At 32.8% G+C, this 57,671-nt stretch carries 54 protein-coding genes; 20 read left to right on the plus strand and 34 right to left on the minus strand.

Annotated features, from left to right (window positions below):
- Nucleotides 1-3: 3 nt before the first annotated feature.
- The 13 genes from ACKTTV_RS04800 to ACKTTV_RS04860 form a co-directional block, all read right to left on the minus strand.
- Nucleotides 4-567: a type 2 periplasmic-binding domain-containing protein gene (locus tag ACKTTV_RS04800; protein WP_408029675.1), complete on the minus strand. Its 564-nt coding sequence runs from the start codon at nt 565-567 to the stop codon at nt 4-6.
- An 80-nt stretch (nt 568-647) separates the two neighbouring features.
- Nucleotides 648-800 carry a hypothetical protein gene (locus tag ACKTTV_RS04805; protein ID WP_408029676.1) on the minus strand — a complete coding sequence of 51 codons (153 nt, stop codon included), beginning with the start codon at nt 798-800 and terminating at the stop codon, nt 648-650.
- Between the two features lie 29 nt (nt 801-829).
- Nucleotides 830-3,469, minus strand: a complete 2,640-nt coding sequence (locus ACKTTV_RS04810; RefSeq protein ID WP_408029677.1) for an autotransporter outer membrane beta-barrel domain-containing protein — start codon at nt 3,467-3,469, stop codon at nt 830-832.
- 177 nt (nt 3,470-3,646) lie between these two features.
- Entirely contained in the window at nt 3,647-4,996 is a 1,350-nt protein-coding gene (locus ACKTTV_RS04815) for a hypothetical protein (RefSeq protein ID WP_408029678.1), read from the minus strand.
- 61 nt (nt 4,997-5,057) lie between these two features.
- Nucleotides 5,058-5,483: a phage holin family protein gene (locus ACKTTV_RS04820; RefSeq protein WP_408029679.1), complete on the minus strand. Its 426-nt coding sequence runs from the start codon at nt 5,481-5,483 to the stop codon at nt 5,058-5,060.
- Nucleotides 5,476-5,907, minus strand: coding sequence for a TIGR02594 family protein (locus ACKTTV_RS04825; protein ID WP_408029680.1), 432 nt, complete (start codon nt 5,905-5,907; stop codon nt 5,476-5,478). Before ACKTTV_RS04825 ends, ACKTTV_RS04820 begins: the two co-directional genes overlap by 8 nt.
- A 433-nt stretch (nt 5,908-6,340) precedes the next feature.
- A complete protein-coding gene (locus ACKTTV_RS04830; RefSeq protein WP_408029681.1) occupies nt 6,341-6,622 on the minus strand; it encodes a hypothetical protein in 282 nt (93 codons plus the stop codon).
- A gap of 296 nt (nt 6,623-6,918) precedes the next feature.
- Nucleotides 6,919-7,260 carry a hypothetical protein gene (locus ACKTTV_RS04835; protein ID WP_408029682.1) on the minus strand — a complete coding sequence of 114 codons (342 nt, stop codon included), beginning with the start codon at nt 7,258-7,260 and terminating at the stop codon, nt 6,919-6,921.
- A complete protein-coding gene (locus ACKTTV_RS04840) occupies nt 7,260-7,754 on the minus strand; it encodes a hypothetical protein (RefSeq protein ID WP_408029683.1) in 495 nt (164 codons plus the stop codon). Before ACKTTV_RS04840 ends, ACKTTV_RS04835 begins: the two co-directional genes overlap by 1 nt.
- A complete protein-coding gene (locus tag ACKTTV_RS04845) occupies nt 7,751-8,245 on the minus strand; it encodes a hypothetical protein (RefSeq protein ID WP_408029684.1) in 495 nt (164 codons plus the stop codon). Before ACKTTV_RS04845 ends, ACKTTV_RS04840 begins: the two co-directional genes overlap by 4 nt.
- Before the next feature lie 194 nt (nt 8,246-8,439).
- Nucleotides 8,440-8,754 carry a hypothetical protein gene (locus tag ACKTTV_RS04850; RefSeq protein ID WP_408029685.1) on the minus strand — a complete coding sequence of 105 codons (315 nt, stop codon included), beginning with the start codon at nt 8,752-8,754 and terminating at the stop codon, nt 8,440-8,442.
- A 12-nt stretch (nt 8,755-8,766) separates the two neighbouring features.
- Nucleotides 8,767-11,367, minus strand: a complete 2,601-nt coding sequence (locus ACKTTV_RS04855) for a hypothetical protein (protein WP_408029686.1) — start codon at nt 11,365-11,367, stop codon at nt 8,767-8,769.
- A 290-nt stretch (nt 11,368-11,657) separates the two neighbouring features.
- Entirely contained in the window at nt 11,658-15,167 is a 3,510-nt protein-coding gene (locus ACKTTV_RS04860; protein ID WP_408029687.1) for a hypothetical protein, read from the minus strand.
- Between the two features lie 309 nt (nt 15,168-15,476).
- Here ACKTTV_RS04860 and ACKTTV_RS04865 point away from each other — a divergent pair, with 309 nt between their 5' ends.
- From ACKTTV_RS04865 to ACKTTV_RS04895, 7 genes are all read left to right on the plus strand, one after another.
- Nucleotides 15,477-16,277 (plus strand): XRE family transcriptional regulator, encoded by an 801-nt coding sequence (locus ACKTTV_RS04865; protein WP_408029688.1) that lies wholly within the window; start codon nt 15,477-15,479, stop codon nt 16,275-16,277.
- Nucleotides 16,278-16,294: 17 nt separating this feature from the next.
- Nucleotides 16,295-16,912, plus strand: a complete 618-nt coding sequence (locus ACKTTV_RS04870; RefSeq protein ID WP_408029689.1) for a DUF6973 domain-containing protein — start codon at nt 16,295-16,297, stop codon at nt 16,910-16,912.
- A 4-nt stretch (nt 16,913-16,916) separates the two neighbouring features.
- A complete protein-coding gene (locus tag ACKTTV_RS04875) occupies nt 16,917-17,606 on the plus strand; it encodes an alpha/beta fold hydrolase (protein WP_408029690.1) in 690 nt (229 codons plus the stop codon).
- 73 nt (nt 17,607-17,679) lie between these two features.
- Nucleotides 17,680-18,636 (plus strand): sterol desaturase family protein, encoded by a 957-nt coding sequence (locus ACKTTV_RS04880; RefSeq protein ID WP_408029691.1) that lies wholly within the window; start codon nt 17,680-17,682, stop codon nt 18,634-18,636.
- Between the two features lie 205 nt (nt 18,637-18,841).
- A complete protein-coding gene (locus ACKTTV_RS04885; protein ID WP_408029692.1) occupies nt 18,842-19,519 on the plus strand; it encodes a succinate dehydrogenase cytochrome b subunit in 678 nt (225 codons plus the stop codon).
- 16 nt (nt 19,520-19,535) lie between these two features.
- Nucleotides 19,536-21,551 carry a fumarate reductase/succinate dehydrogenase flavoprotein subunit gene (locus tag ACKTTV_RS04890; protein ID WP_408029693.1) on the plus strand — a complete coding sequence of 672 codons (2,016 nt, stop codon included), beginning with the start codon at nt 19,536-19,538 and terminating at the stop codon, nt 21,549-21,551.
- Nucleotides 21,552-21,569: 18 nt separating this feature from the next.
- Nucleotides 21,570-22,316, plus strand: a complete 747-nt coding sequence (locus tag ACKTTV_RS04895; protein ID WP_408029764.1) for a succinate dehydrogenase/fumarate reductase iron-sulfur subunit — start codon at nt 21,570-21,572, stop codon at nt 22,314-22,316.
- Between the two features lie 378 nt (nt 22,317-22,694).
- On the opposite strand, the gene ACKTTV_RS04900 is transcribed toward ACKTTV_RS04895, so the two are convergent.
- Both ACKTTV_RS04900 and ACKTTV_RS04905 read right to left on the minus strand, forming a co-directional pair.
- Entirely contained in the window at nt 22,695-23,081 is a 387-nt protein-coding gene (locus ACKTTV_RS04900; protein WP_408029694.1) for a DUF1573 domain-containing protein, read from the minus strand.
- 11 nt (nt 23,082-23,092) lie between these two features.
- Nucleotides 23,093-23,980, minus strand: coding sequence for a tetratricopeptide repeat protein (locus ACKTTV_RS04905; RefSeq protein WP_408029695.1), 888 nt, complete (start codon nt 23,978-23,980; stop codon nt 23,093-23,095).
- 342 nt (nt 23,981-24,322) lie between these two features.
- Between ACKTTV_RS04905 and ACKTTV_RS04910 the strand changes: the two genes are divergently transcribed.
- Together ACKTTV_RS04910 and ACKTTV_RS04915 are read left to right on the plus strand one after the other, a co-directional pair.
- Nucleotides 24,323-25,129 (plus strand): sensor histidine kinase, encoded by an 807-nt coding sequence (locus ACKTTV_RS04910; protein WP_408029696.1) that lies wholly within the window; start codon nt 24,323-24,325, stop codon nt 25,127-25,129.
- Between the two features lie 2 nt (nt 25,130-25,131).
- Nucleotides 25,132-25,818: a LytR/AlgR family response regulator transcription factor gene (locus ACKTTV_RS04915; protein ID WP_408029697.1), complete on the plus strand. Its 687-nt coding sequence runs from the start codon at nt 25,132-25,134 to the stop codon at nt 25,816-25,818.
- On the opposite strand, the gene ACKTTV_RS04920 is transcribed toward ACKTTV_RS04915, so the two are convergent.
- From ACKTTV_RS04920 to ACKTTV_RS04940, 5 genes are all read right to left on the minus strand, one after another.
- A complete protein-coding gene (locus ACKTTV_RS04920; protein ID WP_408029698.1) occupies nt 25,815-26,828 on the minus strand; it encodes a hypothetical protein in 1,014 nt (337 codons plus the stop codon). The two genes, ACKTTV_RS04915 and ACKTTV_RS04920, sit on opposite strands and share 4 nt — an antisense overlap.
- A 190-nt stretch (nt 26,829-27,018) precedes the next feature.
- Entirely contained in the window at nt 27,019-28,296 is a 1,278-nt protein-coding gene (locus ACKTTV_RS04925) for a metal-dependent hydrolase family protein (RefSeq protein ID WP_408029699.1), read from the minus strand.
- 150 nt (nt 28,297-28,446) lie between these two features.
- The gene (locus ACKTTV_RS04930) at nt 28,447-29,361 is read right to left on the minus strand and encodes a glutaminase (protein ID WP_408029700.1); all 915 of its coding nucleotides are present in this window, start codon (nt 29,359-29,361) and stop codon (nt 28,447-28,449) included.
- Nucleotides 29,358-29,969: an FAD-dependent oxidoreductase gene (locus tag ACKTTV_RS04935; protein WP_408029701.1), complete on the minus strand. Its 612-nt coding sequence runs from the start codon at nt 29,967-29,969 to the stop codon at nt 29,358-29,360. The genes ACKTTV_RS04930 and ACKTTV_RS04935 overlap by 4 nt, the downstream gene beginning before the upstream one ends.
- A 3-nt stretch (nt 29,970-29,972) precedes the next feature.
- The gene (locus tag ACKTTV_RS04940; protein WP_408029702.1) at nt 29,973-30,554 is read right to left on the minus strand and encodes a MarC family protein; all 582 of its coding nucleotides are present in this window, start codon (nt 30,552-30,554) and stop codon (nt 29,973-29,975) included.
- 156 nt (nt 30,555-30,710) lie between these two features.
- On the opposite strand from ACKTTV_RS04940, the gene ACKTTV_RS04945 reads away from it, so the two are divergent.
- Nucleotides 30,711-31,280, plus strand: coding sequence for a DUF3109 family protein (locus tag ACKTTV_RS04945; RefSeq protein ID WP_408029703.1), 570 nt, complete (start codon nt 30,711-30,713; stop codon nt 31,278-31,280).
- Here the strand turns inward: ACKTTV_RS04945 and ACKTTV_RS04950 are convergent.
- The gene (locus tag ACKTTV_RS04950) at nt 31,273-32,607 is read right to left on the minus strand and encodes a deoxyguanosinetriphosphate triphosphohydrolase (RefSeq protein ID WP_408029704.1); all 1,335 of its coding nucleotides are present in this window, start codon (nt 32,605-32,607) and stop codon (nt 31,273-31,275) included. The genes ACKTTV_RS04945 and ACKTTV_RS04950 overlap by 8 nt on opposite strands.
- 203 nt (nt 32,608-32,810) lie before the next feature.
- Here ACKTTV_RS04950 and ACKTTV_RS04955 point away from each other — a divergent pair, with 203 nt between their 5' ends.
- Both ACKTTV_RS04955 and ACKTTV_RS04960 read left to right on the plus strand, forming a co-directional pair.
- Nucleotides 32,811-33,311: a Panacea domain-containing protein gene (locus ACKTTV_RS04955; protein WP_408029705.1), complete on the plus strand. Its 501-nt coding sequence runs from the start codon at nt 32,811-32,813 to the stop codon at nt 33,309-33,311.
- Nucleotides 33,304-33,630, plus strand: a complete 327-nt coding sequence (locus ACKTTV_RS04960; RefSeq protein ID WP_408029706.1) for a hypothetical protein — start codon at nt 33,304-33,306, stop codon at nt 33,628-33,630. The genes ACKTTV_RS04955 and ACKTTV_RS04960 overlap by 8 nt, the downstream gene beginning before the upstream one ends.
- A gap of 53 nt (nt 33,631-33,683) precedes the next feature.
- Here ACKTTV_RS04960 and ACKTTV_RS04965 read toward each other — a convergent pair whose 3' ends face one another.
- The 3 genes from ACKTTV_RS04965 to trxA form a co-directional block, all read right to left on the minus strand.
- Complete coding sequence (locus ACKTTV_RS04965) at nt 33,684-36,068, minus strand: ribonucleoside-diphosphate reductase subunit alpha (RefSeq protein WP_408029707.1); 2,385 nt, start codon at nt 36,066-36,068, stop codon at nt 33,684-33,686.
- 170 nt (nt 36,069-36,238) lie between these two features.
- A complete protein-coding gene (locus ACKTTV_RS04970) occupies nt 36,239-37,210 on the minus strand; it encodes a ribonucleotide-diphosphate reductase subunit beta (RefSeq protein ID WP_408029708.1) in 972 nt (323 codons plus the stop codon).
- 283 nt (nt 37,211-37,493) lie between these two features.
- Nucleotides 37,494-37,889, minus strand: coding sequence for a thioredoxin (trxA, locus tag ACKTTV_RS04975; RefSeq protein ID WP_408029709.1), 396 nt, complete (start codon nt 37,887-37,889; stop codon nt 37,494-37,496).
- 167 nt (nt 37,890-38,056) lie between these two features.
- Here trxA and ACKTTV_RS04980 point away from each other — a divergent pair, with 167 nt between their 5' ends.
- The 5 genes from ACKTTV_RS04980 (at nt 38,057) to ACKTTV_RS05000 (ending at nt 44,386) form a co-directional block, all read left to right on the plus strand.
- Nucleotides 38,057-38,632: a Crp/Fnr family transcriptional regulator gene (locus tag ACKTTV_RS04980; RefSeq protein WP_408029710.1), complete on the plus strand. Its 576-nt coding sequence runs from the start codon at nt 38,057-38,059 to the stop codon at nt 38,630-38,632.
- A 61-nt stretch (nt 38,633-38,693) separates the two neighbouring features.
- On the plus strand, nt 38,694-39,461 hold the full coding sequence (locus ACKTTV_RS04985; RefSeq protein ID WP_408029711.1) for an MBL fold metallo-hydrolase: 768 nt from the start codon (nt 38,694-38,696) through the stop codon (nt 39,459-39,461).
- A 75-nt stretch (nt 39,462-39,536) separates the two neighbouring features.
- On the plus strand, nt 39,537-39,980 hold the full coding sequence (locus tag ACKTTV_RS04990) for a hypothetical protein (protein WP_408029712.1): 444 nt from the start codon (nt 39,537-39,539) through the stop codon (nt 39,978-39,980).
- A 145-nt stretch (nt 39,981-40,125) separates the two neighbouring features.
- Nucleotides 40,126-42,291 carry a prolyl oligopeptidase family serine peptidase gene (locus tag ACKTTV_RS04995; RefSeq protein WP_408029713.1) on the plus strand — a complete coding sequence of 722 codons (2,166 nt, stop codon included), beginning with the start codon at nt 40,126-40,128 and terminating at the stop codon, nt 42,289-42,291.
- A 37-nt stretch (nt 42,292-42,328) separates the two neighbouring features.
- Entirely contained in the window at nt 42,329-44,386 is a 2,058-nt protein-coding gene (locus tag ACKTTV_RS05000; RefSeq protein WP_408029714.1) for a M13 family metallopeptidase, read from the plus strand.
- Between the two features lie 54 nt (nt 44,387-44,440).
- On the opposite strand, the gene ACKTTV_RS05005 is transcribed toward ACKTTV_RS05000, so the two are convergent.
- The 3 genes from ACKTTV_RS05005 to ACKTTV_RS05015 form a co-directional block, all read right to left on the minus strand.
- Entirely contained in the window at nt 44,441-44,659 is a 219-nt protein-coding gene (locus ACKTTV_RS05005; protein WP_408029715.1) for a hypothetical protein, read from the minus strand.
- Between the two features lie 73 nt (nt 44,660-44,732).
- Nucleotides 44,733-45,179, minus strand: coding sequence for a hypothetical protein (locus ACKTTV_RS05010; RefSeq protein ID WP_408029716.1), 447 nt, complete (start codon nt 45,177-45,179; stop codon nt 44,733-44,735).
- Nucleotides 45,166-45,717: an RNA polymerase sigma factor gene (locus ACKTTV_RS05015; protein WP_408029717.1), complete on the minus strand. Its 552-nt coding sequence runs from the start codon at nt 45,715-45,717 to the stop codon at nt 45,166-45,168. Before ACKTTV_RS05015 ends, ACKTTV_RS05010 begins: the two co-directional genes overlap by 14 nt.
- A gap of 199 nt (nt 45,718-45,916) precedes the next feature.
- On the opposite strand from ACKTTV_RS05015, the gene ACKTTV_RS05020 reads away from it, so the two are divergent.
- Nucleotides 45,917-46,849: an ABC transporter ATP-binding protein gene (locus tag ACKTTV_RS05020; RefSeq protein ID WP_408029718.1), complete on the plus strand. Its 933-nt coding sequence runs from the start codon at nt 45,917-45,919 to the stop codon at nt 46,847-46,849.
- Nucleotides 46,850-47,197: 348 nt separating this feature from the next.
- Here ACKTTV_RS05020 and ACKTTV_RS05025 read toward each other — a convergent pair whose 3' ends face one another.
- From ACKTTV_RS05025 to ACKTTV_RS05035, 3 genes are all read right to left on the minus strand, one after another.
- Nucleotides 47,198-47,764: an outer membrane beta-barrel protein gene (locus ACKTTV_RS05025; protein ID WP_408029719.1), complete on the minus strand. Its 567-nt coding sequence runs from the start codon at nt 47,762-47,764 to the stop codon at nt 47,198-47,200.
- 94 nt (nt 47,765-47,858) lie between these two features.
- Nucleotides 47,859-48,311 carry a 3-oxoacyl-ACP synthase gene (locus ACKTTV_RS05030; protein WP_408029720.1) on the minus strand — a complete coding sequence of 151 codons (453 nt, stop codon included), beginning with the start codon at nt 48,309-48,311 and terminating at the stop codon, nt 47,859-47,861.
- A 14-nt stretch (nt 48,312-48,325) separates the two neighbouring features.
- Entirely contained in the window at nt 48,326-49,432 is a 1,107-nt protein-coding gene (locus tag ACKTTV_RS05035; protein ID WP_408029765.1) for an NAD(P)/FAD-dependent oxidoreductase, read from the minus strand.
- A 110-nt stretch (nt 49,433-49,542) separates the two neighbouring features.
- On the opposite strand from ACKTTV_RS05035, the gene ACKTTV_RS05040 reads away from it, so the two are divergent.
- The gene (locus tag ACKTTV_RS05040; RefSeq protein WP_408029721.1) at nt 49,543-50,016 is read left to right on the plus strand and encodes a hypothetical protein; all 474 of its coding nucleotides are present in this window, start codon (nt 49,543-49,545) and stop codon (nt 50,014-50,016) included.
- 86 nt (nt 50,017-50,102) lie between these two features.
- Here ACKTTV_RS05040 and ACKTTV_RS05045 read toward each other — a convergent pair whose 3' ends face one another.
- From ACKTTV_RS05045 to ACKTTV_RS05055, 3 genes are all read right to left on the minus strand, one after another.
- Nucleotides 50,103-51,011, minus strand: coding sequence for an OmpA family protein (locus tag ACKTTV_RS05045; protein WP_408029722.1), 909 nt, complete (start codon nt 51,009-51,011; stop codon nt 50,103-50,105).
- Nucleotides 51,012-51,117: 106 nt separating this feature from the next.
- A complete protein-coding gene (gene amaB, locus ACKTTV_RS05050) occupies nt 51,118-52,659 on the minus strand; it encodes an L-piperidine-6-carboxylate dehydrogenase (protein WP_408029723.1) in 1,542 nt (513 codons plus the stop codon).
- A 229-nt stretch (nt 52,660-52,888) separates the two neighbouring features.
- On the minus strand, nt 52,889-53,692 hold the full coding sequence (locus ACKTTV_RS05055; protein WP_408029724.1) for an META domain-containing protein: 804 nt from the start codon (nt 53,690-53,692) through the stop codon (nt 52,889-52,891).
- 453 nt (nt 53,693-54,145) lie between these two features.
- Between ACKTTV_RS05055 and ACKTTV_RS05060 the strand changes: the two genes are divergently transcribed.
- A complete protein-coding gene (locus ACKTTV_RS05060; protein WP_408029725.1) occupies nt 54,146-55,192 on the plus strand; it encodes an isoaspartyl peptidase/L-asparaginase family protein in 1,047 nt (348 codons plus the stop codon).
- Nucleotides 55,193-55,785: 593 nt separating this feature from the next.
- Here ACKTTV_RS05060 and ACKTTV_RS05065 read toward each other — a convergent pair.
- On the minus strand, nt 55,786-57,645 hold the full coding sequence (locus tag ACKTTV_RS05065; RefSeq protein WP_408029726.1) for an ABC-F family ATP-binding cassette domain-containing protein: 1,860 nt from the start codon (nt 57,643-57,645) through the stop codon (nt 55,786-55,788).
- Between the last annotated feature and the right edge of the window lie 26 nt (nt 57,646-57,671).

The raw sequence follows: 57,671 nt of genomic DNA on the forward strand, positions 1-57,671 counted from the left end.
TAATTACATTACAACCGCAACTTGATAACCGTCAGTTGTAATTACTCTGTAAGTAACATAGACAGTCATCCCGTCATTTCCTGAACTTACTATCCCCGATGTTTGAGCTGTAAAATTGGTATTCACTGGAATACCTCTATTTTCTTGTGATCCTTGAGATGTTTTTACAACATAATTATAGGTATTTACATCAGCTAACGATATAGCCATAATACCATGGTTAAACTCTAAATAAGCATCACCGTAATAAGTCCCATTAAAATTAAAAACAGAATTTACCGAAAGGATATCAATAATTGTATTCGCTCCTTGTGCTGGAATAATCGTTTTTAATTGATTTGATTGTAGTTCTGTCGCAGAGATAAAAACCTTTACTGTTTTCACCACAGAATCGTTTAAGGTTTTCAAAGAAACATTTCCTGATTTGTCAATATGAAATGTTCTATTGTCATCTCCAACGGGTTGCTGAGTATCGATATAACTATCAATTAAATCGGCATATTGTTGTTGTGTAGGTTTGTCACCCGTTTCAAAAAATTGTTTTAAGGTTTCTTTACTTTGTTTCATCTTTTTTATCTTTTTTCATTCATTTCGATAAAAAAGAGCCACTAAAAACTGGTTTTGCTAGTGACTAGACTTTTTGATTATTATTCTTTTTCTTCTAAAATTGGACTTAACTCTTTAATAGAATTAAAAATCGTGTGGGCCTCCGTGAGATTAAAAACTCCTTTCCCTTGAGCATACTCTGCACACTGCACTAAAAAAGCAATCGCCTCTTTTTGTTCTGATTTCATTTTCATTTTTACCTATTTTTATAATTGTTTTTCTTTTACCAAGTTGTTAACGCGGTTCTCTTCCAGGAATTAGCAGCAACACACACATAAATATAGTCAGCTGTATATCGGATCTCACCTTCTTCACCCGCTGCAGTAGAACTTGTTGGAGCATTATTTAAAGTTTTTACTTTAAAGGCTTTTCCTATGTATTGACCAGCAGTTAGTACTTCTTCAATATTTTCATCTCCAAGCGCGACTTGATTAGCTTTAGTGAATTTAGAATTTGCCCCTAATGCTGTACTATTTGAAATACTCTCCGTTAATGTAAAAGTATGGATACCGCTATCAGCCGTTGAGTACGTAAAACCTCTTTTTTGAAATTCAATGGTATTTGAATCAATAACTACAAAATTATAATAAAGGTTGTTCGTTAATCCACTAATACTGGCTCCTCCTGAAATATTATACTTTAAAACCACAGTAGCTCCAACTGAACCAAAACCATGTGCCATTAACGTTATTCTATTATTAACAGAATCTATATCTTTACTATTATCAGCTACGGTTTTCACTAATGATGAGTCAACTGGATTTCTTGCTGCCCGATACCCTAACACTGTATTATAACCTTGGTTTACTCCTGAACCAGTATACTGTAATGTTTCTTCTCCTATCGAAACATTTCCTGTTGCATTGTTAAACAAACCAGCGTTATAACCAATTACTATCGAACTTCCTGTACTTCCATAAGCCTGTTGCATTGCATTTGTCCCCATTGCAACATTCCTTTTACCTGTACTTGGATTATTATAAAGCACCTGATAACCAACCCCTACAGCATCTAATGCTTTATTTTCCCTAAGCGATTGCGCTCCTATACCAACACAATAATTACCACTATTTTCTGACATTGAGTATATTCCAATTGCAGTATTCAAAAAACCTCCATTACTAGCCCCTGATGAATTCCCAATTAAAACATTTGAAGCTCCTGTATTGTATAGACCTGCATGATAACCTAAAGCTACATTGGCGTTTCCTGTATTATTCTTAAGCGACTGATAACCAATTGCTGAATTACCTTCTCCTGAATTTACCCTTCCAGAGTCCGAACCTAAAAAGACATTATAGTTTTTAACATTTTCATAACCTGCAAACGCCCCTACAGCTACAACATTAGAACCGGAATTAGAGTAACCAGCCGCATACCCAACTGCTGTAACAACAGAACCAGTGTTATTTACTGACGAATTACTTCCAATCGCCACAACATTAGAACCAGTATTATTTTGCCCTGATTGAGATCCTACTGCTACAAGATTCAAACCTGTATTCAGATTTCCTGCGTAATACCCCATAGCAGTAATATTATCTTTTGTATTTGAGGTACCAGAATACACTCCTAAAAAAGAACAATTAGACCCCTTGTTATTTTCACCGGATCTAGCTCCAATTAAAGTAACATTACCTCCTGTATTATATACTCCAGCTCGAAAACCGTAACCTGAAAAATTTTCACCCGTATTTGTATTTCCAGTGTAATAGCCTGCTCCAGTAAAAAAGTTTCCTGAATTACCTCCCCCAACTCCAGCTCCTAAACCTGTAAAATTGTTACCAGTATTATTCAATCCAGTTGTTAAACCTACACCAGTAAAATTATCTTTTATATTGTTTGCTCCAGCTCCTAAACCTATACCAGTTGAAGTATTACCTGTATTATTAATCCCTGCATTTAAACCTAAAAAAGTAACTTCTTTACCAGTATTTTTATTCCCGGCTCCTGGTCCAACATGTAAGCTATTCGTGCCATTTACCCATGACGAACCATTCCAATGTTCTGTCTGCACTTTAAATACATCTTGACCGTTACTTCTTAAAGCAACTTTATGACGTGCTTTGTTCGGTACTTCAAGATTCTTACTAGCCTCTATCGTGTTGTTTCCTAAATCGACATCCTTATTGGCTCCTGTATAAGGAATCATGTTTTCCTCTAAGGCTAAAACACCTCCATTAGGTGGTAGCCTTAAATCAAAACTACTACTTGTTGAAGCGTCGTTTTGCTTTATGTTTACTCTATAATTTGTACTTGAATTTTTAAAAACTATCAATCCTCCTGCAGGACTTGTCATATTCAAATTATCACTTTCAAGACTTGCACAATTAACCAACTTTCTCCTGTTTATATCAATATTCTGGATTGCACCTGAATATGGCACTCTTTGATTTAAGTTAGGTTTATTCTTAATAAAGTCTCCTTGTGTATTATCGGTTTGATTCCAATCTGCCTGTACCTGCGAACTAGAACCACCTAAGAGAGTACTAAAATCAACAGTAAACGTCGAGTTATCATCTCTTTTAAAAGTTGCTATTCCTGCTGGATCAACTGTTCCTGAAACTAGACGAGATAAATTTGTATCATCTAAATAGGTTGTTAAATCTATTTCTTTGACAACCACTCCATCTTTTAATAACGATAGTTTATTTCCTACAATTTCTGAAAGTGTATACTCTGGTAGTTTTGCCTCCGAAGCAACACTTACTTCACCCGTTTCGTCGATAACAAATCTTCGATTTGCTTCTCCTGGAAATTGTTTTGCATCAACATAACTATCAATTAAATTACCATATTGTTCTTGTGTTGGCTTATCACCAGTTTCAAAATATGCTTTTAAAGTTTCTTTACTTTTTTTCATGTGTTAATTTTCTTTTTTACTGATCACATGTAACCTTAGATGTTTAAAACAATCATTCTCATTAATTTTAATGATTATTTTAAACATGTCGGTTTCATCTTCTTTATCTATTTATTCTTTGATAAAAAAGAGTCACTAAAAACCAATACCGCTAGTGACTAGACTTTATTTTTTGAATTATTGATTGTATACGTTCGTAATATACGTTCCCGTTACATTCACTTTCGCATTTACCCCATCAAAAACAATATCTGAATTTGTAACTCTATCCAATGTATAGCTTTTTAAAAAGGTCAACTTATTTGATATCTCTGTACTTAGTATCGATCCTGAATACCCAATAGAATTTGCCGAATTCCCTGCATCAAAATAGGCGACTGTACCCGTTATTACTCCTGGGTGAGATACCTTATAAATAGGAAAAGGTATATCTATTTGAAGCAACCCAGAAAGTCCTACTGTTGAAAAGTTTGATATCTCAAAAGCAAAAGTCACTTTATTCCCTTCTCTAATATATTTTGATTTTATAGTATTTGGCAAAATAGCAGTCGCTCCAACATGTATCTTAGGTAGCCAAGTTCCTTCCTCGTAAAACCCAACTGGTAGCCCCGCCTGAATTGAAGGTTTATTTTTAATAAAATCTGGTTGAGTATTATCTGTTTGGTTCCAATCCCCTTGAACTGGAAGTATACTGAAAGCGCTCATTTTTTTTGTATATACTCCTGTTGAAGTTGAAAACAACCCTCCGTTATAACCTACAATTTTAAATGCTATATACCCTGATCTATCTACTTCATTAGTTCTTTCAAGCTTTATATATTCTGCATAATTTTTAAATAGAATTGTTTTCTCTGAGTTTTTTAAAGTATTGAAAACATTGTATGCGTATGGGCTTTGAGCCGTTGATTTCAAAAACAAATAACTTTTTGAAACTACATTATTCACATGATAAAAAGTAACAATATCTTTATCAAAAACTCCATCACTAATATTAGTCAATTCAGAACCATAAGACCTATATTCTATTTGATGGAAACCTGGCTCTAAAGCCCTCAATAAATCCCTTGGGGCATTTTTTATAAAATCTTTTTCTGAACTATTTCCTTGATTCCAATCTGCCTGAACTTGCGTGCCCGAACCACCTAAGAGACTACTAAAATCAACAGTAAATGTCGAGTTGTCATCTCTTTTAAAAGTTGCCATTCCTACTGGATCGACTGTTCCTGAAACTAGACGAGATAAATTTGTATCGTCTAAGTAAGTTGTTAGATCTATTTCTTTCACAACAACTCCGTCTTTTAACAATGACAGTTTATTTCCTACAATTTCTGAAAGTGCATACTCCGGTAGTTTTGCCTCCGAAGCAACACTTACTTCACCCGTTTCGTTGATTACAAATCTTCGATTTGGTTCTCCTGCTGATTGTTTTGCATCAACATAGCTATCAATTAAATCAGCGTATTGCTGTTGTGTTGGCTTATCGCCAGTTTCAAAAAATTGTTTTAAAATTTCTTTGTTTTGTTTCATCTTTTTTATCAGTTTAAAAAATTGTTTGATAAAAAAGAGGCGCTAAAAACTGTGTTAGCGACTAAACTTTTTCTTTTTTCTCTTTTTCTCCTTCAGCTATTTCTCCCATAGCCTCATTAAATCCACTTTGATTTAATATTTTATACAACGCCTTTAATGGATTTACCCCATAAATTTTATTGTAATTTTCTAAGATTGATTTTATTTCAGTAATTGCAATAAATCCAGCTATTATTTTTAAGAATGGTACTTCATTTACAATATGTTTTTCTAAAAAATGCGCCGAGATTATTACCAAGTTATAAATAAAAAACTTTGATACCGTATTCGCTATTTTTTCACTTTTAATAGGTAATTGCAATTTTAACGACGCATAAGCTCCTGTTATAAAATCGACCATAATTAAAAACATTATGGTGGTTAACACTCCATTTAATGGCGATAGCAATGCAAATAGCCAAAAAACAAAATGTGTCAACTTATCCATTTTTACTCAATTTTCGATAATCTAAAATTCTATTCTTCGGATAAGCTTTAATACTCACACTATTTCCTTGGTTTCCACCTAAAAGATACACATATCGCTTTGATTCTTTTATTAGAAATCCGACATGCCCTTTCCAGCTCTCAGGTGACTCTCTCCATAAAACTACAATGTCTCCTTGCTTTGGACTCATTGTAGAGTCTCCAACCGACAACCAGCTTCTTGCCGTTAATCGATTTGATTTCTCATAACCTGCCTGTTGTGCCACCCAATTTACAAAGGCACTACACCAAGAGGTTTCATCTTTAAATTTTGAAGCGTCAAATCCTAAAGAAGTAAAGTAATTTACTATTTGAGGATGATCTTTTGATCCTTTTACTTCTTTTACTCCATATTGAGATAACGCTACTGATATTAAACTATTCATACAAATGTTTGATTTTAAGCGTTAGCAGATAAAAACTAGTAAGTTCCTGATTCTTTTTCTCATTTTTTCTTACCTGAAAGGGGATAATCTAACTTTTAAGTTTCTGCATAACATTAAAAAGGTTAATAATTCCAATGAACTGTTAGAAAGCTCTACAAAGATATAACATTTTACAAAAACACACAAACATTTTACAGTTTATTTTGTAATAATTTTAACTTCATAAATTAAAACATTGAATAATACTGTAATATAACAAAAGAGGTTGCCAAAATTTGGCAACCTCTTTTCAAAGTTTATCAATCTAGTCATGAGAACTTATTCATCGGTATACCCATATTCATCAACTTGAGGCATACCAGTATATCTAGCAACAGAATTGTATAACCCCTTGGTATTTACAAAACCACCATCAATTTGATTGCCTTCATTATCAAACTCGTAAAAAAACTACTGATGAAGCCCCATATTCAAGAGACTCATATTCAATTTTACCATTTTCGTGATAATCTACAACCCACCCCATAGTTTGACCATCAACATACTCTTGCTCTGAAGCAATGAAACCGTTATCACAATAACTAAACACCACAAAACCAGTAAAAGGCTCTCCTTTATACCAATATTCTGCTCCTATATACTTCCCTGAGTCCTTTCCTTCTAAATTCTTAAAAAAAACTCTTTCTTTTTCTGGTCTTTTTAATTCTTGATTCATAAAATAACTCTAAGCACTCTTTTAAAATTAGCATTTCTTTGTATTAACACAAACACCCTAAAACTTTTGATATGTAAAATCATGAGAATGAAAATCAACTAAGTTACCACTCCAATCATACCATTTTCCGGAATTAGTATCTTTGGGATGTTTTTGATAAACTCATCAACAACATCAATCAATCTAGTAAAAGTATCAACACCAAAGACTACTGTTTTATTGAATAGTCTTATTTCATTCTAAAAGGCTTTGAGCATATTATGAAAAAAGCACTCGTTTTAGCGAGTGCTTTAGTGTTACTCTTGTTCCCAAGGACGATTTGTTGGTCGATCATCCGTCAATAATCCGAATTCTTCATTTTCCATAAAAGATTTGAAATCCATTAAATAAGAATAGACTTCGTCATTTGTAAATTTTAACTTCCCTCTTACGGGAGCATTTTCCATTATTGATTCAAAATGAAAATCTGGATTCACTTCTGCCCATTTAAGCATTTCATAAACACCTTTTCTATCGTTTAATTCATCATAATCCTTTATTCTTTCGCCTAACTTTTTATCAAATATGACGTCTTCTATTTTCTTTACTTTATAAAGATATAATATAGGTGTCATTAGATATGCTTCTATTATTCTCATTAGTTATAACTATTTTTTAAATTGATATTTTTTATGTCGAACTCGTTTTCCAAAACCTTTAAAATTTGTTCGTTTAACTTTAAAGTTGGTTCATAGTGACCACTCGAAAGATCTATTTCTTTAATAACACCATTTACTACTTTTATCTCTCCAGCCGCACTAACTGGCGCTCCAGCTAAGAAACTAGAATGATGAAAATGCCTTGGGACGTAAAAATCTGACAAATAAATTGTACCATCTCTATCCATTACAAATATTGCATTCCTTAAATAATCTGAACTATCTCCAGCATTTTTAGTATCTACTAAATCACCTTTACTATTGTATAGTTTTTTGTTTTTTACAACAACTTTATATTTTAACCTTTCTGTTTCGTCCAAGTACTTTACAGAATATGGCCAACACCATCGTACTTTCATATTGGGAGGTTTATTTGGAAAATATCCGAGTCCTTCTTTACTTTCTGACTCCTCTCCTTTGTATTTTTTCTTCAAGGAGTGACTTTCGAAATTATATTTTTAATTTTTTTAAGCCTATCAGATAATTCATCCAAATACTTTTTAACAGCTTCATCTGATTTGTCTTTGGTTTTAGTAAACAATTCTTTCAGAAACTCTTCTGCTTGATCTTGCGTTAAGCCTTCTTTAAGTTTTTTATCATCATAATAAAAAACATACAAGCCGTCTTCACTTTTCAACATGGAAACCCCTAAATTATTGAGTTTTTTCCATGCGTTTTTACGAGCCATATCTACAAATAGTTTCCCCAATGCGGTAATCGGATCAACAACGCTATAAGCTAAATCATCTATCACCAACACCTTAGCTTGCAAACTAGCAATAAGCTCATCAATCCAACCTTTTAAAGTATCAATATGTTTTGGAATGTTTTTGATAAAATCAGCAACAACATCAATCAATCTGGTAAAAGTATCAATGCCAAACTTTACTGTTTTACCTACCAATCTTCCTACTTTCAAAGGCATTTGGATGAGTGCTTTGTACTATCGTAATGTTTCTTTTAAAACTTTAGCAATATTCCCAGTTCCTAATGTTAAGCAAAGTAATCATTTTGGGGCTTTTAAAAGAACAACCACCTTAATACGCTATTAAGGTGGTTGTCCTGAAGTCTTGTTATCCTATTGCATACTTTGTACAGATTACAATCCACACTAATCGATTAATTATCATCTTCTATTAGTCCAAAATCTTCCATAAACTTTTTAAAATTTATAAGGTGCTTATAAATTTCTTTATTTGAAAACTTTAGTTTACGGGGAGTAGGTGCATCTTTCATTATTTCCAAAAAATTATAATTAGGATTCTTATCAGCCCAACTTAAAGCATTGTATATGTTATTCAGTTGCGTTTGCGAATATACTTTTGACAATCTCTTTGCACTTTTATCGTTGTATTTAACATCTATTATTTTTTCAACATTATATAGAGGCCAAACTGGCATCATCAATTGATTTATGTAAACTTTATCTTCCATTACTTAATTCATTTATTTATTTATTACATCTATCTTAATATCTTCAACAGTCACTCCTTTGTTTTTCAAAAAAGTAATAAATTGTTTTATATGTTTCTCCCATGTTTTATAATGACCTGTTGCATTGTTTACAGAAACTATATATCCATTATAAACTTCTATTTCTCCAGCCATGGCGACTGGTCCACCTCTTAGAAAACTAGAATGATGAATAACGCCAATGTCATAGTATTTAGAAGCAAAAATCCTTCCATTTTCATCCATAACAAAAATAGCTTTTCCATTATTCATCATATCATCAATATCTAAAGAATCGAAAAACCTCCCTTTTGAATCCACTAATCTATTGTCTTTGATGAATAATTCACTTTTTCTTTTACCTATCTCGTCAAAATAAATAACATTGTCAGGATGAAACTCGCTATATTTCCTCGTATAAGGATGATAATCATAATTTTCCCCCAAATATTTTCTTGACATTGTCTTTAAATCTAGTCCTATTTCCTTTGATTTTCTTGCTACTCTCACCAACTCATCCAAATACTCTGTTATATACTGTTTTTGATACAAATTAACATCTATGAATAATTCTTTTAAGAAAAATTCCGCCTCTTCCGAAGAGAGATTATACTTAATATTTTTACCTTTAAAATTAAAAGCAAATACCCCTTTTTCATTCTTAATCATACTAACACCAAGGTTACTAAGCTTTTTCCATGCTACTTTTCCAGCAACATTCACAAATAACTTTCCCAATGCAGTAATTGGATCAACTACACTAAAAGCAACATTATCTATCACCAACACCTTTGCTTGTAAGCTAGCAATAAACTCATCAATCCAACCTTTTAAGGTATCAATATGCTTTGGAATATTTTTTACAAAATCGGTAATAATATCCACCAATTTCATGAAGGTATCAATACCAAATTCCACTGTTTTTCCTACTAGTTTGCCAGCATTTTTAGCGGCCTTTAAAGGCATTTGTGCCAAGGCTTTATACGATTGCAAGGTTGCTTTAAGCGCTTTGGCAACAGTTCCAGTTCCACCAGTTAAGAAAAAGGTGACTACCTCAGAGGCTACAAATCCAACAAAAAAGCCAAAATAATACCCTAAAGCTCCCGGATCGATATCCACTTTTTTATCTGACTTTATGAATGCAATTAAAATGTTAGTCATAAAAGCCGGTAAACTTGCCGCAAAACCAATAATGCTTTTTAAATTATCAAGCGTAAAGAGACTCACAAAGCCATCAATCAGGTTTTCAAAACTCTCGACAAAAAGACCTAAATAAGTTGCAGGATTATCAAAGAACTTTGTGCTTTTAATTGTTGCATTGAGTACATCAAAAAGCATTGCTAAAATATCAAAAATCGACTTAACAAACTCAATAATACTATTAATCAATCCAACCAATAATCCATTAATAAAATAATAGAGGTTAGTCATTTGATCAGCCACATCATCAAAAAAATCTTGAAGTAACTCAGGTATTTTATTCAACACCTGTATAACTTTATCAATATTAAAAGGAATAACCTTTCTTATAAACTTACTTTCTAAAATGTCTTTAGAAGCTTTGGTAATTTTCTTCGTTAACGGATCAACATAGGTTTTATAAATTGAGTTTATTAAGGCTTTGGTATCAATTCTTTCTTTTTCGTCTTTTAATTTTGGAAGTAAAGGGCCAAAATCCTTATTTGGCTTCCCTTTAATTTCTGTTTGCCAATATGATTTATTAAGTTTTAACTCGTTAACTTCATGGCTGGCAGATTTTAAAACTGCTGAGACTCCGGATAATATTTCATCAGAAGTCCAACGAATAACTCTTCCTCCATATTTTAATGATTTGGTTACCGATATATAAAACGCACTTTTATTATCTACCAACTCTTCTTTTATAATAGCCGTTAAATCATGAGTTTCAATAGTAACCCCATAAGCTTTAGCTATTTTTGAAATAGTCAACCGATCTACTTCTGGCAAGGTTTTTACATTTTTTCCTTTATGAATTCTTAAAACCGTTCCAAAAACATTACTTCCTTCGTTAGACTCAATTAAAATGACTACTTCGTTTGATTTTATGTTGGTTATGTTTTGATAAGCCCTCTCTAATTTTGCTCCATTACTGGAAACGAAAAGTGAAATATAAGCGTCATATTCAATTGCCACTGTTTCAGAAGGCTTAACTTCAATATCCGCTTTACGCGTAGCTTCAAGAAATACTTCATCAAGTTGAATTTCAACATTTACTTTTAAATATAACTTTTCATTTATTTTATAGTATGGAATCATTCCATTGGGTGCATCAACTACAAAACCTTGTAAAACGGAGAATTTTTCTTGATCGAAATTGTATTCCGATTCATTAATTTCTCCGAATGGGGGTTTGTTAGCCGCAAAAAAATCGCCATAATCTCCAGAAAGCCTACTATTTAAATGTAGCAACCAATTATTTGAATCTTCATCAACTTTTTCAATTTCAATATATATGTTAGGACTTGAAGGCAATGTGCTTTCGAACTGATTTTGCTCTTTATCAGAAAACACAACCAATCCTTGAAAATTGGTTTTGTTTTTGAAATACTTAAGTCCATAATCATGAGCTTGCATATTTTTTATGTTTTTAATTAATTAAAAACAAGCCTTATCTATGTAAATTCTGAAACAATCTCACTTCTCCTTTCCTTAATAAGAAACAATAATAGACTAACACCAATGCACTTAAAACATTGGAAACAATAAAACAAACTTGGAGTAAGGTGAATGTGTTTTTTTAAAAAACTTTATTAAATGTCAGCGATGGTTGCATAATTATGAGGTATTTGCAAAGACCATTGTTACTAACATTTTTCTAAAAGTTAACAGAATTCTAAAAACATAGATAAGACTTGCTATATTTTTTAGGCTATGGTGTTTGTTTGACCTACAATATCAAAATCAACACCATCAGGCGATGTTTTTACCGTATCAAACAATCCATTCCCTTCACAGTCTGGATTACAAGGAAGCCCACCTTCATTCAATGCAACAGAGTCAGCTTGTAAGACAGTTAATGAAGTTGGCACTCTTGTCTCCCAAGTACCTTCAATCTCTCCTTCAACAGTTTGCATTTCATCCGCTACTGATAAATACAACTCGCTATCCATATCAGTCACCATTCCTTGACCATTCCAAATTTCACCCGTTTTCATATACCAGTTAACTGCATCTTCAAACCCAGGTCGAACAGGCACTACCGCCCTTGCCATAGCACTTTGTAGAAAAGCTTTAAAAACAGGATCATTACCTTCAATATAATCAAAAGAATCAGCCCAGCTATCTTTCTTTCCATAGAAATAAGGATAAAAGGTATACGCCATAATCTCCCAATCGAATGCCTGCTCAAAGAATTTAACTGTAGCCGAGTGTTCATTTAACCCTGAATTTCTTACAACATCCGAATTATTCCCATCATTATAATGACTTTTACGAGTAAGAGCGCCAAAAGGTTTTGCCAATAAGTCAACAGCAAGACGCTTTAATTCACGTTTTTCAATTGTACGATTTAATTGCGAAGCAAATTCCTTTTTCTTCTCATCACTACCACCTGATTCAATTTCTCTTGCTTGAATGAATTCATTATACTCTTGTAATCTCTGGTTATAAGCGTCCATAATAGCTTTATAGGTTTCATTCTGCCAATCCTCCGATGCTTTTTTAGTTACTTCACACCAAATTCGGATACTCACACTACCAGAGTGACGCCCCATTACCGAATATGAAGCCGTAATTTTTCCAGTATGTTCCCCTGCTATTTGTTGCGGGTAACCTACAGCACAAGTCTTTCCACCTAATAAAACTTGAATCCCTCTACCATCATCTCGTTCATCTGATTGAGATATTGCCACTTCATACCAAGTTCCTTTATAACCTTCAGGAATAACAATCTCTTCAGCTCCTGCAGAAACCTCGTCAAACTCATTTCCACTATGTTCTGGAGTCGTAAAAGAGAACCCTTTTCCAACCGACACATCTGAAGGATAAGCCTTAACCTCGGCATTATATTTTGAAGAGAATTTTTGATAATTGTATTCGCTCAATATAGCTGCTGAAGTAAGTCCTTCTTCCTTTGGATGAACAGGTTTACTTGGAGCAATCAGTTCACTATTATTGGTATCTAATTTAGTATTTAAATACGAGTCAATAAAAAACTTTGCTGGCTCGGGTAAGGAAAATTCATACATTAAACGCTTACCGTAATTAACAAGCTTATTTTTATAAATTTTGTCAACCCAACGATAGACCCCTGTAATATGTTTATCTCCTTTTCTATTATCAAATCCATGAGTATTATTCTCTTCGAATTCACGTAGCATTCTAGATGTTCTTTTAGAACTTATCTTTTGAACCACTCGCTCCAAAGCTCTTTCGGTTACTTCTTGAGCATAATTTTGAGCTTGCAAGTTAGAATTGGAAACAGAACTACTATTTGAAGAACTAAAACTAGCATTTGCATAATATTCTTGATCCCATATTTTTCCTGAAACTCCAGCATTTGCCCCAAAGTTAGTTGCCGAATCTTTATTCATGATAGACGAAACCTCTCTTTGCATTTCATTACGCTCAGTTGAAGAAGTATCTGTTAAATTCTCCACCTCCGTTTCTGAACTTTGCTCGGTAGTTTGCTCTTGTGAGGTTAAGTTTCGTGTCGAACGCTCTTTATATTCACGAGCCATAACATTTTCAATATGTGAAACCTCTCCTGGCACGTAACAACACACTTCTTGTTCAACTCTTCTAAAATCAGCAATTCCTAATTGAGAAACCCCATAGACAATACCATCAGAAGAAACCTCGTCTGAAGGCTGAGAAAGAATCTTACATTTTCCTACAAACTCCCCAATCGCATCATACCTCCCAAAAATCTGTTCAACTAAAAATTGTCGACTATTTAACTCCAAATCAACCCCATTGCTTAACTTGATTGTACAAGATAATTTATAATGTCCAGCGGTTAAAGAGGGTAAATATTCAGGAAATAAAACAATTTTCAATAGAGAACCTGTCTTTCTAGAACTTTCAAATGTAGTACCTGGATATGATTTCTGCTCTTTGAATGCATTCAAAACATATGACACTTCCGTAGCCTCAACATTCTCTATATCATCTACCTTCAAAAAAAGTGTTATTTTACTTCCTTTGCCAAATTCACCGAAAACATCCCCTGAATAAGAATATAAAGGCATTTGGCTTTGAACATTGAAACCAAATCTTTCTCCATTAATATTTAGTTCTTTTTGATCATTAAGGGAATGATTTAAAATTATTTCGTTCTCCTTTTTGATTTCCTGCTTTAATTTCCTGCTAATTTCATTAAAACTTGTATATACTTCAAATTCGCTAGAATTTAAAATTACATTTGTCTCCTCCGAAAATTGGGATGTTGCGTTTGTTCCAACAACTCTTAATATTTCTGGATTTTTAGTAAATGTGAATTTTGGCAGTTCCAGATTAGGATATGTTTTAGAAACTCTTTGAAAACCCGTTTTAGCGTCACGAATTACCTCAACAGTTGGAACGGCTGCATTTTTAATATCTTCAACAGCAATATTATGATTTTCTAAAGCCTGATCGTAGCGCAACTTTTCAGTTTTCTGGTAAATTTCCTGGTTTTTCTCAAGTTCTTTTAACGCTAATTTATACTGCTTAGAGCGTTCACTTGCTTTATCTGTTTTTGACACCTTTGTCAAATAATCAGAAGCTATCTTAGACAACCTGATATTATCGGTATTCTCACCTTTAGCAGATAACACTACCTCTTTTGGAATTACAACACTAGCATTTGCCCTACGCTCAAACTCTTTTTTCTCTTCGTCAGTAAATATCGGTGAACCATCCTTAGGTAAAATTGAAGGTTGAAAATCAATAAATTCCTTAATAAACCCGAGCCCAATCAACAAATGAATCAACAAATCTCTTGCCTCTATTGACTTTTTATTAATTGTATTATAAAATAGTTGATTCCATAAATCATGCTCTGGATCCTTAAAAACCTGTCCCTTGTAAGCGATTTTTTCAACTAACCCATCTAGTTGTTTTGTATAAGGAAAGTTATCGTGAATATCTTTATAGGTTAATGCAGACTTATTCCTAGCCAACCACATTGAAAACTCATAAATACTAGTGTACTCTTTTTTTACCTGTAAACGTGTATCTAAAGGTTTAAAATTTGAGCTATAAGCATTAAGTAATGCTTGTTCTCTCCCTTGTTCTGTGGTAACAGTTTCAACAGCTGTTAAAGCCTTATTCGAAGAACTCTGTCCTTCAGGAAATTTAATAAACCCAATTTCTAAGTTTTTCTCTTCAATAGTTTGCGGACCACGCAATGTTACAAACCTAAATAGGTTTGATTTGATTGGTTTTTTACTCATTTTAATACTTTTTAAATTATTAACTAAGCTCTTTAGAGCAATTGTTTTTTGCTTCTCTAACAGCTCATTAGCGAACTTAATTCAATAAAATGTTTGAAATTTTGAGTAGGATTTTAAAAAAATGAAGAAATTCAAGTCAAAACCCTTAAAACACAATCACTAAAACTACACAAATGTTTGATTTTTACAATTTTTTCGTATATTAGCAATCAAATTACAATGCAAATATAAAACATTTTACAAAAACATACAAACAAAAGTTAATCTTTTTATTGTAAAATGTTTCAACCTACTTAAATATGCAGTCGGATGGAAATTTCTCAAAGAATAGCAGCTATCAGAGATACTTTTAATCTCAATAATTTTTCACTTTCAAAACGAATTGGTGTTACAGGAACTACTGTAGACAGTATCATTAACGGTAGACCACAGCCCGATGGAAGTCGAAAAAGAACAAAGCCAGGTTATGATGTTTTAACTGCCATTATCAATGAATTTGATATTAATCCTGAATACTTATTTGGAAAAAGTGAGGTGATGTTAAAGTCAGACACCAACCAAATTCAAACATATTCTGGAGTTCCACAAGTGGTGGCTGTAAATCCTACAGGGAATGAAAATGTTATTTATGTTCCTATTCAAGCAAGGGCAGGATATTTGAATGGTTATGGCGATGCAAATTATATAGAGCAATTACCCTCTTTTCACATGCCTCATTTAAACAATGGAACCTATCGTTGTTTTGAGGTTCAAGGCAATTCTATGGTTCGTACTTTCTTTGATGGAGATTTGGTTTTTGGGAAATATGTTGAAAACCTTCATGATATTAAAGATGGTCGTGTATATGTTATTGTAAGTAAAAATGATGGTATTGTTTTAAAACGTGTTATTAATCGAATTGAACAACGCGGTAAACTCATTTTAAAAAGCGATAATAAAACGGGTAACTATCCTACTTATACCATCAATGCAGAAGAGATTATGGAAGTATGGTACGTAACCATGTTTGCTTCTAAACAAATGCCAGAACCTGTTGATGTTTATGATAGATTGCATGATTTAGAAAGTAAAGTAGTTGAATTAGAGCAACAAATTGGTGGGTATAACTAAGATTTACGAATAAACTCATGTTGAAATACGTTTTATGGGGATTTCTATTCTGCTCTTCATCCCTATTTGCTCAATCTAATTGGAAGAAATTTCAATCACTATCGGGTCCCAAAAGGACTTGGGTACTCTTTCATCCTTTCAAAGCTAAGCGTGCTTTTTTAATATCAAAAGAAGCTCAAAGGGTTGCTGATTCCATGAAAACATCGCCGCTACTCGATAAAGATCCGTCAGGAGGACAGGTTGATGCGTTTAGGCATGCTTATTGGATGGCCAGATTGAATGAGGAAATAAGTGAGAGCGCTGCTCGATCATTAGGAAAAGCCCATGAAAAAGAAAACCATCAAACCTTCAAAAAAAGAAAACTTGAAGATGGTATTTTTCCTGATGAGATTTCAAGCACTATGGATTTATTCAATAACGAAGTTGGATTAAAACTTACTTTAACAGGAAAAAAAAGGTCGAAACAAGGTTTAATTTATAAGATAATTAATGCCATTTATCAAGGAAGACTCAAGGTTATCAAAAAAGATAAAAACGGGAACTTTTTAACCTGTTCAGGTAATAAAATTAAACCAGAATCGCTTCAAGGAAAATGGAAAAACAATAAGTGCTTAGTTCCATCAAATACAGAATAATCAAATGACAAATATATTTTTTATTTCAGGTACCATGTGTACCAAAGATTTATGGCAATATATATTCCCTCAACTTGAAAACATAAACCCGATTCATATCGATATTACTTCTGCATCTTCTTTTGAAGAGATTAACAATATTATTCTTGAAAGCATTGAAACCCCTTCGATACTAATTGGTTTTTCATTAGGTGGTTTTTCTGTTATGAATTTCGCTAGTCAATATCCAGAGAAAGTTGAAAAACTAGTGGTGATTGCTGCTAACTCTAAAGGATTAGATTCAAATGAAATTAAGTTACGAAAAAGCACCATTGAGTTTTTAGAAAAACATAGTTATAAAGGTATTTCTCAAGCTAGAGTGCAACAGTTTTTACATCCTAACAACCACAATAATCAGGAGATAATAGCTATCATTAAAAAAATGGATGCCGATTTAGGAAAAGATGTACTGATAAAACAACTAAAAGCGACTTCCAAAAGAGTTGATATCACCAATCAATTAAAGAATTACAAAAAACCAACTTTATTGATTTCGGCGGAAAACGATGCCTTAGTTGACCCTAATGAAGTAAAAAAGCTTTCAAAAGAAATGTCTAAGTCTACTTATGTAAATTTAAAACAGTGCGGGCATATGATTCCTTTAGAAAAACCGAACGAGTTGGTATATCTATTGTCTTCTTTTCTTGATTCATAATTATTTGAGAAAGCCTTATCTTTGCACCTGAAGAAATACTCTTTTAAATTTTTATCATTTTTAGGACTGTTGTATGGAGTTGAATGCAATTTTTGATACTTTAAGCGAAGCCGTTGAGGTTTCTCTGTCCTATTTGACTAGTCCCAATAGAAGAACTTACTTTATTTACTTACTATCATCAGCTGTATTGGCTTATTATGTTTATTATAAATCAAAAAACAAAGGCGGTTTTCTAAATTTTTTATTTCCTAAGAAAGTTTGGCTTGGTAAATCTGCTTTTGTCGATTACGCCATGGTCATTTTCAATAGTTTATTTAAGGTCATTTTTATTGGTCCTTATCTTATTCTTGGGCTGTATATTGCTTTTTACACCAACGAATTTCTATTAGAAAAATTTGGTTACGCTACAGTTAATCTTGGTAAAACAGAAACTATTGTTTATTACACCATTGCCCTAACTATTGTAGGAGATTTCTTCACCTATCTAATTCATCTTTTGATGCATAAGATTCCGTTTTTATGGGAGTTTCATAAAGTACATCATTCAGCAACAGAACTGAATCCATTTACCCAATATAGAATTCATCCAATTGAACTTTTGATTAACAATGCGAAGAGCCTTTTAGTTTTCGGAGTGCTTACAGGTATCTTTGACTATCTATCAAATCATCAGATTAACAAATTAGTTTTTTTAGGCGTGAACGTTTTTGGTTTCTTGTTTATGTTTTTAGGTGCTAACTTAAGGCATTCACACATTAAACTTACTTATCCTAATTTTATAGAAAAACTATTGATCAGTCCTTTTCAACATCAAATTCACCACAGCAATTCACCTGAGCATTTTGACAAAAACATGGGGTCAAAACTTGCTATTTGGGACTGGATGTTCGGTACATTAGTTCTTTCCAAGTCTACTAAAGAGATTAAATTCGGAATAGACGAAAGCGATAGTAAGTTCAGTACATTTTGGGGAAATCTTGCAAATCCATTTGTAAATATTTACAATTCATTTCGAAAGTTAATTAAATAAATTTTATCCTTCCTAAAACTATTCCTTCCTAGCTTTTATAAACAGCGAATTAAAGCAAATAAATACTTCAATATAAATTCACTTGGTCATTAGCAAAACACTATTTAAACCGATTCTAAATATCAAACAAAACAAATACGAAAGTTTGTCCAAGTAACGCATAGCTCTTAAATTTGTAGCTATTATTTAATCAACATACAAAATAATGAGCGGATTATTAAAATCTTCTATCGGAAGAAAAATCGCCATGGCACTTTCGGCATTTTTCTTAATGTTCTTTTTGCTACAGCACTTTGCAATCAACATTACTTCTATTTTCCCTGACAACGGAGCTACATTTAACAAATTATCTCACTTTATGGGAACCAACCCTTTAGTACAGTATGCATTGCAGCCTGTGTTGATTTTTGGTGTAGTTTTTCACTTTGTAATGGGATTCATTTTAGAGTTAAAAAACAACAGTGCTCGTCAAGTAAAATATGCTAAAAATAATGGTGCTGCCAACTCTACTTGGATGAGTAGAAACATGGTGTACAGTGGTCTTGCAATTTTAGCTTTCGTGGTTTTACACTTCATCGATTTCTGGATTCCTGAATTGAACACAAAGTTTATTCAAGGAGATTGGACTGGAATGCACAATGGTGAATTCAGATATTTCCATGAATTACAGCACAAGTTTGTAAACCCAATAAGAGTAGCTGCTTACGTAATTGCTTTTGTGTTCTTGGCATTACACTTATTACACGGTTTCAACTCTGCTTTCCAATCAGTTGGATTGAATAATAAGTACACTAGAGGATTGAAAACCTTCAGTAAAATTTATGCGATAGGAATTCCAGTTGGATTCATAATTATCGCGTTATTTCACCATTTCGTTCATTAATAAAACCACTTAAATTATGGCAATTTTAGATTCAAAAGTACCAAAGGGTCCATTAAAAGATAAGTGGACAACTTATAAAGATAAAATCGACTTAGTTAACCCAGCAAACAAGCGTTTAATTGATGTTATTGTTGTTGGTACAGGTTTAGCAGGAGGTTCTGCCTCTGCTACGTTAGCTGAGCTAGGATATAATGTAAAGGCATTTGCTTATCAAGATTCACCTCGTAGAGCTCACTCTATTGCAGCTCAAGGAGGTATTAATGCAGCGAAGAATTATCAAGGTGATGGTGACTCAACATATCGTTTATTTTATGATACTGTAAAAGGAGGAGATTACCGTTCTCGTGAAGCAAATGTTTATCGTTTAGCTGAGGTTTCAGCAAATATTATTGACCAATGTGTTGCTCAAGGTGTTCCTTTTGCTCGTGACTATGGTGGATTACTAGACAACCGTTCATTTGGTGGAGTATTAGTATCTCGTACTTTTTACGCTAAAGGTCAAACAGGTCAGCAGTTATTATTAGGAGCTTATTCTGCAATGAACCGTCAAATTGCTCGTGGTAAGATTGAAATGTTCAATCGTCATGAAATGTTAGATGTTGTTATTGTTGATGGAAAAGCTCGTGGTATTATTGCTCGTAACATGGTTACTGGTGAAATAGAGCGTCACTCAGCACACGCTGTAGTAATTGCTTCTGGTGGATATGGAAACGTATATTTCTTATCTACAAACGCAATGGGATCGAATGCAACTGCTGCATGGAAAATCCATAAAAAAGGAGCCTTCTTCGCAAACCCATGTTTTACTCAAATTCACCCTACATGTATTCCACGTTCAGGTGACTATCAATCAAAACTTACGTTAATGTCTGAATCGTTACGTAATGATGGTCGTATTTGGGTTCCTAAGAAAATGGAAGATGTTTTAGCAATTAGAGAAGGAAAGTTAAAGCCTACTGAAATTGCTGAAGAAGATAGAGATTATTACTTAGAGCGTCGTTACCCTGCTTTCGGTAACTTAGTACCTCGTGATGTAGCGTCTCGTGCTGCTAAGGAGCGTTGTGATGCTGGTTTCGGTGTTAACGCTACTGGTGAAGCTGTTTATTTAGATTTTAAATCAGCTATCGAGCGTTACGGTAAGGAGCAATGTAAATTAAAAGGAAACGACAATCCTACACATACTGAAATTTTAGCAGAAGGTGAAAAGGTTGTTGAAAACAAATATGGAAACTTATTCCAGATGTATGAGAAGATCGTAGATCAGAATCCATACAAAACTCCAATGATGATTTATCCAGCGGTACACTATACAATGGGTGGAATTTGGGTAGATTATAACTTAATGACGACGATTGAAGGTTGTTATGCTATTGGAGAAGCTAACTTCTCTGATCACGGAGCTAACCGATTAGGAGCTTCTGCCTTAATGCAAGGTTTATCTGATGGTTATTTCGTTCTTCCTTACACTATTGGAGACTACTTATCAAATGATATTAGAACTGGAAAAATTTCAACAGAAACTCCAGAATTCGAAGAAGCTGAAAAAGCAGTGAAAGAGCGTATTGATTTCTTCGTTAATAATAAAGGAAGTCATTCTGTAGATTACTACCACAAGAAATTAGGAAACATCATGTGGAATAAATGTGGTATGTCTAGAAACGAAAAAGGTTTAAAAGAAGCAATTGCTGAGATTAAAGCTTTACGTGATGATTTCTGGAAAAATGTAACAGTTCCAGGAGGTGCAAATGAAATGAATCCAGAATTAGAAAAAGCAGGTCGTGTTGCTGATTTCTTAGAACTAGGAGAGTTATTTGCAAGAGATGCACTGGATAGATCAGAATCTTGTGGAGGACACTTTAGAGAAGAGTCTGTTGAGCTAGACGGACCTCAAAAAGGAGAAGCTAAACGTGACGATGCAAACTTTACTTATGTTTCTGCTTGGGAATATAAAGGAGAGCCAGCGGATGCTGTTTTACACAAAGAAGATTTAGAGTTTAACGATATTGAATTAAAACAACGTTCATACAAATAAGAAAGGATTATTATGAATATGAATTTAACACTTAAAATTTGGCGTCAGAAAAACGCAAGTGATAAAGGAAAAATGGTCGAATATAAAGTGACCGATATTTCTGAACATATGTCCTTCTTAGAAATGTTGGATGTATTAAATGAGCAATTAATTGCAAAGGGTGATGAGCCTGTTGCTTTTGACCATGACTGTCGTGAAGGTATCTGTGGAATGTGTTCATTATACATTAATGGAGAAGCTCACGGACCTGATAGAGGTGTTACCACTTGTCAGTTACACATGCGTATGTTTAACGATGGTGATACTATATTTATTGAGCCATTTAGAGCAAAAGCTTTCCCAGTTGTAAAAGACTTAGTAGTGGATCGTTCTGCTTTTGATAGAATTCAGCACGCTGGTGGGTATGTTTCTGTAAATACATCAGGAAATACTCAAGATGCGAATGCAATTCCTATTAATAAAGAAAATGCAGATAAAGCATTCGACGCTGCAACTTGTATTGGTTGTGGTGCTTGTGTTGCAACTTGTAAAAACTCTTCTGCAATGTTATTCGTTGGAGCAAAAGTTTCTCAATATGCTTTATTACCTCAAGGACAAGTTGAAGCTACAGATCGTGTTAAAAACATGGTTGCTCAAATGGATTTAGAAGGTTTTGGTAACTGTACCAATACTGGAGCATGTGAAGTTGAGTGTCCGAAAGGAATCTCTTTAGAAAACATTGCTCGCATGAATTCTGAGTTTATTAAGGCAAATTTAAAAGGATAGTTTTTCTTTCCTTCGAAAATATAGAAGCTCGTTTGACTTATCAAACGAGCTTTTTTTATACTCTATTATCTTCTTTAGATTGAAAAAGCATGCATTCATTCCCCGAATACCGACGCTCATGCTTGATTATTTGATAATTAATTAAATAAGGTATATTTTTGTTTCAGTTGTTTGACTAAGTTTACATAAAAGTCTGGGGGGATTTGAGTGTGAAAACGTCAACACCTTACATTTCACAATCTCTAATGAGATATACTTAAGCCCGAGTGAAAAATCACTCGGGCTTTTGCTTTCTGAATGAAAATAAGCCCCCAAAAACTGTGAATACAATTTCCCCATCATATTTCCATTCTAATCGCAAATTGATCAAAACAATGATTAATTCGAAACAATAGTATTATTGATTCTTTCCACAAAACCCTTAATTTTAATCACCTTTCTTTGTTCTTTAGAGTTCGAATAAACAATTAACGACTTCATAAAGCCTCCTATTCTTTTTGTATCATATGCCACATCGATATAAGACTTTTCTCCAGGCATAATTGGTTTTTCCGGTTTTCTTGGAACAGTACAACCGCAGCTTGATTTAACTTCTTTGATAATTAAAGGTTCTGATCCAACATTTGTAAACTCAAAAGTTCTTTTACCTTCCGAGTTGTAGGCTACCTTTCCAAAATCAATAGTTTCTTGTTTAAACTCAATCTCCTGCGCTGCCATAGTAGTTACTCCAAGTAACAACACTACCATCATTTTAATTACATTCATAATTTTTATTTTTAATTAAACTTCTTTTTAATCTTTTCTATCATTGCTAAAGCATTTTTATCATTGGGTTTTAATTCTAATACTTTATCGTAATTTTCCAATGCTTCCTCAAACTTATTCAACGTATAATACGCCTCTCCCATACTGTCATACACATTGGGTTTGTAGGGATACATTTTAACATTTAGCTCAAATACAAATAAGGCCTTTTGAATCTGATTAGATCTTAACAATTTATATCCATAGGTATTTAATTCTCTGCTTCCAATGGTAAACTCTGCAAAACTTGCCGCGAATTGCATTATATTAGGTCGTAACTCTTCAACAGTATTCTCATTTAACAGTTTATTCAAATACCCCACAATTCGGTAGTTTGAAAAATATCTCTGCCCGCTAACAATGTTCAAAATATCTCTTTCAAAATCTTGTTTTGGAAACTCAACAATCCTATTTATTTCTTTTCCATCCTTATAAAAAATAAATGTGGGTACTCGGTGAATATTTAACCCTTTTTCCTCACCGTTTGGAGACTGTTTGTACGCATCCTCCTTCCTATCAACGGCAATCATTTCAAGGTTTCCCATGTTAAAATCTGCCTGTTCTATTGTTTTGTAAAACTTTGGTAGCTCTCTTTTACTATCCCCACACCAAGTCCCATAAAACACCTTGATATTATATTTATTTAACGAATCCTTGATCTTCGCAATTACCCTATCATTTACTAGATATGCATCATAATTGGATTTAAACCATTTGAAGTTATCCGTATTTATAACCGATATATCTGTTTTTCCTAATAGCATTGGTTTTCCTTTACTGTCAGAAACTAAACTGCCTTTGTTCTGAGCGAGTAATAATCCAGAGCTCCATAAAGCAAGAAATAAAAATGTTCGTATCATAGTTGATTATTATATTACTTCCACTAAAGTATTTAAGATCAAAACCATTAAAAAAAACAAAGGATAAGCTACTTACAAACCTGTATTACTGATTGAAGCACTGTAATTCGTACCGTGCAAATGGTTATTTGTACCTAAAACGAAAAATTAATCCAGCTTTTTCATTACTTTGACACTCCTATGCACTTTATTAAAAAATACGGTACACAAATTATTATTCATCTGCTCTTTTGGGCTCTTTTTATATTTGTGTCATTATTTGTGTTGACTCAGTATTATTGGGCCGAAAACCCGTTCCTACAGTACTTATTTATTCTCGTTGTAATAGTATATACCAACAATATGGTTTTATTGCCTTATTTCGTCCAAAAACGATGGTATTTCATATACACAGCCGTATTTTTAACTATTGCCTTCCTTGCAACACAGTTATATTGCAATGTATTTACGAGATGTGGATGTTCTTTTTTAAAATGCCTGAGCGACTATTTATGGCAAACCATTGTTCCATTAACATTCTTTTCGTTTATATGGATGCTTTTTAGATATATAGAAAGAACACAAGAAATTGAAGCCATTAAACAAGAACGAACTACTTTGGAATTAAAGTTTTTAAAGTCTCAAATTAACCCACACGTTTTACTGAATAATTTAAATACTATTTACTCTTTTTCATTAGAGAAACCCGACGAAACTCCGAACTTAATATTGAAGCTCGCTGAAAATTTAAAACATGTTCTTTACGAAAGTAATTCCGAAAAAGTACCATTATCCAACGAGTTATTATTTATTGATAATTATATTGAATTCCAAAAATTAAGAACTGAAGGAATTAAAACAATCAATTACACAACCTCCATTGACAATACGATTCATAGAATTGCTCCGTTGCTTTTAATAACTCTTATTGAAAATGCATTTAAGCATAGCTTATTAGGAAGTACTATTGATATTAAAATTAATGTTAACGATAATTATCTTAATTGTATTTGCTCAAATGATTATGACCCTAATAAACAAGCTTCAGAAACCAGTATTGGTCTTGAAAATCTAAAAAAGCGACTTGATTTGTTGTATAGAGATAATTATGAACTAAAAATTGAAACGAATGGAATCTTCAAAGTTACTTTGAGGTTAAATTTATTGTAGTTATGAAGTGTATTATTATTGAAGATGAAATACCAGCTCAACGTATCTTAAAAAGTTATATTCAAAAGATTCCAGATTTACATTTATTGGGTAGCTTTCAAACGGCTTCAGGTGCGAATAACTTTTTAAAGGAAAATCATGTTGAGGTAGTTTTGTTGGACATTAATCTTCCAGATATTCCTGGTATTGATTTCATAAAAACAGTAAAAAATCCACCGAAAATAATTTTCACAACGGCTTATCCGGATTATGCTGTTTCAAGTTTTGAATTAGAAACTATTGTTGACTATTTGGTAAAACCTTTTTCGTTTGATCGGTTTTTAAAAGCAATTTCCAAAGCCGAAAAACTGCTAAATAGAGAGGTTCTTTCCGAACAAGAATCAATATTTATCAATGTTGATAAAACTATTCATAAGCTTATTTTAAGCGATATATTGTATATTGAATCCGATCGAAATTATATTTCTTTTGTCACAATAGATAAAAAGCTTACCATTATAGACTCTCTTAAAAACTGGAAAGAGATTTTGAATCCGAATCAATTCATTCAGATTCATAAGTCATTTATTGTAAACTCTCAAAAGATTGACAAGTTTAATAGCAGCCATGTTTATATTCAAAATGAGAAAATCTCGATAGGTAGAACGTATAAAGAATCATTTCAAGAACGAATTCGCCCTAACAACTAATCATTATCAATAACCTCTTCTAGTTGTTTTTGAAAATCGATATGATCATCGACCCAAATAGCCAATTTTGATGCTTTTTTAGAAAATCCATAAAAACTATTATACTTAATTTCTTCATTGAAGTGTAAGATTAAGTTATGCCCAAGTGATCTTCCTAAAGGAGAAAAGCACTTAACATCTGTTTCCTCAGGTAATTCTTTAGAGTTTAGCTCAATACTTTTCATAGTTTTAAAAGGTATGACCGCTTTTGATAAAATTCCGAATTTTAAAATAAGTTCTTGCTTTTTCATATCAATGAAAATAGGTCTGCTCGACAGAGATCGCAATACAGCTATAATTTGCAAAAGGCTATATCCACTTAAAACGGCCAAAATAATTGATCCTTTTACGTTTCCGTTTTTCATCATAGCATGTGTTACGAACATTTCAACGGCAATCACCAATAAAAAACCTAAAATTAAACTAACTGCTGTGCTATTTTTATGATACGAGTATTCGAACTTACGCAATGTTCTTCTTTTCCAGTTAAACAGACCATAGTATATAACTGATATTTCTGTGGCTAAAACGGCACCTAATTTAAATGGTAATATTTCATTACAAATCTCTTGTGTTTGGTCTAAAAAGTCAAAGTTTTCTGAGCTACTTTTTACTTTTTTTAAAGATGTTCGAATCTTAATAATCACATATCCTATAAGTCCAAGCTCTAGAACTGGTATGAGAACTGATTGAACAATTGATAATGCATCTCTATTTTCATCAGGAAAAATATAATAAGCAGTTAAAAAACCAGCAACGATAACCGCTATAATCGATTTTTTTGAAATTTCCTTTTTCCTTATCAATAGATAGTGAATAAAAGGAATGGTTATCAATAAATCAATGGTAATAAAATAAGAAAGAAAGGGGCTAAAGAAAGATGATTTTACAACAACTGCTAAAATCAATATCAATAATAAAGGAATTCCATAAACGACAAGACTTCCTCGAAATTTAAGGACGTTTAACATTAGAAATAGTTTTTAATTTGATTCGTTTATAGGTTGTTTCAAATGTTAATATGTTACAATATTTAACATATAAATTCACCTAGAATCGATATAGAAGAATTGCCTTTAAACAATGTCTTTGTCCAAAACAAAAAAAACATCTCAACTATTAATTGAAATGTTCTTTATTCTTTATAATTAGATTCGTTTTCTATTTGTAAACTACACCATCTTTCATGACAAAACTAACCTTTTCCATAGTCTCAATATTCTTTAAAGGATTTTGATCCACCGCAATAATATCTGCATAAAACCCTTTTTTTATTTGACCAATCTCGTTTTCCATTTTTAAAATCTTTGCATTCGTAATTGTTGCCGATTGTATGGTTTCTATAGCTGGCATTCCTGCTTCCACCATATAGCCAAATTCTTTACCGTTATTACCATGTTTAAAGACCCCTGCATCCGTTCCAAATGCTATACCAACTCCTTTTTTATATGCCTTTGCAAAAGTTCCTTGAATTTGAGGTCCAACAGCCAAGGCTTTCGGAACCACAATTGCTGGATAAAACCCTCTAATTTTTGCTTTCTCTTCAACCTCTTTTCCTGCAGTAATTGTAGGAACTAAATAAGCATCATGCTTTTTCATCAACTCCATTGTTTCTTCACTCATATAAGTTCCATGTTCGATAGTTTTAACACCACCTAAAACAGCTCTTTGCATCCCTTCATCGCCATGAGCGTGCGCCGCAACATGCATCCCATAATCTTTGGCCATATCACAAATAGCTTTAATCTCTTCTATAGTAAACTGTGGATTATCACCACTTTTAGCGACGCTTAATACACCTCCTGTTGCAGTAATTTTAATACAATCGGCTCCATTTTTATAGCGTTGTCGAACAGCTTTTTTTGCATCCTCAACACTATTAACGACACCTTCTTTTGGGCCAGGGTCACCAACCAGTACACGACTACTACCATTTGTAGGGTCAGCATGACCTCCTGTGGTTGCCAAAGCTTTTCCTGCTGTGATAACTCTTGGTCCTGGAATTTTACCAGCATTAATAGCTTTACGAATTGAAATATTTACTCCCGTTCCTCCTAAGTCTCTGACCGTCGTAAACCCCTTCTCTAAAGTAGTTTTTGCAAACCCTACTGAATTAAAGGCTACATCCGCTTCGTTTAAAATATAGCGTTTTAAGCGTGTTTTAGCATCGAATTGACTTTCGATATGCACATGCATATCAATTAGACCAGGCATAACGTATTTACCCTTTAAATCGATTGTTTTATCGGACTTATTCTTTGGATTTACAAAACCATCTAAAACCTCTTCGATTTTATTCGACTTAACAACAATCGTTTTATCGCTTTCAATGGTTCCTTTTTTGGTGTCTATTAATTTTCCACAATGTATATAGGTAGTTTGCCCTGCTAAGAAAATTGTGTTTAACAAAAAGACAAGTAGTATGAATGCTCTTTTCATTTTTTAAAATGCTTATAGTATTTAATAGTGAAATACCTCATTTTCACAAATATTAGAATTATATGAAATAAGGTTTCTTTGGGTTTAAAGTATTGTATATTGACTTTAAATATAAGACTATTAAAATAAAAACAGCAATTTGATCATCGACTAGAAAATGGATAATCGAGATTCTGTAGTAAACTTCTCAAGAAACTGCATTCCTTTAAATGAATTTCCTTTTTCATTTAGTTTCGGACTCCAAACAGAAATTACGTATTCCCCTGGGTGAACAGCAACAATGCCACCTCCGACCCCACTTTTCCCTGGAAGACCAACTTTAAAAGCGAATTCGCCGGACTCATCATAAAAGCCGCAAGTTTGCATTAGCGCATTGATCCTTTTCGATTGGCTTTTTGTCAATACTTGCTCATTGCTATGTGGGTTTAAACCCTGATTTGCCAGGAATAAAAAAGAATTTGAAAGTTCTTCGCAACTCATTTCTAATGAGCAGATATCAAAATAAAAATCTAGTACTTCTTCTGGATTATTTTCTATATTTCCAAAGGACTTTATAAAATTACATAAAGCAATATTTCGATATCCCACAGCTTTTTCAGAAACAGCAATTTTTGCAGAATAGTTTATTGATTTTACTCCAGAAAGCTTTCGAACAAACTCTAAGAAATCGTGTCGATAATTTGGCAAGCAACTAATTAAAATGTCGGTAATAACAATAGCACCTGCATTTATAAAAGGATTTCTTGGAATACCATGATCCGTTTCAAGTTGAATTAAAGAATTATAACTGGTTCCTGAAGGTTCAACACCCAACCTATTCCAAATATCTTCACCTTTTAAACTATACGCTAAACTCAAAGAAAACACTTTCGAAACACTCTGAATTGAAAACTTATATCCACAATCTCCAATTCCATAACGAACTTGATTGTTAGCAGAGAAGTAAATTCCGAAACTTTCCGGGTTAACATTTAATAATTCAGGAATATAGGAAGCTACTTTTCCATTGTCTTGGGCTTCCTTAACTTGATTGTATATATCCTGAATTATTAAATCGAAACTCATTTTTTTATTTTATCATGTACTTTGGTTGGAATGTTTTCATTCCATTCGGTTAAAATATCTGTTGCTACACTAGCACCGCTTCCAGCCGCAATGGCGAACTGACTTCTCCATCCCGCCAACGTACCACAAACAAACAAGCCTTCTTTGATGAGGTGATTGAAATTCCTTAATTGAATTCTATCTTTCATTGCATTAGCTCTTGAATGCCTTTCTATATATTGCTCAAGTCCAGCAATTTCAAAAGGTTTTGCATAGTTTAAGGCAATTACCACAACCTTTGTAAAATATTCGTTTTTATTAGTAATTACTTTATATCCTTTTTCATCATCCAAAACCGCCATCACTTTTTCACCACAAATTTGTGTAACTTCAGGATATAACGTTTCCAACTGCTCTCTACCTTCATTTAAAATATCCTTTCCTAAGGTTCCTTGAGGTAATCCTAATACATTATTGAATAAGGCTTCTTGTAAATGAGAAGACTTCTGATGCATTATTATACTCACTTTTTTCCCTTTTGCATATTCTTTTTTTAAGGCAGAACCCAAAACTAGAGCACACTGCATACCTGCAACACCTCCACCTACAATTAACGTATCAAAAATCATGTATTATGTTAAAAGGATTTTAATATTGGCAGCAAATAATTTAACAGCAATTGCTAATAAAATAACACCGAATACTTTTCTAATAATTTTAATTCCGTTAGCTCCAATTAACTTCTCTATTCTCGATGAGGTTTTTAAAACAACATAGATGAATAACACATTTAAGAAAATAGCCACTAATATATTCTCCCAAGCATATTCTGCTCTTAAAGAAAGTAGCGTGGTTAAACTACCTGGGCCTGCAATTAATGGAAATGCAATAGGAAATACCGTTGCATTTAGTGCTTCCTCCTCATCTTCTTTGTACAATGTTATTCCTAAAATCATTTCTAATGCAATAAAGAATAAAATAAAAGCTCCCGCAACAGCAAAAGAGTTTACATCAATACCAATAAATCCAAGTAATCGTTGCCCTACAAATAAAAAGACAACCATGATTACTCCTGCGATAATTGACGCTTTTTCAGATTGAATATGTCCAACCTTTTTACGAAGATCAATAATAATGGGAACGTTCCCAATAATATCTATTACAGCAAATAATACCATAAATGCCGTAAAAATTTCTTTTATACTAAAATTCATTACCTGTTGTTTTTCGAGCGCAAAATTAGATAAGTATTCTCACAATCCACTATTTTTGCAAAAATTTTACATAAATCTAATATACCACTTTCAAGATAATTTCCGAGAAAAGGAAAATCTATAAGAAAAAGTATTTTAGCTAATTACGTTAAAACTATGTTCCAGTTAGGAAAAACCATTGTATCTGAAGATATTTTAGAAAAGGAGTTTGTATGCAACTTATCTGCATGTAAAGGAGTATGTTGTGTTGCAGGAGATGCTGGTGCACCTCTACTAGAAGATGAAACAAAGATTTTAGAAGAGATTTACCCAAAAGTTAAACCATTTCTTAGGAAAGAAGGTATAGAGGCAATTGAAAAACAGGGAACATGGATTACCAGTGATTTTGATGAACTAGAGACTCCTTTGATTAATGATGCTGAATGTGCCTATGTTACTTTTGACGAAAAAGGAACTGCCTTATGCGGAATAGAAGAAGCTTACAATCAAAATATCATTGACTGGAAAAAACCTATTTCTTGTCATTTATACCCTGTTAGAGTTCAAGATTATAGCGAGTTTTCGGCTATAAACTATCATCAATGGGAAATCTGTGATGATGCTTGCTCTTTAGGAAAAGAGCTTCAAGTTCCTGTTTACAAATTTTTAAAAGAAGCCTTAACCCGAAGGTTTGGCGAAAACTGGTATGAAGAGTTAACAAAAGTTGCTGAGCAAAAGCTTAAATAACATCCCCAGCCAACTTTTTATGTAAACGAATTGCAAATCCATCTGATAACCCAGCAACATAACTACATATAAGCATAACCCTGTCATATAGGCTTTCCTTTTCATGCTGATATTCTTCTGGTAACAAATTCAACACTAACTTATCATAGTTTGAAGCATTATTGTTAAACTTATTATTTAGAGCCGTTACGAAAACATCAAGTATATCTGCAATGATTTTATAACCTGCAACTTCCTTTTCTATAACTTCCTTGCTTCGGTATATCTTTTCAATACTTTTATTGATGATATCGTTTATTTGAGCTTCATACTTACATTTATCCATTAATCCTCTATCAAAATTTCCATTCAGTATAGCTTCCTCATTTTCTAGAAATATACTAACCGCTTCATCTATTAAAGACCCAATAGCCAACGCTCTTAAATATCCTGTTCTATCTTTTTTATGTTCTAAAGCATAGTACTTTTCTCTGTTGATATGCTTTGTTAACTTAGACATATACTCCAGAGCATATTCCTCTTCAATAAGCCCCAGATTAATCCCATCTTCAAAATCGATAATTGTATAGCAAATATCATCTGCAGCCTCAACTAAATAAGCTAAAGGGTGTCGATAATATGAAATTCCATCACCATCCTTTTTCTTTAAACCTAAATCTTCAACAATATCTAAAAATGCCTCTTTCTCTGACTGGAAGAAACCGTATTTCTTATCTACTATATGTTTTGTTGGTTTCTTAGGTAAACTTTCCTTTGGGTACTTTATAAAAGCCCCTAATGTAGCGTAAGACAATCTTAACCCTCCTTCAATTCCTTTTCTATTTTCGGTTAAAATTCTAAGTCCATTTGCATTTCCTTCGAAATCAATTAAATCCTGATACTCTAAATCTGTCAACTGATCTTTAAACTCTCTCCCTTTTCCGGTTTTAAAATACTCTCCAATCGCTTTTTCTCCAGAATGACCAAATGGAGGATTTCCAATGTCATGCATCACAGAAGCTGCTGCAACAATAGCTCCAAAATCATTAAAAGTATATCCTAACTCTACTAGTTTTGGGTGTCTCTTCAATAACTCTTTCCCAACTCTTCTTCCAAGAGTTCTTCCAACTACCGAAACCTCTAAACTATGTGTTAATCGAGTATGAACAAAATCCGTTTTAGATAATGGGATTACTTGTGTTTTATCTTGTAAACTTCTAAAAGCAGATGAAAATATGATTCTATCAAAATCAACTTCAAAACCTAATCTCGTTTCATCTTGTTTAGCTCTCAATCTTTTTTGAGTATCTCCGTATCTTTTTAATGATAATAATTGTTCCCAGTTCATTTTAACAGTTTAGATTCAACAAAAATATTTATTCTTTTTGTTTTATCGTTATCTTTTTATTCACGTTTATCTATCTGAATTATAGAAATTATTCATGTATGTGTAAATTAAATGGTTGACTTCTCTTAAAATTGGTTAATTTTGCATATTATTCCTTGTTTTACAAAAAAATTGTGTATATTTTTATTTAAAATTAGAAAGGTATGGGGACAACCAGTTCTGTTGCAAATGAGTTTCTAAAATTATCTGAACACTCTAAATCTGATCTTACTAACATGAAGTTAGTTAAAATGATGTACATTGCTCAAGGGCTTTGTTTATCTATCTTGGAGCGCCCTCTATTTGATGATGATAATATTGAGGCTTGGAAATACGGACCAGTTATTCCAAGTATTTATCATGAGTTCAAACATTTTAAGTCTGATCCTATTACTGCGAAATCAGTAGCTACTGACAGTAGTGATTGGGAGAGCTTTTCAGAACCTTCTCTTATAGATGAAGAAGATAAAAAAATAGTAAAATTGGCTTGGAATTTATACAAAGATACTCCTGCCAGAGAGCTAGCTATGTCTACTCACAGGTCAGGAACTCCTTGGAGTTTTACTTACAGTCCTTATGAAAATAATATCATTCCGAATAGTCTTATAAAAAAGTACTACGATAAATTTGTTAATAATTTAGAGAATTATTTAAAAAGTGCCTAAATCAAGATTAGATAATTTATTAGGTGAATTAGAAGAAGATAAAGTCAACACTAACGAAATTGACAAGAGTTCCTCGCTAACTTACCAAGAAATTCTTGATAGAAATCAAGATAGAGAAGAAAGAAAAAAATACGCTTTTAGAACCTTTATTTTTTTATGTGGATTTACAGGTCTTGTGTTGTCAATAATAATTGCAGCAGGCTTTTCCAAGTTAATTGGCTTTGAACTCCACGATTCGGTACTAATAGCTCTCATTACCTCATCTTTAGCAACCATTGTAGGTATTTTTATTTTAGTTATGAGGTATTTGTTTAAATAATAAAAAGAGGCGCTTAAAACGCCTCTTTTCTATTTAATTTAAACTTTATGTAATTATGATCCGCACATTAGACAATCATCCGGTCCAGCATTCTTAGAAGCGTCTACCATTGCCTTAAACTCTTCAGGGCTCATTGGCTTATCCTCTTCTTTCTTTTCTACATTTAATGTGAACTGCTTCGCATTAACTGCAGATTTTGTACGTAAGTAGTACATTCCTGTTTTTAATCCAGACTTCCAAGCATAGAAATGCATCGAAGTTAATTTTCCAAAATCAGGATCTTTCATAAACAGGTTCAACGATTGAGATTGATCAATGAAGTATCCTCTATGTCTAGCCATATCAATGATATCCTTCATACTCATTTCCCAAACAGTCTTATATAATTCTTTTAAATCTTGAGGAATTGATTCAATATGTTGAATTGAACCATTAGCTCTCATGATTTCTTCTTTCATGTTATTATCCCATAACCCAAGCTCTACTAAATCTTCTAATAAGTGCTTATTTACTACAATAAACTCTCCAGATAATACTCTACGAGTGTAAATATTAGATGTATAAGGTTCAAATGCTTCGTTATTTCCTAAAATTTGAGACGTAGAAGCTGTTGGCATTGGTGCTACTAATAAAGAGTTACGAACTCCATGTTCTAACACTTCTTCTCTTAATGCTTTCCAATCCCATCTTCCGCTTAACTCATCATCTTTTACTCCCCACATATTATGTTGGAACTCTCCTTCAGACATCGGAGATCCTTTAAATGTAGAATACGCTCCTTTTGCTTTTGCAACCTCCATTGACGATGTTACCGCTGCAAAGTATAATGTTTCAAAAATTTCCTGGTTTAACTTTTTAGCCTCATCTCCTGTAAATGGCAAACGTAACATAATAAATGCATCAGCTAAACCTTGAATACCTAATCCTACTGGACGATGACGGAAATTTGAATTTTCAGCCTCTTTTACTGGGTAGTAATTACGGTCAATTACCGTATCTAAATTACGTACTACTTTTTTCGTTACCTCAAATAATTTTTGGTGATCGAAAAACTTATTTCCATTTTCATCTTGAGCAACAAACATTGGAATTGCAATCGAAGCCAAGTTACACACAGCCACCTCATCTTCAGCAGTATACTCCATAATCTCAGTACATAAGTTCGACGAACGAATTGTACCTAAATTCTTTTGGTTCGATTTGCGGTTTGCTGCATCCTTGTACAACATATATGGTGTACCCGTTTCAATTTGAGATTCTAAAATTTTCTCCCATAATTCACGAGCCTTTATTGTTTTTCTACCTTTACCAGCTGCTTCATAACTTGTGTATAAACGCTCAAACTCTTCTCCATAAGTATCGTATAAATGAGGACACTCATGAGGACACATCAAAGTCCAATCAGCATCTTCTTGAACACGCTTCATGAATAAATCGGAAATCCACATTGCATAGAATAAATCACGTGCACGCATTTCTTCTTTACCATGGTTTTTCTTTAAGTCTAAGAAATCAAAAATATCAGCATGCCAAGGCTCTAAATACATTGCAAATGATCCCTTTCTTTTTCCTCCTCCTTGATCTACATATCTTGCAGTATCATTAAACACACGTAGCATTGGTACTATACCATTTGAAGTACCATTTGTTCCACTAATATAAGAACCCGTTGCACGGATATTATGAATAGATAAACCTATACCTCCTGCAGATTGTGAAATCTTAGCTGTCTGCTTTAACGTATCATAAATCCCATCAATACTATCATCTTGCATTTGTAATAAGAAACAAGAAGACATTTGTGGTTTTGGAGTTCCTGAGTTAAATAACGTAGGTGTTGCATGAGTAAAGTACTTCTTACTCATTAATTCGTATGTAGCAATTGCTTCGTCAATATCTTCTTTATGGATACCAATAGAAACACGCATTAACATTTGCTGAGGTCTTTCAACTATTTGCCCATTTAACTTTAATAGGTAAGAACGCTCTAATGTTTTAAAACCAAAGTAATCATAATTAAAATCTCTACTGTAAATAATTGTAGAATCTAATTTAGCCGCATTTTTCATGATGATTTCATAAACATCATCAGATAACAATGGTGCTTTCATTCCTGTACGAGGATTTACATAATTGTATAAATCCGTCATGGTTTCAGAAAATGATTTTTTAGTGTTTTTATGTAAGTTAGATACAGCAATTCTTGCAGCCAATTTAGCATAATCAGGATGAGCAGTAGTCATCGTTGCTGCAATTTCTGCAGCCAAATTATCTAATTCAGAAGTGGTTACTCCATCATACAATCCTTCAATTACTCGCATTGCTACTTTCACAGGATCAACGATGGTATTTAAACCATAGCACATTTTACGTACTCTCTCTGTAATTTTATCAAACATTACTGGCTCTTTTCTGCCGTCTCTTTTTGCTACATACATACTTTAATGGGTGTTTAACGTTGGTTATTAGAGTCGCCAAAGCCTTAGCATAGGCAACCTTGCAAATGATATAAATATGGTTTCTATATTTTTGAAACTAATAATAAAACTAAGTCACATTAATTTTATTACATTACCGCACTCAGGGGATAGCAGTATAAGATCTTTTTTTAAAAATCGGCATCAAAACTGATGCTTCCAGTCCCCCCAGATTTAACTCCGGCCTTTTGATATTCTGACACTCTTTTTTCGAAGAAATTAGTTTTTCCTTCTAAAGAGATCATTTCCATAAAGTCGAATGGATTTGTAGATTCGTATACTTTTTCACAACCAAATTCCAATAATAATCTATCAGTAACATACTCTAAATACTGTGTCATTAATTTAGCATTCATTCCAATTAAACTAACTGGTAATGATTCCGTAATAAATTCACGTTCAATATCAAGAGCAGAAACAATAATATCTTTTATTCTTTCTTTTGGAACTTTATTAATTAAGTGATTATTATGTAGGTGTACTGCAAAATCACAGTGCATACCTTCATCACGAGAAATTAATTCATTAGAAAAAGTAAGTCCTGGTAGTAATCCTCTTTTCTTTAACCAAAAAATAGAACAGAATGATCCTGAAAAGAAGATTCCTTCAACAGCTGCAAAGGCAATTAATCTTTCAGCAAAAGAGTCAGATTCGATCCATTTAAGTGCCCAATCTGCTTTCTTTTTAATAGCTGGGAAAATTTCGATTGCTTTGAAAAGTTTATTTTTTTCCTCTTCGTCTTTAATATAAGTATCAATTAATAAAGAATATGTTTCAGAGTGAATATTCTCCATCATAATTTGAAACCCATAAAAGAATTTCGCTTCAGAGTACTGAACTTCGTTTACAAAGTTTTCCGCTAAATTTTCATTTACAATTCCGTCAGAAGCTGCAAAAAATGCTAAAACATGTTTAATAAAATAACGCTCATCATCATTTAACTTTGTATTCCAATCATTTAAATCTGAATGTAAATCAATTTCTTCAGCAGTCCAAAAACAAGCCTGTTGTTTTTTGTACCAATCCCATAAATCATTATGTTGTATTGGAAAAATTACAAATCTGTCTTTGTTCTCTTGTAAAATTGGTTCGATGGCCGCCATTTTCTAAACTAATATTTTATCTGTTACTTTTTGTTGGTTTTAAGGGATGAACAAAGATTGAAATTTTTGGTAAAAATTGAAAGTTATACTTATTCACAAATCCCTTGAAGTTTTTAACAAATTGCTTCTTTTCATGATTCAAGGTGTTTTTTTAATATTTTGCAAAAACTTGTTTTTCAACAAGTTAAAACCCTTGTTTTTGCTTCCGTAGTGATTATCACTGAGTTTCTTAAAACAGCTTTTTTCAAAAAAAAAGTGATGCAAAATGCATCACTTTTATAAGTTACTTTTCTACTTTTAAAACATCTTTAATAATTTGTTCAATTTGTTTCTTAGGTAAAGCTCCATGTGCCATTTGCGGTTCTTCATTTTGTGGACAAAATAACATTGAAGGTATACTTCGGATTCCAAATGCGGCAGCCAATTCCTGCTGGGCCTCTGTGTCCACTTTATAAATTAATACTTTTCCTTCATATTCTTTACTCAGATCTTCTAATATAGGAGCTAACATTTTACATGGTCCACACCAATCAGCATAAAAATCAATAATTGCAGGCAATTCACCTTCGAACTCCCATTCTTTATTCTTTTCATAGTTGAACACCTTTTCCAAAAAGGTTTCTTTTGTTAAATTCTCTGTCATTTTATTACGTGTTGTTTTCTTAATAAGGTTTTGCATTGTTTGTCGCTCTTTCTTTCCATAAATTACAACCTTCGATCTCTAAGTTGTATTTGGTAAAGTTTTCGAAGTTATGAATAATTTATATTATACGTAATCTCTAAAAATCATTGATCAATAAAAGCTATTAATTCCCTATTTTTAACCTATTATTTTAGCTACAATCAATGAGCAATCTCACAGAAGTTTCAACTTTTTTTAAAACATCCTACCCTCTAAATGAGCATGGGCTAGAAGAGCTCTTTTCTTTATTTAAAACAGAAACCTTTAAGAAAGGAGATACACTGTTAAAATCAGGATCCAAAGAAAAGAAACTAAGATTCCTCAATAATGGTATTATTAGAGAGTTTTACAGTAATGAAGAAAAAGAAACAAATATTAATTTTTATATAAAACCGCAATTTATTTCCGATTTACTAGCATTTAACAATAACAGCATAACAAATAAAAATCAAGAATGTTTATCTTCAGTAGAAATACTGAGTATTGAACGTAATTCTTATTTTGAAATATTAGAAAAATATGAATGTGGTAAATCGTTTGTTACCGCATCCTTCCAGAAATTGTTGCAGGCAAAAGAAATGATGGAATTTAATCGAATAACTAAATCTCCTGAGAACTTATACAAAAGTTTATATGAAAACAAACCGCTGTGGTTACAACATATTCCACAATACCATATTGCTTCCTATTTAAATATAACTCCTGAAACACTTAGCAGAATTAGAAAACGCATTTCTTGATTTGAATCAATGTATAGGGTTTCTTTATGATTGAACTTTGCATTGAATTAAAAATCAAGTTATGTTAAAAATTCATCATCTAAGAAACGCGACCATGATTATTGAAACTAATGATCATGCTATCCTTATTGATCCAATGTTAGGTTCTAAAGGAAGTTTACCTCCCTTTGCTGTTTTCCGTCATAAAGCCAAAAAGAACCCTACGGTGTCCTTACCTGAAAACAGTTCTGAATTGCTTAAAAAAGTAAGTCATTGTTTGATAACGCATCTACATCCCGATCATATCGATAATGAAGGTGTAAAATTTCTTAAATCACGTAATATTCCAGTTACTTGCAGTTTTAAAGATGAAAAAAGCTTGAGAAAAAGAGGTTTAAATATTGTACAAAGCTTGACATACTGGAATAAAGAACCTTTCTTAGATGGAACTATTGAAGGAATTCCGGCAAAGCATGGTTATGGATTCGTTTCAAAACCCATGGGAAATGTTATGGGATTTTACCTAACGTTAAACAATGAGAAAACTATATATCTAGCTTCTGACACCATCTATACAAATGACATTGATAAAGTATTAAAGGAATACAAACCGGATATTAATGTTTTACCATGTGGAGAGGCACGCTTTGATTTATTCAAGCATTTAATTATGACAAAGAAGGATATACTTAAATTTATAAAGAATGCCTCTGGAGTAACAATCGCCAATCATTTAGAATCCATCAATCATTGTCCGCTAACACGATCTCAATTGATAGAGGTATTAAAAGAATCCAACATACTGAACAAAGCAATTATTCCTGAAGATGGCGACACTATTTCTTTTTAAGAAACAATAGGTTTAATATTTCATTCCGTTGGATTTTAAGTACTTTTAGTTTTTAAAATGTAACATTTAAATGCAATGATCGAAATAACCAAAAATGAGTTCAGATATACTGCTCCCCCCAAAGCGAAAATAGGTCGCGCTCTTCATTGCGATTCTTTCAACATAAACCTCAATTCAATTAATTTGATTGCCATTAGTCCAAGACTCGCTATTGACGATGAGATTTTATTTGTATTGATGATTACAGATACTCTAAAAACACACCCCATATATCTTGGAGATTTAGAAAACAGTGATGTAGAACTTCTTGAAAATCACTTTCAATTACCAGCTATAATGCACTTATGGGGCAAATTTGAATATGAAGACCATTATGAAAGCATTGACAAAATAATTTATCCTAAAAATTATTATTGGAAAAACCTATTTAAAAATGATTGGAAATTAAAAATCAGAAAGTTATATGCAGGTTTTCATCCAAAATCTTTTCTAGGTAACCTTAACAAAGAACTTTTTTAAAAACGAACTAACAGCAAAAAACCATCGAGTTTTCTTTATTTTTTTCACTTTTTTATGTTATTTTATGTTAAAATCATCATAAAATGTAACATCTCTGGTTTTTTTTCATCTAACTTTGGAAGAATTTTCCAACTATTTCTACACAATGAAAAAAATAATATTCCCTGTTCTTGCAGCCAGTTTTATACTTGTATCTTGCGAGAAAACAGCCAACAAAACGACTAAAAGAGATATAGCAGTGACATATCCGCAAACAGAAAAAAAACCAGTTGTCGATGAATATTTTGGCACAAAAGTTACCGACAACTATCGCTGGTTAGAAGACGATAGAAGCCCTGAAACTGAAAATTGGGTAAAAGCAGAAAACGAAGTTACTTTCGATTATTTAAGTAAAATTCCATATCGTTCTCAATTAAAAGATCGTTTATCGGAGTTATGGAACTTCGAAAAAGTAGGAACTCCATTCAAAGAAGGAAAACACACTTATTATTTCAAAAATAATGGTTTACAAAATCAGTACGTATTATACAGAACTGATGAAAACGGAAAAGATGAGGTATTCTTAGATCCAAATACCTTCGCAGAAGATGGAACTACGTCATTAGGTAACTTAAGCTTTACAAAAGATGGAAAAACCCTTGCCTACTCTATTTCAGAAGGAGGAAGTGATTGGCAAAAAGTTATTATCATGGATTCCGAAACTAAAGAAATTAAAGGAGATACTTTAGTTGATGTTAAGTTTAGCGGTATTTCATGGAAAGGAAACGAAGGATTTTATTACTCAAGTTACGATAAACCAGAAGGTAGTGTATTATCAGCAAAAACTGATCAACATAAATTATATTTCCATAAGTTAGGAACTCCTCAAAGTTCTGATCAAGTTGTTTTTGGAGCTACTCCAGAAGAAAAGCACCGTTATGTTGGTGGGTCATTAACTGAAGATGACAGATATTTATTAGTTTCTGCTTCAACTTCGACTTCAGGAAATAAATTATTTATTAAAGATTTATCGAATCCAAATAGTAAATTAACTCCTATCATTGATAATTTTGATAGTGACACCTATGTTATCGAAAACAAAGGGAGCAAGTTATATTTAGTAACAAACCTAAACGCTCCTAATAAGAAAATAGTTACTGTTGACGCAAGTAACCCAACTCCAGAAAACTGGAAAGATTTTATTCCTGAAACTGAAAATGTATTATCTCCTTCAACAGGTGGTGATTACTTCTTCACTAAATATATGGTTGACGCCGTTTCTAAAGTATTACAATATGACTACGATGGGAAATTAGTTCGTGAAATCAAATTACCAGGAGTAGGTACTGCTGGAGGTTTTGGAGGAAAGAAAGAAGAAAAAGAGCTATATTTTTCTTTTACAAACTATAATACTCCAGGGTCATCTTATAAGTATAATGTAGAAGATGGAAGCTATAAATTATACTGGAAACCTTCTATATCTTTTAACTCTGACGATTACGAAAGCAAACAGGTTTTCTTTACATCAAAAGATGGAACAAAGGTTCCTATGATCATTACTCATAAAAAAGGACTTGAATTAAACGGTAAAAATCCGACAATTTTATATGGCTATGGAGGGTTTAACGTAAGCTTAACTCCTAGCTTTAGTATAGGAAATGCCGTTTGGATGGAACAAGGCGGTGTTTACGCAGTACCTAACTTGAGAGGTGGTGGTGAATACGGTAAGAAGTGGCACAATGCTGGTGTTCAAATGAAAAAGCAAAATGTATTTGATGACTTCATTGCAGCGGGAGAATATTTAATTGAAAACAAATATACCTCATCAGATTTCTTAGCAATTAGAGGAGGTTCAAACGGAGGTTTATTAGTTGGAGCTACTATGACACAGCGTCCTGACTTAATGAGAGTAGCTTTACCAGCTGTTGGTGTATTAGATATGTTACGTTACCATACCTTTACTGCTGGAGCAGGATGGGCTTATGACTACGGAACTTCTGAGCAAAGTAAAGAAATGTTTGAATACTTGAAAGGATATTCGCCAGTTCATAATGTAAAACCAGGAACTGAATACCCTGCAACAATGGTTACTACAGGAGATCATGACGATAGAGTAGTACCAGCTCATAGTTTCAAGTTTGCTGCTGAATTACAAGACAAGCAAAAAGGAAATAACCCTGTACTTATTAGAATTGAGACCAATGCAGGTCACGGTGCTGGAACTCCAGTTGCTAAAACAATTGAACAGTACGCTGATATTTTCGGATTTACCCTGTACAATATGGGGTTTGATAGCTTGCCTAACCCACCAAAATCAAAAATCAAATCGTAATAAATATATAAGCAAAATGAGGACTTTTAAAAAACTAATGTTTACAACAGCAATCGCATCCTTAGGTGTGATTGCTTGTAAAACAGAACAAAAACCTGAGGAGAAAGTTCAGGGAATTGTTTTGGAAAACATGGACACTTCGGTACAACCTACTGATGATTTTTTCCGATATGTAAACGGGAAATGGGTTGACAAAACAGAAATTCCTGCTGACCGATCTTCTTGGGGAGGTTTTGGAGAGCTACGTAAAAAAACAGACGCTGATGTTTTGGCTATTTTAAGCGAAGCCATCGAGCAAGGAAACTTTCCAAAAATTAAAGATGCCAACGGTAATGAAATTGATTCTGATCAGCAAAAGGCAGTAAACTACTATGAGACCATCATGGATACTCTTGCCAGAAACAAAGCTGGTAAAGATCCTGTATTACCATTCTTGAAAAAAGTTGACGAAATTAAAAGCTTCAACGAAGTTCAAGAATTTATAACAAATATGGCTCCTTATGGAGGCGTTGGTTTTTATGGTTTCGGAGTTTTTAACGACCTTAAAAACAGTAATGTTAATGCCGGGTATATGGGGGCTGATGGTTTAGGTTTAAGCCGCGATTATTATGTTGATGAAAAAGTAAAAGATAAGCTTGAAAAGTATCAAATTTTCGTAGCTAAAATGTTACAAGAGTTTGGTGATGATGAAGCTACTGCTCAAAAGAATGCAGCTACAATTGTAGCTTTTGAAAAAAGTCTTGCAGAACCAAGAATGACTAAAGAGGAAAGAAGAGATACGCGTAAAATTTACAATCCAATGACTGTAAAGGAGCTGTCTGAATTATCTCCAGCCATTGATTGGGAAGCACACTTAAAAGGCTTGGGAGTTGAATCAATTGATAAAGTTATTGTAACAGATCCTGGGTATTTCAAAGCAATGAGCGACATTCTTAAAAGTCGTTCTATTGAAGATGTTAAGTTATTATTACGTTGGAACGTTATCAATAGTGCACTTGGATTGTTATCTACAGATTTAGAAAAAGCTAACTGGGAGTTTTATAGTAAAGAAATGAGAGGGGCTAAAGAACAACGTCCAAGAGATGAACGTGCTTTAGGAAGTCTTAACGGTGCTATTGGTGAAGCTCTTGGGAAATTATATGTTGATAAAAAATTCCCACCAGAAGCAAAGAAAAAAGCAAAAGAAATGATTGACAACGTAATGCTAGGATTCGAAAAACGAATTAATGCATTACCTTGGATGAGTGCTGAAACTAAAACAAAGGCTTTAGAAAAGCTAAACAAGCTTACCGTAAAAATTGCCTATCCAGATAAATGGAAAGACTATTCAGAATTACAAATCAAAGGTCTTAAAAACGGTGGAACTTACTTTGAAAACTCAATCAATGTTAGTAAGTGGAACTTCAATAAAAACATTGGAAAACTAGGAAAAGAAGTAGACAGAACTGAATGGGGAATGTCTCCTCAAACGGTAAACGCTTACTTTAATCCAGTAAACAATGAAATTGTATTCCCAGCGGCTATTTTACAACCTCCTTTTTACAATTACAAGGCTGATGAAGCTGTAAATTATGGAGGTATCGGAGCTGTAATAGGTCATGAAATTTCTCATAGTTTTGATGATTCTGGAGCTCGTTTCGATGGTGATGGAAATCTAAAAAACTGGTGGACTGAAGAAGATTCAGAAAAATTCGGAAAAGCAGGTGAGAAGTTAATCGCTCAGTTCGATAATATTGTTGCTATAGATAGCATGCACTTAAATGGTAAATTTACTTTAGGTGAAAATATTGGAGATTTAGGTGGTATTCAAGCCGCATATGAAGGTCTTCAAATTTTCTTAGCGAAAAATGGTCGTCCAGAAAACATTGACGGTTTTACTCCTGAACAAAGGTTTTTCCTTTCTTGGGGAACTATTTGGAGAACTAAAATGCGTGATGAGGCTCTTAGAAACCTAATTATGACTGATACTCACTCTCCAGGAATGTATCGTGCATACATGCCTCTTAAAAATGTTGATGCTTTTTACGAAGCGTTTGATGTTAAAGAAGGTGATAATATGTATTTAAAACCTGAAGAAAGAGTTAGAATTTGGTAATTTATTTCAATTCATATAAACAAAAAGCCGACTTTAGGTCGGCTTTTTGTTTTATTAATCAGCTAATTCAGCACAATAAAAACCTTTACTATGAACCCTGTTCACAATATCAGATTCTTCAATAAAGTCGGTAGTTTCAACACGTAAAACATTATCTATATCTTCAAGGTCAATTGATACATCGATAATCTCATTATCTCTACCCAAAACATCATTCATTGACTCTACCTTTTGCTTCGTGTTAATATCTGTTTTAAAAATAAATAATTTCATATCTATATTTTTACTGCGTATGCAGGTTACTTTTAAATGTTTTTACTTCCAATAATTGAGTTTTAAAGCTATTCTATCCATCTTTATCACTTTCCCCACCATCCATCTCTTTTTCTTGATTTTTACGTTCTATGTAACTTCTATAGGCTTTATCTCCCTCTTCTTCCCAAAAGTCATCATAATGTTCCCACTCCGAAAAATCTCCTCTACAGTTCTTTTCGTAATATGACTTAAACTTATGCTTTCTTCTTTTCTTTGATGAATGTTTTGATTTTTTCCCTCCGCTGCAGTCACCTCCACCAAAACCGAAAATAATTTTAGCCAGTACAAATAACCCTACTCCTTGCCAATATGTTACGGTTGGTAAACCAAAAATTTCAGGCATCAAAGTGTTCCATAACCACATGATGAGATAACCAAATAAAATGGCCAATCCAACAACAGCAATTGCTATAAAAACAACTTTTCCAATCAACATTCCTGGAGATTGTTTTTCCATTTTTTCTTTAAATAAATTCATTCTGTTCTATTTTTTCTTTCTTAATTTTCTTTAATAATAACCCTAAGGCTCTGTGTCTTCTAGACATTAAGGTTCCCATTGGAATATTGAGTTCTTCAGCTAGCTCTTTATAAGAATACTCTTCAAAATCAACAGCAACAATAATATCTCGATACATAGGTTTTAAACTCTCTATAGCCATTTTAAGTTCTTCTTTTACCTCTTCAGAATACTCATTATCAGGTTTTCCATAAATTAACTCGGTAAGTTCAGTCAACTTTGCCTCGTTAAGGTCTTCATCATATTTCGATGATTTATTTTTTCGAAACCCATCAATAATTCTATTCTTTAAAGATCGATACACAAAACCAGCAACATTGTTTATAGAACTATATCCACTTGCCGAAGCAAATAGTTTTAGTGCTACATCTTGAACGATATCCTCAGGGTCTTGATGAATACTTTGTTTTATTTTAGATCCAACATACGACTTGAGAACATGATATTCTTTATCAAAAAAAGCTTTAAGTTTTTTTACATTTTCTGATTCGTGGTTCATTTAGAAGCTTTTTAAATCGCTTTTCATTATTAATGACGAGTTATTTTAATTCTATTGCATTTTTTTTGAAATTATTTTAATAAGATAAAAACATCACATAAATCTCAACGAGCTTTTCAAAGGAAATAATTTATTTTTTGAATGCTAAACTAAATCTACGAAAGACTTTTTATAGTTAACGATTCCTTATTTTTGCTGAATGCTTCAAGTAAACAATATTTCGTTTCAGTATCCTAAACAAGAACAGACTCTTGAGAATATAAGTTTCACATTAAATAAAGGTGAACATTTATGTATAATGGGAGAGAGTGGATGCGGAAAATCTACACTTCTTAAAATAATCTATGGTTTATTAGATGTAAATAACGGAACGCTGTTTTGGAATGATGAACAAATTCTTGGACCAGCATATTATCTTGTACCAGGAATGGATTTTTTTAAATATGTGGCTCAAGATTTTGACTTAATGCCTTATACAAGTGTAAGTGAGAATATAGCCAAATTTTTATCAAGATTTTACCCTGAAGAAGCTAAAAAGCGAACGGAAGAGTTATTGGAAGTTATTGAAATGACAGAATTCGCCGATGTTAAAGTAAAGAACTTAAGTGGAGGTCAACAACAACGGGTGGCAATTGCTAGAGCTTTAGCCAAAGAACCCGAGCTTCTATTACTCGATGAGCCTTTTAGTCAAATTGATAATTTTAAAAAAAACTCATTAAGAAGAAAACTATTTCGATATTTAAAAGAGCAAAATATTGCTTGTATTGTAGCCACTCATGATGGAAACGATTCCTTATCCTTTGCTGATAAAATGATGGTTATTAGGAATCATACTGTTATTGCAGACAATACTCCTAGTAATCTTTACAGAAACCCAAAAGAAAAATATGTTGCTGCTTTGTTTGATGACGTCAATGAAATCAATATAAATGGAAAGGAACAGTTATTGTATCCTCATCAACTGCAAATTTCCAAAGAGGGCTCTTTAAGTGTATCCGTAGTAAAAGCCTATTTTAAAGGCTCACACTGGTTAATTGAATCTCTGTATAAGAATCAATCATTATTTTTTACTAATGCATCCAGCATTGAAGAAAAAAAAACAGTTTTGCTAAAAGTGCAAAACTGCTTATGATTAAAACAACTGATTCGATTGACATTCATCATAAGTATAACAATCTTATTTTCAGTTACCCTACCATACTCAATCATAACCATCTTGAAATATTGAGTTCTATAATCAGAAACTCACTCCGTCATTTTAGTAGTTTTAGAGCTTAAAGCCTATTCTTAAATGCAGATTTAAAGCAAGACCTCCAAAGCCATTTACTGAGTATTTTTTACTTTTAACAAAACCATTCCTTTTTCTGTATAAAAGCAAAAAGCTTCATTACTAAATACCTCCTAAACAGAATAAAAACCAACTTTTATTCAACAGTACTAGTAATGAAACTAATTTGTTTTCCTAAAGGTCAAAAACTTCTTAGAAGCCAGGTTTCTTCCAGAGTCTAAAAGCTAATCCTACTTGAAAATAATTAAAATCGTAGTTAATAGACTCGTTTCTGTAAGTATATCCTCTACTAGTTAAACTTTGAGAATATCGGGCTGTTACAGCAATTCCTTCGGTAATATTGACTCCAACACCAGCCATAAAGTTAATTCCTGAATTACCCATGAAGGTTCTGTCTAGAATTACATCAAACATAGGTCCCGCTTGTAAAGAAACTTTGTCTGTGATAAAAAACTTTGCAATTACAGGAATAGCAATCGTATTGAAATCTAAACCGTTACTAAAAGACATGGTATATAAGAATTCTGGTTGCACATGGAACCTTTCACTAAGCTCAACATCAGCGAATAAACCGATCATAAAACCATTGTTGTAATACTGACCAGCATCTTCGCTTGGCATTGAAATTTGATAGCCTGTATTGTTATAACCAACGATAATTCCTTTATCATCAATACATTTACACATTCTATCCTGTCCGTTTACATTAGTGATACTAATTAATAGTATAACTAAAAGAAAAATTTGCGTACATCTCATTTTATTGGGGGGAATAAAAATTTAATGCGGCGAATTTATCAGTTCAAAACACTCGTAAAAATTCTGTAGTAAATTTGAAGTACCTCTCTTTTCTCTAAGAAATATCTTCTAAAAGAATGTTTTTACCATTAAAATTAACGGATTCATTGATTTTTTTACCTAATAATAAACTCCCTATTGGAGAAGAAACCGAAACAGCAAAATATACTTTGTTTGAAAATTTAATTTGTCCAGCAGAGATACTCAGAAAATAAGTTCCAAGGTTTGTTTTAATAATGCTGCCTAAACAACTAGTCTCAGATTTCTTTTTAATATCAATTTTTGCCAGTGTTTCTTTCATTACCCTTATTCCTTGCAGTTGCTGCCCTGCTTTTTCCATTTCTAATTGTAACATAGCTCTACCAGTTTCGTGCTTATCTCCAGCCGAACTTTTGGTTTCCGATTGCAACGCTCGTTTATTTGATTCTATAGTATTTTCGATAGTTTGCAATCGCTTATTTACGTACTCAATACATTGATTATACAGCTCTTCTTTTAATTCCTTCAAGTTTTTCCTTTTAATTACACTAATTCTGCCAACTCTTTTCCTACAATACTTCCAATAGCCACTCCCATGCCTCCTAATCTAATACCACAATATACATTATTTGAAACTTGTTTTACAATAGCCTTTTTCTTGCTTCCAACCCCCATAATACCGCTCCAACGATGTTCAATTTCAATATTTTGATTTGGTAAGATGATTTCTCGGAGAATCTCTTCAAGTTTCTTTTGAATCAACTCTGTTTGTTCAAAACTTGTTGTTTCCTCTCCTTTAAAATCCAAATTTCGTCCACCTCCAAATAATATACGACCATCTATATTTCTAAAATAATAATAACCTCTATCCAAGTGAAATGTTCCTTTAATAGCTAAATTTTCAACTGGTTTTGTAATTAAAACTTGTGCGCGAGCAGGCTTTACCTTCTCATTCAGTAATTTTCGACTAAAACCATTGGTAGCTAACAACAACTTTTTAGTTGTAAACCCCACTCTATTAGTTTTTATAGAAACGCCATTCAAATTATCATCAAACTCTAGAACCTCTGTAGCATTTATAATTTGAACACCTGACTTAAGAACCTTATTTAAAAGTTCAACAACCATTTTTCCTGTATCAATTTGCCCTTCGAAAACATTTGTTATATAATTATTATGAATATTTCCAAAGTTGAAAATGTTCTCATCTGTTTTAAAGACAGATTGTTTAAATAACGGTTTTAACAAAGCATTAATTTCATCTTTCTTTTCAAGACATTGATAAAAAAGTTCTGAATTTAAAAACAATTCATAACCACCGTTTTGCTGAAAGTTAATATTCGTATCGCCAAGATTTCTCCTTAAAAGCTCTAAACCATGCCAACGTTTTTTTACTAAATTAAGAACTTCTTCCTTGGTATGAGTATTAAGATCATCAATTAACTCAGAAAGGCTTCCAAAACAAGCAAAACCAGCATTTTTACTACTTGCTCCCTGAGGCAAAACTCCCTTTTCAAGAATGACAATCTTTGCTTTTGGATATTTTTTTTTGAGATACAAAGCACAATTCAATCCTACAATACCACTACCTACAATGGTAAAATCAATATTAGAAAACCATTCCTTTAATTCCCAATAACTATAACTCAACATTTTTTAATCAGTAATAAATTAGTATTTTGGCACACTACTTGACCAAACAACAATAACCCCTCAGTTAAAAATGAGGAAAAACAGATGTGTAATTTAAATTTATTCCTGTGAAAATAATGAAACTCTTCGGTATTTTATTTTTTGCTCTTGGTTTTACCCAGTGTGCAAGTCAAAAGTTTGAAAACAAACCTCCATTTACTATAACCAGTGCTACGTACACAAACATTGTTGGTGGAATGCCTGGCAATAACTCTGTGGATTTACAGTTAACTTTTTCGGCAAGTAAAAAAATTGAATTTGATCAACTGTATTTTATAAACCGTACGACAAAAGCTGTTTTAGAAACGAAAGGAAAAATACAATATATAATGGGAAGATATAATTCATCTCCTAAAAACTCAAAGTATGATTTAGAACTTCATGGAGACTCAAAGAAGGAGTATGGAAATAAACCTCCACAAGAGAGCTTCCCTTTTAAACTTAAAAAAAATGAAGCCGTTTTAAGTTATAAAGATGGTAACAAAACTAAATATGTTAAAATAGAGAATATAAAGGAAGGAAAGAAAATCTTTATGCAATAAGACTTGCTCATAAATAAATTAAAAAAGCAGCTAAATTAATTTAGCTGCTTTTTTAATTTAAATGCAATTCTATATTGATTATAAGCTTATTTATTCAGAGCGACATCAGATCTTCTGTTTTTTGCCCTTCCTGCTTTTGTTTTATTAGTAGCAATAGGCTCTGTTTCTCCTTTTGAAACCGCTTTCAAACGATCTTCTAATATTCCACTTTTTGTAAAATACTCTTTTAAGAAATTAGCTCTTTCCTGCCCTAAATACATATTTCTCTTTGCACTACCAGTATTATCTGTATGTCCTGTAATTAAGCAAAAAGATGCATCAACCTTATCTAAATAAGTAGAAATGTTTACAATTTTTCTACGTTGATTTGGGTTCAGTTTTATTTTTGTTTTTCCAGTTTCGAAATTTAAAACTAATGGGTTTTCCTCAATGTCTTTGATAATACTTGCTAACAATTTTGAATAATCTTTCGATTTCCCAACACTTAACTTTAAAGGTTTCTTAATGTTCTCATCTTCATCTACCTCCAAATCATCTCTCAACTCGCCTTTAACATCAATTAATTTTGTAGGTATTCCTTTTTTAGAAACATAATTCTTAAAAGAAATTGCTCTTGCCAAACCAACATTAGGAAACACCGAGTTATTAGTTTCATCACTGGTGTAGTAAGAAGTAATTGATAATGACTTTTCTTTTTCTGAAACTAAGTATTCCTTTAACTGATCAATTTTTTTGTCTAATTCTTCAGATACTGGTGAATTAAAAGTGATGCTCGACTTTTTAAATTTCACCCCTCCATTTACAGGAATTGTAATGTTTCCATCAGCATCTAAAACACCAAAGCTTATTGAAGGTTTAGGATCTTCTTTAGGTGGTTCTGGTATTTCTACTTTGGCTTCCTCAACAACCTCATCATTACAGCAAAGTTTCCAACCAAAATATGCTCCAAGAAGTATAACGAGTAAAATTCCCAATAGGTAAAGTATTCTTTTCATTTTCAAAAAAATTAAAATTAAATAGTTCTCATCTATTGGAAACAAATGTAAAAAAAAGTCACATCAAAACGATGCGACTTTCAACATAACTTATTCAATTACTGCGTTATAGATCAAATTTTATTCCTTGAGCTAACGGTAAATCTGTTGTATAGTTAATGGTATTTGTTTGACGGCGCATGTACACTTTCCAAGCATCAGACCCCGACTCACGTCCACCTCCAGTTTCTTTTTCTCCTCCAAAAGCACCACCAATTTCGGCTCCAGAAGTACCAATATTTACATTGGCAATTCCACAATCAGAACCAGCATGTGATAGGAAGCGCTCAGCTTCGCGTAAATTATTTGTCATAATTGCTGATGATAACCCTTGTGCTACACCATTTTGAACCGCAATTGCGTTTTCAACATCTCCTGAATATTTCAATAAATATAATACAGGAGCGAAAGTTTCATGTTGAACGATTTCAAATTCATTAGAAGCTTCTGCAATTGCTGGTTTTACATAACATCCACTTTCATAACCTTCACCTTCAAGAACGCCACCTTCAACAATGATATTTCCACCTTCAGCAACTACTTTTTCTAAAGCAGCTTTATACATATTAACTGCATCCGTATCGATTAATGGACCAACATGATTGTTCTGATCTAATGGGTTTCCAATTTTCAATTGCTTGTAAGCATCGGCTACTGCATTTTTAACTTGATCATAAATAGACTCATGGATAATTAAACGACGTGTTGAGGTACAACGTTGACCTGCCGTTCCAACAGCTCCGAAAACAGCTCCAATAACGGTCATTTTTATATCAGCATCAGGAGTTACAATAATCGCATTGTTTCCTCCTAACTCTAGTAACGACTTTCCTAAACGTCCAGCAACTTCTTTAGCAACAATTTTACCCATACGAGTAGAACCTGTTGCAGAAACTAATGGAATACGAGTATCTTTTGAAATAAACTCACCCACTTTGTAATCTCCATTTACTAAACAAGAAATCCCTTCTGGCAAGTTATTTTCTTTTAATACCTCAGCAATTATGTTTTGGCAAGCAACTCCACACAATGGTGTTTTTTCAGATGGTTTCCAAACACAAACATCACCACAAATCCAAGCTAACGCAGTATTCCATGCCCATACAGCTACAGGGAAATTAAATGCAGAAATAATTCCAACAATTCCTAAGGGATGATATTGCTCATACATTCGATGACCAGGACGCTCAGAGTGCATAGTTAAACCATGTAACTGACGAGATAAACCTACAGCAAAATCACAGATGTCAATCATTTCCTGTACTTCACCTAAACCTTCTTGATATGACTTACCCATTTCATAAGAAACAAGCTTTCCTAAGGCCTCTTTTTTCTCTCTCAACTTTTCTCCAAACTGACGAACTATTTCTCCACGTTGAGGAGCAGGCATTACTCTAAATGTATCAAAAGCAGCTGTAGCAGCTTCCATTACCCTCTCGTAATCTTCTTTTGTTGAAGCTTTAACTTTTCCTATTAATTTTCCATCTACTGGTGAGTATGATTCAATAATTTCACCGTTAGAAAAATTTACTGAACCTGTAGATGTTCCTTCATTTATTTCTTGTAAGCCTAATTCTTGAATGGCCTTATCAATACCAAAATCAGTCATTTATTTTAAAGTTTAATTATAAATTGTACTTTTATTGAAACAAAGCTACAAATAAATTAGTTTTATAATAATTAAACAATTAAAAGAATTATGTTTAATTTTGAAACAAATTGTTTGTTTTCACTATAAAAAAGATTATGATAAGAACTAATTTAAACAAAAAGTTCCTTGAACAATAAAGCCCAAGGAACACATGTTCAATTTAGAACCCTTCTTAAATCAAACAAACTTATTGAGTGATGAATTCTAGATGAATCTGAGGGTCAAGAATAAATCTACTTGTAGAATCTTCTACAAACGAAACTCTAATCTTTCCATCACTACTGGTTGTTTTTACCCACTCTTTAGCTTTTCCTAATTCTGTAATTATTTTATTGATTAATTCATCTTTATTATCTGAACATCCAAAACGTGTTGATGCCACACTACTTGTATTGAATTCAATTCTTCCTCCGTCATTGTGATCTTTAGTATAACTATGCGCATCAATACCAAAAAACGTATTACATCCCTTTAAAGTCACAGCTCCATCAGCAGTAATTGTTAATGTTAGTTCAGAATTGATATCGTACTCTGTCACGTTTGAATTAAAAATTTTCCAAGTTCCTACTAGGTCAGAATTTGCAATAGTATCAACTACACCGCACTCACCAGCGATTCTAAAATCGTAATAGAAATCACCAGTATTATAATACTTTTGAATTACGTAAGTAGTTTCAGCGTTGTAGTAATATTGGTATTGCGCTCCCATTGGCACATACCAATAATAACTTGAATAACTGTAAAATGTATCATTCGTTAAAACGCGAATATTGCTACAATCTAAAGTGGCATTCGTATTTCTCCCACTCTCAGCTGTCGAAACATTTTTCAGTTTTTTAATATCGAGTTCTTTCGAATTTAAAACCTCTTGTGCTTCTGACGAAGTATTTTCTAACATCATATCTTCATTTGAAGAACATGAGTAAAATAATACGCTACTTAGTCCGATAGTTAATAAAAACGTTTTAATTGTTTTCAATTTAATTTTCATTTTTGTTTAAATTTTTAAGTTTTTGATTTTTAAAATTTTGGTTAAGCAAAAATGATTGTTCATTAATTTTCGACGGCAAATCTATCACAAACTTTCATAGGTTTTTTGAGGCTCAATTTTCCAGATTCTTTGTTTTTTGCAGAAAAAGCAAAATCATTGAGTTTTTAAAAAATCTCAAAAAGCTAAAACATTAATTACGAAAAGATTAAAAAAAAAGCCAATTTTCTATCGATTGTCAAGTCACACAGTTTTCCCATAAAAAAACGTGGTTTTTGCAAAAAGTAGTGTTGTTTTTTTACTTCAAAACCATGTAAAACCAAAGTATTTACTATGCTTGCATAAGTTTTTTAGTTATAAAAATGCGTAAAACCCGTTCAACAGATATTTTTTTATCGAATTCTTCTTTAAATCGATTATCTTTTGCCTTTATAAATCAATATCAAAACTTACTCAATGAAATATCTAACGTCACTATTAATAGCGGTCGCTTTTGTTAGTTGCAAAACCACTGTTCCGAAAGAAGAAACAAAAGAAGAAATCCAGCAGAATGAATTTGCCATTGTAATCCATGGTGGTGCTGGAACTATCTTAAAAAAGAACATGACTCCTGAATTGGAAAAAGCTTATCAAGAAAAACTAGAAGAAGCTGTAAGAAAAGGATACGATATTTTAAAAAATGGCGGCTCAAGCACAAAAGCTGTTGAAGCTTCAATTCATGTTATGGAAAACTCTCCCTTATTTAACGCTGGAAAAGGAGCAGTATTTACGAATGCTGAAACTAATGAAATGGACGCCTCTATTATGGAAGGTGCAACACTTAATGCCGGTGCGGTCGCAGGTGTAAAAACAGTTAAAAATCCTATTTCTGCAGCAATTGAGGTAATGAATAACTCCAATCATGTTCTTTTATCTGGAGCAGGAGCGGATCAATTTTCTAAAGAAAAAGGGCTAGAAATAATGGATCCGAGCTATTTTTATACAGATAGACGATTTAAATCACTTCAAAGAATTAAAGACAAAGAAAAAACGGAGCTAGATCATGATGAAAAAACTGCTTTTTACGATAGCGATATTAAAAACAGTAAGTTTGGTACAGTAGGATGCGTTGCTCTAGATAAAAATGGAAACATAACGGCAGGCACCTCAACTGGCGGAATGACCAATAAACGATGGAACAGAATTGGGGACTCTCCAATCATAGGTGCTGGAACCTATGCCAACAACAATACTTGTGGTGTTTCCTCTACTGGATGGGGTGAATATTTTATTAGAGGAGTTGTTGCCCATGATATTGCAGCTCAAATGGAATATAAAAACGTTACTTTAAAGGAAGCTACTCATGACGTGATTCAAAACAAACTAACGAAACTTGGAGGAACTGGAGGTATTATTGCTCTTGACAAAAACGGAAATATTTCTTTCGAGTTCAATACTGCCGGAATGTATAGAGCATCCATGAATGATAAAGGTGAATTAATCGTAAAAATTTATAAGGAATAATAAGATAAAGCTAATTCAAAGGAAGTTAATTTCATTTCACCGACTTTCTACTACCATTTAACGATAATTAATTCGGTTAATGGAGATAGTGGTTACTTTTGAAGTATAATTTTCCCAAAATAATTAGTTTTCCCGACTAAATATCATCTCAACATTGCCAACTTTTCCCAAAGCACAGTTGAGATGTTTTTTTTGCGCTATATTTTAAGTTGATACAACAAATAATCTTCTAACGGAATTAAACTGCAATTCGCCGACTTTCTAAAACCTTTAAACGAAAACTCTATTTACAACTTATAAAACTGGTTAATTTAGCAGTATAATTATTCCCCATTAAATAGTTTTTTTCCCCAATAAAAACATCTTAATTGTTGCTTTTTCCCCTAGCGCAATCAAGATGTTTTTTATTTTCTGGGTAATGAAATTGCCGAACGCATACTTATAAACAAGTAATCAAATTTAAGATCATAAAGAATAAGAGATTTATTTATTTCCGAGCGGTTCAAGAATCAACTTGAATTATGCAAAAAACCACTTTCCAGGAAGTGGTTTTTATTTATTTCTTAAAATTAGTAAATCAAATGCTATTGATCTTACTCTTCAAGCTTCATTGATAACTCAAACCAACGTTCTTCTTTCTCTTCAATTGTTTCTATAATTCCTTGAAGTTCTAAAGATTTCTCATTGATCTCTTCTGAAGCAACTTCTCCATTCGTAAACATATCTTCAATAACCTTTCGTTTCTTTTGCAGCTTTTCTATGTCTTTTTCTAAAGCACCATATTCTCTTTTCTCATTATAACTTAGCTTTCCTTTTTGAGGTGTTTTAGTTGCTGTTTCAGTTACTTTCTTTTCTTCCTTGACTTGTGGAGGTTGAGAATTCTCGTATGCTCTAAAATCGGAGTAATTTCCAGGAAAGTTCTCTACAACTCCTTCTCCTCTAAATACAAAAAGAGAATCTACTATTTTATCCATAAAGTAACGGTCGTGTGATACTACCATTAAGTTTCCTGGATAATCAAGTAAAAAGCTTTCCAAAACATTCAAGGTAACAACATCCAAGTCGTTTGTGGGCTCATCAAGAATCAAAAAGTTAGGATTTTGAATTAGTACAGCACACAAATACAAACGCTTTTGTTCTCCTCCAGATAACTTTTCTACAAAATCATGTTGTTTCTTTCTATTGAATAAAAAACGTTCAAGTAATTGTCCGGCCGAAATCTTTCTTCCTTTGGTTAAAGGAATGTATTCGCCAAACTCCTTTATTACATCAATTACTTTTTGGCCTTCCTTTATTTCTATTCCTCTCTGGGTATAGTAGCCAAACTTTACAGTTTCCCCAATAACAACTTTTCCTCCATCAATACCTTCTCTTTCCGTTAGAATGTTAAGGAATGATGATTTTCCTGTTCCGTTCTTTCCAATAATTCCGATACGTTCTCCTTTTTTGAAAACGTACTCGAAACCATCAAGAATTTTCTTATCTCCAAAGGACTTTTTTAAGTTATGAAGCTCAACAATTTTACTTCCTAAGCGCTCCATATTTATTTCAAGTTGAACCTGATGGTCTTGCCTTCTCTGATGCGCTTTCTTTTTAATTTCAAAAAAGTCATCAATTCTCGACTTTGATTTAGTTGTTCTTGCCTTTGGTTGACGACGCATCCAATCCAACTCTTTCTTGAACAAACTCTTCGCCTTGCTCAAATTGGTTGCTTCTAAAGCTAAACGCTCTTCTTTATTTTGAAGATAGTACGAGTAATTTCCTTTGTACTTATATAGCTTACCATTATCCAGTTCCAATATTTCATTACAAACACGCTCTAAAAAATAACGATCGTGTGTTACCATAAATAAGGTAATTTTCTCCTTTGCAAAAAATGCTTCTAACCATTCAATCATTTCTAAATCTAAATGGTTGGTTGGCTCATCTAAAATTAAAAGATCTGGCTTGTTAATTAAGATGATTGCTAACCCCAAGCGTTTTTTCTGTCCTCCAGAAAGTGTTTTTACCTTTTGCTTTAAGTTATCTAGTTTAAGCTTCGAAAGAATTTGCTTGTACTGTGTTTCAAAATCCCAAGCATTATGTTGCTCCATTAACTCAAATGCTTTTTGGTAAGCTTCTTGGTTATCTGGGTTTTCTAAGGCTTTCTCATACTGTTGAATTATTGGTAGTATTTTATTCTCTGTAGAAAAGATCGTTTCTTCAATGGTCAAATCAGGATCAAAACTTGAATCTTGAGCTAAATAAGCAATATGTATTCCTTTTCTGTTAATTACTTGACCAGTATCAGCAGTATCTTTCCCTGCAATAATATTAAGTATAGAAGTTTTTCCACTTCCATTTTTAGCTACAAAAGCAATTTTCTGGTCTTTATTGATTCCAAAAGAAATATCTTGAAACAATACTTTTTCTCCGTAAGATTTGGAGATGTTTTCTACCGTTAAATAATTCATGTGACAAAAGTAATTAAAACAGTACC

This window comes from Tenacibaculum xiamenense (assembly GCF_964513065.1).
Classification (GTDB): domain Bacteria; phylum Bacteroidota; class Bacteroidia; order Flavobacteriales; family Flavobacteriaceae; genus Polaribacter; species Polaribacter xiamenense.

Excerpts from the sequence above, each read along its gene's own strand:
- ACKTTV_RS05045 (WP_408029722.1), bottom strand. The coding sequence starts at position 51,011 with ATGAAAAGAATACTTTACCTATTGGGAATTTTACTCGTTATACTTCTT.
- ACKTTV_RS04865 (WP_408029688.1), top strand. The coding sequence starts at position 15,477 with ATGGAAATTTCTCAAAGAATAGCAGCTATCAGAGATACTTTTAATCTC.
- ACKTTV_RS04815 (WP_408029678.1), bottom strand. The coding sequence starts at position 4,996 with ATGAAACAAAACAAAGAAATTTTAAAACAATTTTTTGAAACTGGCGAT.
- ACKTTV_RS04845 (WP_408029684.1), bottom strand. The coding sequence starts at position 8,245 with ATGCCTTTGAAAGTAGGAAGATTGGTAGGTAAAACAGTAAAGTTTGGC.
- trxA (WP_408029709.1), bottom strand. The coding sequence starts at position 37,889 with ATGCAAAACCTTATTAAGAAAACAACACGTAATAAAATGACAGAGAAT.
- ACKTTV_RS05015 (WP_408029717.1), bottom strand. The coding sequence starts at position 45,717 with ATGAACCACGAATCAGAAAATGTAAAAAAACTTAAAGCTTTTTTTGAT.
- ACKTTV_RS05065 (WP_408029726.1), bottom strand. The coding sequence starts at position 57,645 with ATGAATTATTTAACGGTAGAAAACATCTCCAAATCTTACGGAGAAAAA.
- ACKTTV_RS05010 (WP_408029716.1), bottom strand. The coding sequence starts at position 45,179 with ATGAATTTATTTAAAGAAAAAATGGAAAAACAATCTCCAGGAATGTTG.
- ACKTTV_RS05025 (WP_408029719.1), bottom strand. The coding sequence starts at position 47,764 with ATGAGATGTACGCAAATTTTTCTTTTAGTTATACTATTAATTAGTATC.
- ACKTTV_RS04920 (WP_408029698.1), bottom strand. The coding sequence starts at position 26,828 with ATGTTAAACGTCCTTAAATTTCGAGGAAGTCTTGTCGTTTATGGAATT.
- ACKTTV_RS04910 (WP_408029696.1), top strand. The coding sequence starts at position 24,323 with ATGGTTTTATTGCCTTATTTCGTCCAAAAACGATGGTATTTCATATAC.
- ACKTTV_RS04915 (WP_408029697.1), top strand. The coding sequence starts at position 25,132 with ATGAAGTGTATTATTATTGAAGATGAAATACCAGCTCAACGTATCTTA.
- ACKTTV_RS04820 (WP_408029679.1), bottom strand. The coding sequence starts at position 5,483 with ATGGATAAGTTGACACATTTTGTTTTTTGGCTATTTGCATTGCTATCG.
- ACKTTV_RS04970 (WP_408029708.1), bottom strand. The coding sequence starts at position 37,210 with ATGGCGGCCATCGAACCAATTTTACAAGAGAACAAAGACAGATTTGTA.
- ACKTTV_RS04950 (WP_408029704.1), bottom strand. The coding sequence starts at position 32,607 with ATGAACTGGGAACAATTATTATCATTAAAAAGATACGGAGATACTCAA.
- ACKTTV_RS04875 (WP_408029690.1), top strand. The coding sequence starts at position 16,917 with ATGACAAATATATTTTTTATTTCAGGTACCATGTGTACCAAAGATTTA.
- ACKTTV_RS05055 (WP_408029724.1), bottom strand. The coding sequence starts at position 53,692 with ATGAAAATTAAATTGAAAACAATTAAAACGTTTTTATTAACTATCGGA.
- ACKTTV_RS04985 (WP_408029711.1), top strand. The coding sequence starts at position 38,694 with ATGTTAAAAATTCATCATCTAAGAAACGCGACCATGATTATTGAAACT.
- ACKTTV_RS04880 (WP_408029691.1), top strand. The coding sequence starts at position 17,680 with ATGGAGTTGAATGCAATTTTTGATACTTTAAGCGAAGCCGTTGAGGTT.
- ACKTTV_RS04925 (WP_408029699.1), bottom strand. The coding sequence starts at position 28,296 with ATGAAAAGAGCATTCATACTACTTGTCTTTTTGTTAAACACAATTTTC.
- ACKTTV_RS04850 (WP_408029685.1), bottom strand. The coding sequence starts at position 8,754 with ATGGAAGATAAAGTTTACATAAATCAATTGATGATGCCAGTTTGGCCT.
- ACKTTV_RS04930 (WP_408029700.1), bottom strand. The coding sequence starts at position 29,361 with ATGAGTTTCGATTTAATAATTCAGGATATATACAATCAAGTTAAGGAA.
- ACKTTV_RS04885 (WP_408029692.1), top strand. The coding sequence starts at position 18,842 with ATGAGCGGATTATTAAAATCTTCTATCGGAAGAAAAATCGCCATGGCA.
- ACKTTV_RS05060 (WP_408029725.1), top strand. The coding sequence starts at position 54,146 with ATGAAATATCTAACGTCACTATTAATAGCGGTCGCTTTTGTTAGTTGC.
- ACKTTV_RS04900 (WP_408029694.1), bottom strand. The coding sequence starts at position 23,081 with ATGAATGTAATTAAAATGATGGTAGTGTTGTTACTTGGAGTAACTACT.
- ACKTTV_RS04955 (WP_408029705.1), top strand. The coding sequence starts at position 32,811 with ATGGGGACAACCAGTTCTGTTGCAAATGAGTTTCTAAAATTATCTGAA.
- ACKTTV_RS04855 (WP_408029686.1), bottom strand. The coding sequence starts at position 11,367 with ATGCAAGCTCATGATTATGGACTTAAGTATTTCAAAAACAAAACCAAT.
- ACKTTV_RS04940 (WP_408029702.1), bottom strand. The coding sequence starts at position 30,554 with ATGAATTTTAGTATAAAAGAAATTTTTACGGCATTTATGGTATTATTT.
- amaB (WP_408029723.1), bottom strand. The coding sequence starts at position 52,659 with ATGACTGATTTTGGTATTGATAAGGCCATTCAAGAATTAGGCTTACAA.
- ACKTTV_RS04895 (WP_408029764.1), top strand. The coding sequence starts at position 21,570 with ATGAATTTAACACTTAAAATTTGGCGTCAGAAAAACGCAAGTGATAAA.
- ACKTTV_RS05020 (WP_408029718.1), top strand. The coding sequence starts at position 45,917 with ATGCTTCAAGTAAACAATATTTCGTTTCAGTATCCTAAACAAGAACAG.
- ACKTTV_RS05000 (WP_408029714.1), top strand. The coding sequence starts at position 42,329 with ATGTTTACAACAGCAATCGCATCCTTAGGTGTGATTGCTTGTAAAACA.
- ACKTTV_RS05005 (WP_408029715.1), bottom strand. The coding sequence starts at position 44,659 with ATGAAATTATTTATTTTTAAAACAGATATTAACACGAAGCAAAAGGTA.
- ACKTTV_RS04805 (WP_408029676.1), bottom strand. The coding sequence starts at position 800 with ATGAAAATGAAATCAGAACAAAAAGAGGCGATTGCTTTTTTAGTGCAG.
- ACKTTV_RS04945 (WP_408029703.1), top strand. The coding sequence starts at position 30,711 with ATGTTCCAGTTAGGAAAAACCATTGTATCTGAAGATATTTTAGAAAAG.
- ACKTTV_RS04980 (WP_408029710.1), top strand. The coding sequence starts at position 38,057 with ATGAGCAATCTCACAGAAGTTTCAACTTTTTTTAAAACATCCTACCCT.
- ACKTTV_RS04935 (WP_408029701.1), bottom strand. The coding sequence starts at position 29,969 with ATGATTTTTGATACGTTAATTGTAGGTGGAGGTGTTGCAGGTATGCAG.
- ACKTTV_RS04890 (WP_408029693.1), top strand. The coding sequence starts at position 19,536 with ATGGCAATTTTAGATTCAAAAGTACCAAAGGGTCCATTAAAAGATAAG.
- ACKTTV_RS04905 (WP_408029695.1), bottom strand. The coding sequence starts at position 23,980 with ATGATACGAACATTTTTATTTCTTGCTTTATGGAGCTCTGGATTATTA.
- ACKTTV_RS04995 (WP_408029713.1), top strand. The coding sequence starts at position 40,126 with ATGAAAAAAATAATATTCCCTGTTCTTGCAGCCAGTTTTATACTTGTA.
- ACKTTV_RS04860 (WP_408029687.1), bottom strand. The coding sequence starts at position 15,167 with ATGAGTAAAAAACCAATCAAATCAAACCTATTTAGGTTTGTAACATTG.
- ACKTTV_RS04870 (WP_408029689.1), top strand. The coding sequence starts at position 16,295 with ATGTTGAAATACGTTTTATGGGGATTTCTATTCTGCTCTTCATCCCTA.
- ACKTTV_RS04835 (WP_408029682.1), bottom strand. The coding sequence starts at position 7,260 with ATGAGAATAATAGAAGCATATCTAATGACACCTATATTATATCTTTAT.
- ACKTTV_RS04810 (WP_408029677.1), bottom strand. The coding sequence starts at position 3,469 with ATGAAAAAAAGTAAAGAAACTTTAAAAGCATATTTTGAAACTGGTGAT.
- ACKTTV_RS04800 (WP_408029675.1), bottom strand. The coding sequence starts at position 567 with ATGAAACAAAGTAAAGAAACCTTAAAACAATTTTTTGAAACGGGTGAC.
- ACKTTV_RS04825 (WP_408029680.1), bottom strand. The coding sequence starts at position 5,907 with ATGAATAGTTTAATATCAGTAGCGTTATCTCAATATGGAGTAAAAGAA.
- ACKTTV_RS04965 (WP_408029707.1), bottom strand. The coding sequence starts at position 36,068 with ATGTATGTAGCAAAAAGAGACGGCAGAAAAGAGCCAGTAATGTTTGAT.
- ACKTTV_RS04830 (WP_408029681.1), bottom strand. The coding sequence starts at position 6,622 with ATGAATCAAGAATTAAAAAGACCAGAAAAAGAAAGAGTTTTTTTTAAG.
- ACKTTV_RS04990 (WP_408029712.1), top strand. The coding sequence starts at position 39,537 with ATGATCGAAATAACCAAAAATGAGTTCAGATATACTGCTCCCCCCAAA.